Genomic DNA, 57,671 nt, shown 5'->3' with positions numbered 1-57,671 from the left:
TTTATTGCACTGTCAGGTGTTGCTGTACTGAATGGTCTTGTGATGCTGACTTTTATCAAAGAGCTGAGAGATGAATACAGTTTAGATGAAGCCGTCTGGAAAGGGGCAATTTTGCGTCTACGTCCTGTGCTGATGACGGCTTGTGTCGCTTCACTTGGTTTTGTGCCCATGGCACTTGCCACTGGAACAGGTGCAGAAGTACAACGACCTTTGGCGACGGTAGTGATTGGAGGCATTATTTCATCCACCATGCTCACCCTTGTATTGCTTCCTATTTTATATCGCTGGATCAATACTGATCAGGACAATAAGCTACTACAAACGGAAACCTATTAAGTATAAATATATTCAAGGTAATGCTTCGGCTTACCTTGAATAATCAATAATAAGGAGAGCACTATGAGTAGCTCAAATCAACATGACCACAGTCATTTTGAAGCATCGGAAAAAAATGCCAAAAAACTCTATTTCGCTTTAGCATTAACCACCACATTTTTGATTATTGAAGTCATCGCTGCGTTTATGACGCAAAGTTTGGCGCTGTTATCCGATGCTGCGCACATGCTGACAGATGCTGCTGCACTTGCGATTGCATTAGTGGCAATTAAAATCGGACAAAAACCTGCAGATGATAAGCGTACATTTGGTTATCAACGCTTTGAAATTCTGGCTGCATTATTTAATGCACTGATGTTATTTGTTGTTGCTCTCTATATTTTATTTGAAGCCTATCAGCGCTTTGAGAATCCACCTGAAATTCAAAGTATCGGGATGTTGGTTGTGGCAATACTCGGACTGATCATCAATCTCATCTCAATGAAAATCTTGCTCTCGAGTAGCAAAGAGAGTCTCAATATTAAAGGTGCTTATTTAGAGGTGCTTAGTGATGCTTTAGGTTCAGTCGGGGTCATCATTGGTGCACTAATCATCTATTTCACGGGATGGATGTGGATTGATACGCTGATTGCAGTATTGATTGGGTTTTGGGTACTTCCAAGAACTTGGATATTATTGAAACAAAGTATCCATATATTGTTAGAAGGTGTTCCTGAAGAAATTGATATTGAGAAGTTAAGATCAGATTTATTAATGTTAGAAGGGGTTCAAAGTATTCATGAGTTAAAAGTTTGGGCGATTACGTCAAGAAAGGTGGTTTTGACCGTGCATTTGGTTGCACCTGATGTGGATCAAAAAAAATTATACGATCAGGCTTTTCATATACTTCATGAACGGCATCATATCAGTGATATGACACTACAAATTGAAGATGATAATTGGCATAAGCACCAGCATGCTAAGTAACAAAAACGTAGTCGTAATTACAAAGGTAATTGATAATATAGGTCAATTTTGTAAAACAATGTAGCGATGATTTTTTGTATAGCTAAGTTGAAGGATTTTTTGAACCATTTAGTGGAAAAAATTTTGCTAGTGATCAAGCTACCGCTCAAGTCAGCGATCAAGTTAAGCGCCTAATTGAAACGATGGAACACAAGGAATAGAGCCTTAGCGAACTTATGTCATTATTAGCTTTATCGCATCTTGCAACGTTCAAAAAAAATATTTAAGTCCTGCATTAGAGGCTAGATTAATTGAACGAATAATTCCTGATAAACCAAGAGCTCTAAGCAGAAATACAAATTGAAAAAAAGATGGCCTATAGAAAATACTGAGTAGTAAATAAAAGCAATGTTATAACATTGCTTTTGATCTTCAGTCTTTACGTGTTAAAATGTGTACACCAGTTCTAATCCTGAATTTGGATTTGAACAAGATTTTAAAGTGATTCAATACACTAAATCTAATTTGGGTCAAAATTGGGTCAATGAATATTTATATTTGTAAAATTATGTTTAAAATGAATGGGTTGGGTTTTGAGTTCAATTGACGCCACCTCCACCAAATTTATAAATTCACATGACGTTATATAATGACTTATGAATTGGAAAGCCCTGATCTATAAAGGATTCAGGGCTTTTTTACGTGTACTTATAACGAATTATAAATATCTACAGCATTGCTTATCATGTATCACACCTTGTGTCATTCAATAATTATTGAAACCGCAGTGATACAAAAATGAAAAGATCCGATATTAAAAAGTGGCCGCTATCAGATACCGTATTAGCTAATCTGGAACCTGAATCAAAAGAGTATCGGGAGCTGGACGGCGAAGGCTTATATTTTCGTGTGAAGCCCGATGGTAAAAAAGCATGGTTATTCAGATATAAGAAAGCGGATGGTAAATGGTCGTGGTTGGGTATCGGTACTTATCCTGAATTGTCGGGAGCTGGTTCACGTAAAAAGGCCAGAGAAATCATTAAGGATATTTCACACGGCGATAATCCAATCATCACCAAGCAAGAACGTAAACGGCAAGAACTAGAACAGCACAATGCCACCTTTGAAGTTCTGGCCCGTGAATGGTTAGACACCAAAGCGAATACTTGGGTGCAGGACACGATGACCAGAAATAAAAGTGCATTGGAAAAACATGTATTTCCTGTTTTAGGCAAACGCTTGTACACCAGCATAAAACCGATTGAATAGACCTCTTGCGAAAGTAAAAAATTGTTTATACTAGTTCCATGAAATATGAAAATTTAACTAGATTTAATGATGGGGAATTTAAACGACTTGTTGGAGTTCCTCGTCCATTATTCTTAAAAATGGTATCAGTGTTACAACATGCTGAACTTGCCAAGAAAAAACCTGGAAGACCTCATTCGTTGTGTTTAGAGGATCAATTGTTATTAACTTTAAATTACTTACGCTGTTATAGAACTCAAATTGAGTTATCCGCCGACTATAACCTAGCTGAAAGTAATGTGAATCGTACGATTCAGAAAGTTGAAAATGCTCTGATTCAATCACGGATTTTCGCATTGCTTAAAAGGAATCAAAAGTTTAGTGAGGAGGATTATATAATTGTTGATGTCACTGAGTCACAGATTGAGCGTCCCAAAAAAACAAAGAAAATTTTATAGCGGTAAAAAGAAGAAACATACGCTAAAAACACAGGTCATTTTTAACCCAAAATTAAAGCAAATTGTAAGTATATAGATTGAAGATGGCAGAAAACACGATCTGAACATTGCGCGTAAGTATTTGAAGGAGATGGTCATTTATCCTTGTGTCATGGCAGATTTAGCCTATAAAGGATTTCATCAGATTAAGAGTAAGTTACTCATTCCAATCAAGAAACCTAAGAATTTATCATTACCCCAAATAGCAAAACAGATCAACCAAGAAATCAGTCGGCGTAGGATCACAATTGAACATATCAACGGCAAACTTAAACATTTTCGGATATTAACAGAACGCTATAGAAATAGACGGAAACGCTTTGGTCTAAGAATGAATTTAATTGCTGGAATGGTAAATTGGATGCTCTTAAATTAACTTTCGCAAGAGATCTAATGGATGAATCATTTAAAAAGTATTCAGCAGAAGCAGGGTATATATGAGCAGGTGAACCGAGTTCGTGCTATGTGTCGTGATATATACGATTTTGCCAAAGTAACTGGGAGAATGGATTACAACCCGGTGGAAGGCATCCAAAAATACCTACAACAAGGCAAAAAAGAAAATATGGCTCATGTGACTGAGCAGGAGTTACCTGCACTACTAAGAGCAATCAATAATTATCCAACTATAGATGTTCGGATGGGATTGCAGCTTTTAGCAATGTTATTTTGCCGACCTACTGAGTTAAGGGGAGCTAAATGGGAGGAGTTCGACCTTGAACAAGGGCTATGGAATATCCCAGAGCACCGTATGAAGAAACGGCGTGAGCATGTTGTGCCTTTATCTACTCAAGTAGTGACGATATTAAAAGAATTGCAGACCTACCAAACCAATTCAGATTATTTATTTCCGAGCAGATCGGATAAGAATAAGCCTAAATCAGACACCGTTTTTATTATGGCTTTGCGCCGTATGGGATATGAAGGCAGGCAGACACCACACGGATTTTCTTTTTCAAATTCATAATTATATCTGATAGATAGAAAAGTCATCCGCAACTGTTTGAGGCAGGACTAGATTTAAAAATGATTGTTTCTGCGACAAATTTACTAGTCGATGGTGGCTGACGAGTTTTGCGGATGACAAATGCCTTTGGTTACTTTGGGCGAAACCAAAGTAACAAATAATTTACAAGAATTTGATTTATAACATTAATACTCCGCCTTGAATGACTAAAAAATTAAAGAGTCTATTTCTAAACTCCTTAACTGATCAGCATTACCTAATATTAATGGTTTTTTATGTGAGATCTATATCTCACTATGTGCATATAAATTGAGCCACCGAAATCATTCAGCAATTCAGATTATGGAGTCATTGGCTTAAACATGATTCATGTAATAACGATTATTTTGACTAAATCGTTATATGGGAAAATTCAAATAAAACATGAAACAATTTGTTAGTTTTTGTTAAATAATATTTGTCCATTGTTAAGGTTATATTAACTATCTAATTTTATTAAAAAAAAATCAAATAAATAGTTTGAAAGTAAAAAAAACTGTCTAGAATGTTGCAAAAGAAACTCAAAATATGGGGTGTGTCTTGATTCATAATCAGGATAAAGTAGTGTGGAATTTAGCATCCGGAACTTGGGTTCAAGATGACAAAGTCGGTTATACCTTAAAAAATACGCCGAATTTAAGAATTGCAGATCATGTGAATCCTCACTTTGTTAAGCAATTACTTAATTTGCCAAGTTTGGGTGCGAAAATGTATCCTTCTGAATTTTTGTATGATCCTGAAACGGGTAAGCGTCTAGAAAAAGCAAAAATCAATTCAGATTCATATTGGCTTGCACCTTATGGGCAAAGTTTACATTATGATGATGGTCGTCAATATGTGGATAATCACGGCTTGCAATTGAGTAGCCAACTCAAAGAATTAGAACGTAAACCTGATGTCAGTAATGATGCGCTACTGAAAATTAAAATGCCGCCAAGAGGAATTTTTGAATTTGTGTCTATTAAAACAGGTACAGATATTCCTCAGCTAATAGCATTGAATAAAGTAAATGGAAGTCTATCAATTTGGAGCCAATATAATAATGAATGGCTAGATTTAAGTAATCAAGGTCCGCGTTTAGAGCGCTGCCCAGAACCAATAGAAGAATATTTACACCTTTTAGGTGTTATGAGTGCAGATGGAACACCTCATTTATATATTCCGACTAAAGCTGGTTTGGCACGAGTTATTATTGATGGGTTATCGTTGAGATATCAGACGCAGTATGTGACTGAACATAATCCATGTTTGGGTATGCCTGTATATTGGAATAAAAAAATATTACAACCAATGTTGATCAATAATCAGCTGCAGGTTGTTGATGTACTTACTCGGCAGACATCAGTAGTAGTAAATAATCCAGCATCAGAAATTTATTTTGAAAAAGTAGTGTATGACAATAGACGTATTATTTGGATTGGTAAATCAGGCCAGTTGATTTTAAAATTTGAGGGGCTTGATAATCAAGAGCTAAGGGTCGTTTACGAGATGTGGATACCAGGATATAAGCCTGATTTTCGTTTTGGCGCACCTTATGATGATAGAAAAGGTAATTTCTACCAATTCTGTACAAGTCAGAATGCTGAGAAAGGACCTTGGTGTTATATCGAGCTCGATGCAGAAAAACCACATGTACAACCTTCTTTATTTCGTTTTACCACTGGCTTTTCAAAATTCTACCTGGGTGACAAACTTGACGTAAAAGATATTTGGAAAGAAAAAGTTGGTGTTGAACCAACACATCGTTTTACGGTTCCACTTATTGAGGATGAAAAGCACCAACTAATTTTAGGTTTTAGTTTTGATACAGATACAAATATAGGTATTGAGCAGAAACTTGCAGATGAGTCTAAACAGGATATTATGCTATTTATAGATACGCATGATGGGCTCATAGATTTTCATCGTGTTCAAGTTGAAAAGCCGTTGCAGTCAAGATTCTTTATTCATCAAAACATTTTGTATTTTTATAACCCTAGCTTAACTGAAATCTTAGGCTGGGAGCTTGCTGCATGAAGAAAATAGGATTAATGGCTTTAGTTAGCCTTATATCATCTTTGACTTGTGCAGGACAACATGCATTTTTAGTCCAAAACTCTGGTTGGATGGAACCCTTTTACCAAGATCAAAACTCGCAATTAAAACCACTTGTAAATGCTGTGGTTCAAACCGTCACGCAACCGAGTGACACTATTGCGGTAGCAATGTTTAACCAAAGCAATGCTGTGTCTAAATCACCTACGGTGATTTATCGAGGCGCCGGTAAACAAAATATTAGTCAGCAATTAAGCCAACAGAGCATCGCGAAAAAATCTGATAAAGCCTATGCAGATACCGATTTTAAAGAAGCTGTCGTTGCCACGATTACAGGTCCATTTGCGAAAAAGTCAGGCATTATTTGGATTTTTACTAACAATAAAAATAGTCCAAATAATGATGCGGCTACGGCTGAGCGCAATAAAGAATTCTATGAGCTGGTACATTTAGATCCTGCCATTAACAAAGTTATGGCATATCCATTAAAAATGCCTGTGCAAGGACAACATTTTAATGCATCTGGCTTAATGGTTTATGCCCTGGCTTATGGTGATCAGGCTGAAACTGAATTAAATCATTTGGTTCAATCAGGTCAAATGGAAAAGGTTTTCACCCAGCAACCTGCATTGTTAAAACCTTTAGACAAAGAACCAGTTCAACTCATTCCAACAGGTGTGAAAAACTCGTCTACGATTCATGCTTCTTTAGCATCTGATCAAAAAACCTTGGTTTTTAATTTAGAACCTAAAGATGTTATTCCTGAACTGAAGCTAACAGCAGATCTAAAAAACAAATTTTATCCTTACAACATTGCTGCAACACGCGTTGAAGCAAAGTTGAGATTGGCCAATGGTATGCAAGCACCGATTCAGATTTCTGAATCAGATATTCGTTTGATGACCAAAGACAACACGAAGCTAGAATTTCAAGTGCCAATTCCTTCGCATTTAATTGTGTCTCCATGGTCTTGGGAAGTGTTTAAGGCAATGGGTAAGGCAGTTACGATTCCTGCCAATATTGACGTGACTCTGTATGAGCAGAAGCTGAGCTTATCTGAAGATTTTAAACAGAATTTGCAAAATTTATTTCCTAGTGACCCCTTATCGGATGTCTTTGTTGCACCACAAAGTATTCAGTCTTCCACAGCCACAATTCCTGTGCAATTCCGTTTGCAATATCCATTATGGCCAGTTGTAGTCATGATTGCAGGGGTTTTATTGGCACTTGTATTCGGCATTTTGGCTTTGGCATTGAGTTCAAAACGTAAAAAATACGATGTTTGGGTTAATGGCTTGAAAAAACAAACCATCCAATTAAAACCATTTTCCAAGATGAGTGTTTATGGTGATTCAGGGGAAGAAATTGCGATTGTGAAACGTGGTATTTCAGACGCATCTGTTCAAGTTATAGATAAAAAATTTAGTGTAATACTTCGTTAAATAGTAAGTTTAATAAACATCCAGGGGGATATATGTCAGAGTCAAATACAAATAACGGTTTTGTTTTACCAACAGCAGATGAACAAGCTCAAACTGAAACAGCTACAGTAGCGCAAACTGTTCAAGCAGTGAATGTTCCAACAGTTCAAGAAGAAACTGGTTCTCGCGATCTCATGATTGCTGGAGGAATTATCGTTGTTCTTCTCATCGCTTTCTTTTTTGCAAAACGTGGTTTCAGCAATAGTTTGGTAAAAAAACGTATTTCTCCGAGCAAAGCAAGTATGGCAGGTTGGTGGTTATTTATTTTCCTTGCTGCAGTTGCCATTGGTGCAGTCTTGGCAGCAGTCAATCCAGTGAAATTCTTATCTCTGCTTATTTTGGGGCCATTAGGTGTTGTTGCATTGCTAAGTGCTGTCCTGGCATTCACATCAAGCCGTGCTTAAGCACTGAATATAAGTTAAGTAATTAAAAAATAAGCAAAAATAGGGGAAGAAAATGACGGACACGCAAAATGTCAACACAGGCACTGCAGCCAAAGCAGCAGAGCAGACCGTAAAACTCCGCCCAACACTTTATATTGGTGTCGGTGGTACAGGTATGGAAGTGATGATGCGTGTACGTCGTCGTATTCTAAATGCAAGTTGGGGCAGTGATAATGTTCGCTTAGAAAACTTATCACAGTTTCCAATTGCACAATTTATGCATTTTGACTTAGATCAGGGTGCAATTATTGATAGTGGCCGTGCACAAACTGAAGATTTGCAATATAACTTAGTCAAGTTTACGGATGATGAAAAAATTGTAGAGTCTTTTGATATTGAGAAATATAGCCGTGATGATGCATCACTGAGTCGTTATCCTCATATTCAAAATTGGTTACCGTTAACACCGAGAAAAATTCGTGAATTAGGCATTGATCCTGCAAAAGGTGCGGGACAGATTCGATCTGTATCACGTTTATATTTCTTTGATAAATATCCAAAAACACGTGACAAAATTCGCTCAAAATTAAATACATTAAAAGCAGGTTTATCACGCGATGACATGCTGAGAAAATTAAATCTACAGCTGGATACAAGTAAATTCCGTATCGTGGTTTTGGGTTCTGTGGCGGGTGGTACAGGATCAGGTTCATTTTTGGATATGGGGTGGTTATCTAAATGGGTAGCAAGCAACGAAGTTGAAGCTGCTGATGTAGAGTTGATGTTGTTCTTACCGACGGGTTATTCAAGTGCCAATAAAGCACGTACTGAGGCCAATGCTTATGCAGCGTTGATGGAAGTTGAATCTGCAATGGTTGGGCATTCAAAGTATGTTGAAAAATGGGATGATTATGATCGTCCACAGCTTGCATCGAAGCCGTATGATGAAGTTCATTTAATTGATTCCGGTAACCTCGCACGCCAGCATACGGACAATATGAATGACGTGTATTCAATGATTGCGGATACTTTGTTCGAGGATTTTCGTTCTGCTGACTTTGCCAACCGTAAACGTTCGGTTGCAGTAAATCAACGTCAACATAAAATTCATATGTTTGCACCACCTGTACCAACAGGGCGTTTTGGTGACATGAAATTGAATTATTCATGTGCATATTCAGCATTTGGTCAATCGACTTTGGACACACTTGGTCGTGCTCGCTATGATGAATATGCGTACAGTTTGGCAGCGGACATGCTTAAAGCCTTCTTTGGTGTAGCAAGCGCAAATCCTGCTGCTAACCGGGCGAGTGAAAAAAAGCGTGATGCATTCATGGCCGAAAATATGAATCTCAATTTGGTGCCATTTAATAACCTTCCTGAGTTTTCAGCTGCGACATTAAAAAATCCAGAAATTCGTGAGTTAAATACCGAATTTATGGATTTAGAAATTGTAGATATTTTATTACGCTCAGGTCAGAACGGTGTCGAAGTAGATATCGCAGAAGAAACACGTCAGCGTGTTAGTCAGCGTATTAGTGAAATCAGTATTATTGATCGTGAACAGTGGGCAAATGAAGTCCGCAAAACAATGCAAAGCTTAATGCGTGATGTCATTCGTAATACAGATGCTATGGCAGATACAGCTGAAGACCGTGTCATGCGACGTCGAAAAGCATTATTTGAAAGTCTCAAAAAAGATATTGAAAGCCGTTTATATTTATATTTAGATAATCACGAACAAGGTGGTTTCGAATATGTGATTTCGCTAGTCGAACAAATTAAAGACCGTATTGAAAATGCTAACTCAGGTATTACATTACAGCTCAAAAATTCAGCCAATCGTTATACTGCGATTAAAGATGCCTTATTGACTTATGAATATGAAAAGCAACTGAAAGATTTAGAAGAAACAAAGGGTAAAGGGCTTTTAGCTATATTTGGTGGTGGGAATAAAGAAGAGCAAGCTCGTGCAGTGTTGGATAACCTGCGTAAAGATATCGCAAATATTCTTTCTTTCCACCTGCGTGCAAAAGCAGCTTTAGAAGCCATTGAACTGATGCAAGATATTTCAAACTGGTTAGGTAACAGTTTGGGTGTGGATGAAAGTGGAAAAACAATTTGGAATGGTGTGATGGGTGACCTGCAAAGTGGTCAAGAGTCTGTCATAGATATGATGAAACGTCTTGATCACGATCGCGAAGTGATTCATCAACAAATTCGTACCAAGCATGCAACTTTACAAATTATTGAAACTGACGATGTAAAAGAGCGTGAAATAGATCCTCGTTTAATGTGTGAATGGGCGGCTGAAGCATTTAAGGATTTTGGTGGTTCAAAAGAGCTATTTAAAATTCTTGTTGACCCGGATCAGCAAACACCATTATTGCTTAAAATTATTCGCATGGCAGAGCGTCGTCTAGTTATTTTTGAACAAAATGATCAAGAAGAAGATGCATTGTATAAAGCACTTGAAAATATGAGTGTAGTTGAACGTCAGAATGTATTTACTGAGTGGTTACAGCGTGCCATGCCTTGGGTTGATGCCAAAATGGGCGGTGATTTCACCCCACCACCAGACCGTTTCAAATGTTTTATCGGTGTGAATGGTGCAGATCAATTTAGCAAAAAGTACAAACATGAACTGACGGGATGTATTCCAAGTGGTTTAGGCTTAAATGCTCAAGCATTGTCGATTGTCGAAACCGGAGAACCTGGTCGAGCAGTCTGCTATGTCGAGCTATCAGGTATTCCTCTTACGATTTTACGGGGTATTGAGACTTGGCGTACTAGTTACCGTAAAGAAAGTGAAAGAACACCACTACATACGCATATTGACTCAACACGATTCAAGCATCCATATGCACCAACACCTGATGAATTAAACAGCTTGGCTGATGATTTTAAATGCTACTTAAAAGCAGTGATGTTGGGTGTTTTAAAACGTTGTGACGTTCCAGGCTTGATTCCAAGTGGGCAGTATGAATTTGCGGTCGCACGTGGCGATGTGCGTCGCTTAGGCAATGAACGTGGTTTCCGTTTAAATGGTTTACCTCAGACTTACCGTGATAACATTTATGATCAAGTGCAGCAGAAATTTAAATCACTCAGTGATGCAAATTTAACAATGCTAATTGCATTAGTTGATCATTATGAACGAGAGATTTATACCCCTCGTCTTGTTCAAAATGAAACGGGTGCGCAAGTTGAACATGTCGGTTTTGCATGTGCTATTGCAAAAGAATTAAAGAAAGAGCTGATCGAATTAGCTGAGCGTAAGGAAATTCCTCAAGAATTGATCGAGCGTGCATATGAATTAACTGAATATCGCGAAGAAATGGAAAAATGGGCTGAAGTACTCAAAGATTCAGATGAAGATGCATATCAGGATGAAATTCGCGAACCAAATAAAGGTCGACGCCTGAAGTGGGTGATGAATATGTCACCAAGTATCCTACAAATACATGAACAACTTCTTGTGAAAAATAGCATGGCAGATGTAGTACCAATAGCGACATTTGCGATGCCTGGTATGACACCTCCACCTACTCCAGGCGCAATGCCACCCCCAATTTTGCAGCAACCCCAGTATCAATATCATATTGCGATCAATGGGCAAAACTTTGGACCATACCCTCATTCAAAAGTAGTTGAAATGTTGCAGCAGCAACAGATTAACTCTGCAACGATGGTATGGCGTGAAGGTTTAGCTAATTGGATCGCAATTGCCCAATGCCCTGAGCTTGCAATACCTGTGCCGCCACCAATTCCTAGTATCCCGCCAATTTTACAATAATTGCTCATGCAGTATTGTCCTTGAAAAAGGGCAATACTGCCAACGCTCAACACAAAAAAGAAGTAATAGGTTAAATAACATGGCTAAGCAGAACGAAGAGATGGTTTGTATTGAATGTCAGCAGAAGCTACAGCTCAAGGTAAAATATTGTCCTTTTTGTGGTACTTTGCATGACGTTCAACTCCAAACTCCGCCTGTAGAGTCAAAGGAAATACCAATCATTCCAAGAGAGTCATTGAGTGAAAATCAAGATTCAATTGGAAGTCAAAGCCAAAATGAAGCTCAAATCGAAGAAAAATCAAACTCATCGGTTGTAGTTAAACACATCACAAAGCAGGGCAATAAAGAGCTAGTGGGTGTCATCATTGTTGGTTCGACCCTTGAAAACATGCGAACTTATGATCGTTACGCCTTTAAAAAAAATGAAGGAATTTTTGTACGTTTAAAGCATCTAGCAAATATTCCAAATGAATATTTAAGTTTGGAACAATATCAACTCAAGTTTCAAAGTGATCTGTCAGTCTTAGATGCTGAACCAGATGAGCCTCTTGAACCGATACAGCCTGCGGCTCCAATCGTAACCCCTCCACAACTACCATCAACCAGTCAACCTACACTGTTAGATCCACCACAGCAAAAAACCTCGAGTTTTAAATATATTGCGATTGCCTTTATCGTACTTTTGATGGTGATCTTTTTCTTGTTTAGTGGTAAAGAAAATATACAAGAAGAAGTGTCTATAGACGAAGAGGCACAGGTTGATCCTTGTGAAAATGTAAATGCAGAAATTAGTAGCTTTTTGAGTGAAAAAATGCCGACACGTGCATTGAGTATCATCAAACTCAACCAGGCAGAATGTAAAATTAATGCAAGTTTTGTGCAGTTGGTTGTATCTGCAGAAGCGCAAGCCACCTCTGCAAAAGAGAAACTCACTTTAGCAAAAGAGTATTTGCAAGCTGGAAACTTGGAGTTAGCACATCAGACATTGCTTGCTGCATTAGAACTTGATGCGGAACTTGTAGGTGGCCTAGAGCTGTTGCCACAGATCGAATCGATGATTGAAGAATTTAATCTTCAACAAGAAGAAGAGCTGGAAGCATCTATAGAAAGTGAAACTATACAAAATGAAGTTGAAAATTTTCCACAGCAAAATATGCATCAAGAAGTTGAGCAAGCACAGCGTTTAGCACAAGCAGAGCGTGAGCGTGCAGATGCACAACGCCAGGCAGAACAGGCTCAAATAGAACGTCAGAAAGCTGAAGAGGCTGCACGTAAACTAGCAGCAGAAGCAGCACGTCGTCAGAATGAAGCACGTTTTGATTCTCAGCTCAGTCGTGCAGAGCGTGCATTAAATGCAAATAACTACGGTTTGGCTAAATCTTTGGCTCGAGAAGTATTGTCTGCTTCTCCGAGTAATGGTCAAGCAAAACGTATTTTACGTCAGGCTGAAGCAGGTGAATCAGCAGCCTTTGACGATATGGTAATTCAATAATCATTTTATACTTTAAGAGGGAAATTTAATGAAAAAGACAATATCTGTTGCTATGTTGAGCTCAGCTTTAGTTATTTCAGGTTGTGCGAGTACAGGGGGATTGGCAACGTCAGCCAATGGGGGATGTAATACGGGAATGTCTACAGCAGTAGGCGCACTACTTGGTGCAGCAATTGGGGCATCTGTGGGTGATAGTAGTTATGCTGCAACAGGTGCTGCTATTGGCGGTGCGGTTTTTGCAGCAGGATGCTTAATGATTAATGCCCACACCATTCAGAAAAAATCAGCTGCTGAAGTTGAAACGGCATATAAGAAAGCCAATAAAGGGAAATTGCCTCAAACAACAAGGGTTCAACAGTATTCTACTGTTATTTTACCTAATCAAACTGTGGCAGCGAACCAAAATATTACAGTAAAATCAGATTTGACTGTTGTAGAAGGTGTTGCTGATCCTCTTCAGCGTGTCCAAGAAAAATTAGTTCTAAAAGATGCAAATGGAAAAGTGATACGTGAATTGGTGAAAGATGTTCAGGTTTCAACAGCCCAAGGCTATAGTTCTGGCGATTTTGAAAATTCATTCAGTTGGAAGTTTCCTTCGAGTGTATCAAAAGGACAATACTTACTTGATACTGAATTACTCGTGAATGGTAAAAAAGTCGCAAACAATACTCGTACGATCACATTAGTCTAAAATCTCTTAGAAATCCCAATATGTATTGATACATATTGGGATTTTTACTGTAGCCAATATTTTGAGAACTTCATGAAATTAAAAATGTTGCTGTTAGGCAGTATTGTTATGCTGAATGGTTGTGCAATTATGTCTAAAAATGAGTGTTTATCTGCCAATTGGGGTTTAATTGGTCAGAATGATGGTTATAACGGTAATGGTTCATTCATGCAAAAGCGTACTCAAGCATGTATGAAACACAACGCTATTTTAGACACAGAAGCCTATACCACTGGTTATAAAAAAGGTCTAAAAAATTATTGCAATCCACAAACTATTTTTGATTACGCATTACAAGGTAGAGGAACATATCAGAGTTGCCCAATGGAAATGCAAAATAACTTACGACCTTATTACAATGTGGCGAATAAGTTTTATGTGGCGAATAAAAATTTAAAATCGATTGAAGATACAATTGCGACAGCAAAATCTAATATGTATAACTCTGATCTTAAGGAAGAATCACGAAAGTATTATCGTGAAAAATATAACGAAGCTAGCAATAAGTTGGGGCAAGTTCAGCGTGAATATAATATGGCAGAACGAGAAATTCTGCAATTCAAGCGAACGGCAAGTTTTGAATAATAAGAGTTAGTTATAAGATTGAAAAATATAGTTTCTCAGATAGCTAGAAACTGTATTTGCTTATTTCAAAGATTAATTTAACTCTCATCCTGTTTAAGCCAATGACTTTATAATTTGAATGGTTGGCTTATTTCGATGGGTTAATTGGTATGCACATAACGAAGCATAGATGCCAGTTAAAGACCCTGAAATACTCCGAGCTTTACTCGTCACTAAATTATAGTGTCCTTTCAATAGGCTGAATAATGTTTCTATTTTGCTGGGCTTTTTTAAGTAAAATCCCTAGGTACCATGAAGGCAGATCCGCGTGATTTAAACTGGCAGAAAGTTAATCAGGAAATCCGGTTGGCGCCTTTGGGCGAAAGCCTGTCGCAACGTGATCAGTTATTGGGTAAAATTATTAAATCAATCATTCATTAAACAGGCTAAATCAACGATGTTTTAGCCTGTTTTTGATGCTATCCAGATCTTTGACATGGCTGTCGCTTCATACAGCGGGATTTTAGCTCTTCATTCAAATGTTGCAGCTGTCATAGATCACTTTAGCTGAAATCGATAAGTGCTGGCTAAACATGCTCAGGAATCCAACATTTCATTTAAACTCAACAAAATATCTATAAATCTATGCAGGAACCTGTTGTAAATTAGACACTCGAAGAAAATAAATAAAGCGTTATCTTTCTTATTCAATATTGGATGCATCAACCGGAGATTCTCAGTTGCGCGCTGCCCGCTATAAAATTTTGCTCATCATCTTATTGCTACTGGCAGTCGGTTTTGCTCTGTTCCGCTGGTGGCAGGGGCCGGTTCTACCAAGCTATACCTTGAACACCATGCCGCTGATACAAAATGTAGTGGCCACCGGACGCGTGGCGACAGTCTCGCGTGCTCAGGTGGGCAGTGAAATTAGTGGCGTAGTACTTGAGCGGCGGGTCACGGAAGGAGATCAGGTGAAACCTGGTGATCTCTTGGTGGTGCTGAAATCGGATGAATTACTGGCCCAAGTACGACAGGCTGAACTGGCACTGACTGAATTGGCCACCAGCAGACGACCACAGGCGACAGCAGAACTGGCCAGTGCCAAAGCACAACTGGAACAGGCCAGTCGTGAAGCAGCACGGAGACGTAATGCCGAAGCGGGTATCCTGTCGGCTGAAGAAATAGAACAGGCCTTAGAGGCAGAAAGAGTTGCCCGCAACAATTATGAAACTGCTCGTCTAAAAGCAGCGGCATTGTCTACGGGACAAGTTGAAGAAGCATCGCTTCGGGAACAGCTGGCAGTGGCACAGGCGCAACTGGCGAAAACCAAAATTCGGGCTGCGGTCGCAGGTACAGTACTGACACGGGATGTCGAGCCAGGCGATCTGGTTCAACCAGGACAAACCTTATTTACCATTGCCTTAACGGGCAATACAGAAATCCGGGTGCCACTCGATGAACGGAATTTACCGCAACTGGCCTTAGGGCAAAATGCCACCGTGATTAGCGATGCTTATCCGGATCAGTCTTTTCCGGCCCGCATTAACTTTATTGCACCGAGCATTGATCCGCAGCGGGGCACGGTAGAGGTCAGATTAACCGTCAACCCGGTGCCAAATTTTCTGCGTCAGGACATGACCGTATCGGTCAATGTCGAGGCAGATAAACGGGAGCGAGCACTGGCTATTCCGAACGATGCGCTTAGCAATATTAAAGGCAATAAGGCAGTGGTCGTGTTGGTACGTGATAGAAAAATCCAGCGCCAACTGGTGACTTTAGGTTTACGGGGTCTGGCCATGTCAGAAGTAACTTCAGGTTTGAGTGAGGGTGATCAGGTGCTGGCCAATGCCGAATCGTTACTGGAAGAGGGTGCGCGAGTCCGTCTCAAGCCACAAGATAGCTCATTGATGAGCTCGACTGACGCGACCGATAGCAAGAATGAATTACCGGTGAAATTCGATTGAAAAACTTTTTCGAGCGGCTTTGGATCGAATGGAAAATCGCGATCAGTTTTTTGCGCGAAGGTCGCGCGCAGTCCATTATGATCACGGTGGGCGTCGCCGTTGGTGTGGCGGTGATTGTGTTTATCACGGCCCTGATTCAGGGGCTACAGGCCAATATTGTCGAACGTACATTAGGTACACAGGCACATATCCGTTTGCTCTCACCCGATGAAGTCAACCGGATTGTGCCGCCGCCTGCCGGGACGGTGCAATTGTTACAGGAAGATAAACGCGCACAACGACTGCGTTCCATCAATAATTGGCAGCAGATTACCGAAACACTGGATCAGTTGCCGATATTAACTGCTGTGTCGCCTGTGGTCTCCGGGCCGGCCTTTGTACAACGCGGTGATGCGATTGAATCCGTGGCCTTGGTCGGAATGGATCTGGAGCGTTATCAGCAGATCATTCCATTGAAAGAATATTTAACCAGTGGTCAGTTACGTGTTGGCGCGGATGATGTACTGATCGGCAGTCAGTTGGCCAAAGATCTGGGGGTTCAGGTCGGTAGCAAATTGCGACTGGATACCGGTCAGCAAAACAGTGCCTTGGTAAATATTGCCGGCATATTTGAACTGGGCGTGCGTGAACTGGATGCGCGTTATGTTTATCTGGACTTGAAACAGGCACAGTCTTTACTCGGTCTGCCCGGTGGTGTAACTGTCATTGATCTGACCATTAACGATATTTTTGAGGCTGATGACATTGCGGCCCAAGTGGGGCGCCTGACCTCATTAAAGGCTGAAAGCTGGATTTCAACCAATGCACAGCTGATGAATGCGATTACTGCACAGAGCCTGTCTACCAATATGATTATTGTTTTTGTTGCAATTTCAGTGGCTTTTGGCATTGCCAGTGTCATGTCCGTCAGCGTGGTACAGCGCACCCGGGAAATTGGTATTTTGCGTGCGACAGGCGCCACCCAGTCACAAATTTTAAGAATTTTCCTGTTTCAGGGGGCCATATTTGGTCTGCTGGGTTCGGTCGTTGGCAGTGCAGCCAGTTATGGTCTGGTCTGGGTATTTAATAATTTTGGCCCGGGATTATTTTATATCCCGATTTCGATCGAGCTGGTACTTCTGGCTTTATTGTTGGCGACATTAACAGGGGTATTGGCCGCTGCAGTACCATCACGCCGGGCAGCGGCACTCGATCCGGTGGAGGCGATTCGTCATGTCTGAACCATCTCAAGAAGTCCTGCGTTTAAAAGCGCTGCGCAAATCTTATAATATTGGTCAGCCCAATGAAATTGAGGTCTTGCATGGTATTGATCTGTGTATTGAACGCCAGGATTTTGCTGCTCTGATTGGGCCTTCTGGCTCCGGAAAAAGTACGCTATTGAATATTCTGGGATTGCTGGATCAACCGAGTAGTGGCGAGCTGTATTTACTGGGACAGCCGACCAGTGCCATGGATGATCGTGGCCGGACTGCATTACGTGGCAATAGTATTGGATTTGTATTTCAGTTCCATCACCTGATTCAGGCATTTACTGCACTGGATAATATTTTAATGCCCTTGATGATGACGCGAGGCAAACCCGGACAGCAAGGCTTACAACGTGCACGGGATTTGCTGGCTGCAGTGGGGCTGGAAAAGTTTGCTGATCGTAAACCGAACGAGCTTTCCGGTGGGCAGCAACAGCGGATTGCGATTGCGCGGGCTTTGATTACAGAGCCAGCCTTACTTCTGGCCGATGAGCCTACCGGTAATCTGGATACGCAGACCGCCGCCGACATGTTTGAGCTGTTTCGTAAAGTGCATCGTGAACGCGACTGCGCCGTTCTGCTGGTGACACATGACCCGCGCCTATCCGCCACCTGTGATCGAACCATTAATCTGGTCGATGGCCGGATTGAAAGTGATTCCCATACGGTTCATCCAATTGAAACTTAGACAATATTTCAAATATTAGATTGATCCGATCCAGATTATTTCTTTATTAGTCACAGCTGACTAGGGCTGAAACCAGAGAGCTTAGCATGCATTGGATTTGAGCCTATAATCATCTTCCATCAAATAAGTTAAACAGACTAGAACTTGAATAATATTTAATTAAATATAATATTAAAATATATAATGATGAAAGTGAAATATGATGCATGACTTCCTGAGCGCTTTTCTCGGTGGTTTACTTCTTGGTGTTTCAGTGGTCGGCTATCTGTATATTCATGGCCAGATCGCGGGCATTAGTGGTCTGATTGGACAGGTACTTAACCTCAAAGCATTTTCAAGACGCCAACTCTGTGGTTTTTATTGGGTCTCATCATCATTCCATTTGTTTATGGACTATGCATACAACCTGAAATCGAACTGAATACCAGTCCCTGGATGATGGTGATTGCGGGTTTACTGGTCGGTTTTGGCACCCGTTTAGGCTCGGGATGTACCAGTGGCCATGGAATTTGTGGCATCAGCCGTTTATCTAAACGTTCAATCTTGGCTACAGCCATATTTATGTGGGCTGGTTTTATGACAGTTTATGGGATTCGTCACCTGATTGGAGTGCGCTAAAATGAAAAATCTGCTGGCATTTTTATGGGGTGGTTTGTTTTCAGTCGGCTTGATGATTTCCGGTATGGCCAATCCTGAAAAGGTTCTGGATTTTCTGGATGTTTTTGGCGACTGGGATCCGAGTCTGGCCTTTGTGATGCTGGGCGCGATTATGGTCGCCTTTATTCCTTTTCAGAAAGCCACGCGAAATCCGGTAGCTAAAACTGTATTTCATGAACCGATCCAGTTACCGACTAATCAGAAAATTGATTCTAAACTGATGAGCGGCAGTCTTTTATTTGGTATCGGCTGGGGAATTGCCGGTATCTGTCCAGCGCCCAGTCTGACACTCATTGGTTTAGGCCACTATCAGGCTACTTATTTTATTATGGCCATGCTGGCAGGGGTTTATCTACATCGTCAATGGTCAGGAGCATCATCATGAGTCATAGCGCCGTAATTCAAGATTTTTTTCATGAAGATAGCCATACTTTTAGCTATGTGGTGGGTGATCCGGCCACTGGAAAATGTGCGGTGATTGATAGTGTGCTGGATTATGATGCCGCTTCTGCCAGTACATCGACCAGACATGCGGATCGAATTATTGCCTATATACGACAGCAGAACTTTGAGGTTGAGTGGATTCTGGAAACCCATGTGCATGCAGATCATTTGACCGCAGCACAATATCTGCATTCACAGTTGGGCGGCAAGATTGCCATGAGCCAGCATATTTCTATTGTGCAGGAAGTCTTTGGCGCGATCTATCATCTGGATATGAAACAGTTCAATCTGGCGCAGCCTTTTGATTATCTGTTTGCGGATCATGAAAAATTCAATATTGGTTCACTACAGGCCTATAACATTCCGACACCGGGGCATACACCGGCCTGTCTGAGTTATGTGGTCGGGAATGCAGTCTTTGTCGGTGATACCTTGTTTATGCCAGATTATGGCACTGCACGTTGTGATTTTCCCAAAGGCAGTGCGGCAACGCTATTCGATTCGGTGCAAAAACTGTATCAATTGCCGGATGATACCCGGGTATTTCTGTGCCATGACTATTTACCGGAAAGCCGTGATCACTTTGTCTGTGAAACCGATATTCAGACCCAGAAGCAGCATAATATCCATATTCACAGGGGGATGGCCAAAGCTGAATTTATTGAAATGCGCCAGCAACGCGATGCCCAATTAGGTATGCCAAAACTGATTTTACCGGCGATTCAAATCAATATACGTGCCGGTCAATTTCCTGAAGCAGAGGCCAATGGTATTTCCTATTTAAAACTGCCGCTGAATTATTTTCATGCCTGAATGCCTCAATTCTTAAAACCTGGTGATGAAAAGAGGATGTACACGACTGCATACATCCTCCAAGTTTTTAGTGCTTCATTTTAAAGGTCATATCTTTGGGATTGTTCTAATCGGCTAAGCAACACCCTCGTGTCATCCCGCTCATCCGCTTGCTCTCAAATGCGATTAATCATGCTTTATTGATCCAGACTACTTCTGAGCATCCAGGCAGTTTTTTCATGTACATCTAGTCGCTGGGTCAAAATATCCGCTGTTGGTTGATCATTGGCGTCTTCAATCACTGCAAAAATACTTCTGGCGGTACGTGCTACGGTCTCATGGGCATCGACCAGTAGGCGCAGCATTTCTTCAGCTTTTGGCACCCCTTCAACCTCTTTAATAGAGGTCAGTTTTACAAACTGTTTATAGGTGCCAGGTGCTGCAAAACCCAAGGCCCGGATACGTTCAGCAATCACATCCAGCGCATTCCACTGCTCGGTGTATTGGGTCATAAACATATTATGCAGGCTATTGAACTGGGGGCCGGTGACATTCCAGTGGAAATTATGGGTCATCAAATACAGGGTATAGCTGTCTGCCAATAGTCGGGATAAACCATCGACAATCTTGGCACGATCATCATGCGAAATTCCGATATCAATTTTCATTGCTTTAGATTCTTTTTTAGAAGAGGCCATGCTCTTACTCCTTAAAATTTAACAACATGCTGTGTATTAAAATAAAGCCAGATGTATTCGAAGTCCGAGTCAAACGAGGGTTCGATCTTGATGATGACTCCCGAATTGAAACTTAATTTGCATCATCAATATGAACAAGCTGAAAGATTTAAGTGTTTATAAGTTATAGATATTAGATCAATAGACAGGCAGGAAGTTTAGTCATTATGTATAGCCTGCAGAGAGGATTGTAACTTTTCAATTTAATAAACTTATTTCTCTTTATCAACCTAGCGATAATTATCCCAACAGATTTAGAACGTTGAAAAAAGCCTTAGCTATTTCAGAATGGAAATATTGCACTGATTCATGATGACGGATTTGTACGCACTATCACATCTTGCCTGAAGAACTTTTATTGCAACATAGCATGACTAAAATTTTATATCTCTTTTAAATGAATGAGATGGCTGTGTGCAAAGATCATAAAAAAAGAGGGGGTTATAAAAAAATAACACAACGCTGCCTTAATTAAACAAGGCACAACAAAGAATAATAAACCTCTTTCCTAAATGCAGTTATGTTAGGACACAGGCGCAGTCAATAACAATATCCCAGAAAGCAAAATCCTTCGAGACAGAACACTGAGATGAAGTGCTGACTTGAGACAGCATGGGCTGTAGCAACTGGGTTTGCGGGAATCATGTTATTGGCCAACCCATGCGAGACATAAAGCTCAAGCGACTTTGAGATAGACAAAAATATCTGCACTAAACTCAATCTCAGCAAGGAAAACATCATGAAAATTAAGGCGAATAGTCCAGCCACAGGCAAAAATGGTTTAGATAAGCAAAATACCAATAAAAAGAGTGAGCAGCTTGACGTATATCGTAGCGATGCAACCGAGCAGACACTCACCACCAATCAGGGCGTTAAAATCTCAGATAACCAGAACAGTCTTAAAGCAGGTGTTCGTGGTGCGACCTTAATGGAAGATTTTATTCTGCGTGAAAAGATCACACATTTTGACCACGAACGTATTCCTGAGCGTATTGTGCATGCGCGTGGTGTCGGTGCACATGGTTTTTTTGAAGCTTATCCAGGCAATGAAAAGCTGACCAAGGCAGGCTTTCTGACCAATACCAGTGTACAAACGCCGGTATTTGTACGTTTTTCTACGGTACAGGGGCCGCGTGGTTCGGCAGATACTGTACGCGATATTCGTGGTTTCGCGACCAAGTTTTATACTGAAGAAGGTAATTTTGACCTGGTGGCGAATGATGCGCCGGTATTCTTTATTCAGGACGGGATCAAGTTCCCGGATTTTGTACATGCGGTGAAGCCTGAGCCACAAACTGAAATTCCAACCGGTGCATCAGCACATGATACGTTCTGGGATTTTGTTTCTTTAGTGCCTGAATCAGCGCATGCGGTGATGTGGGCCATGTCAGATCGGGGTATTCCGCGTAATTTAAGAGCCATTCAAGGCTTTGGGGTGCATAGCTTCCGGTTGATCAATGCCGAAAATAAAGCGGTTTTTGTGAAATTTCACTGGACGCCAAAACAGGGCCTAGCCCAACTGGTCTGGGATGAAGCACAAAAACTGGCGGGTAAAGACCCGGATTTCCATCGTCGTGACTTATACGAAGCGATTGCATCCGGGAATTATCCAGAATGGGAGCTCGGTGTACAGGTCGTTCCAGAAGAAGATGAAATGAAATATGACTTCGATTTGCTGGATCCAACCAAAATTATTCCGGAAGAACTGGTGCCGGTGACGCCGATTGGCAGAATGGTGCTGAACCGTAATGTCGATTATTTCTTTGGTGAAACCGAGCAGGTAGCATTCTGTCCGGGACATATTGTGCCGGGACTAGATTTTACCAATGATCCCTTATTACAAGCACGTCTGTTCTCCTATACCGATACCCAGCTCAGCCGTTTAGGTGGTCCAAACTTCCACCAGATTCCAATCAACAAGCCGGTTTGTCCGTTCCACAATAATCAGCGTGATGGGTTACATCAGCGTATTGTACATACCGGTCAAGCCAGTTATGAACCAAACTCGATTGATGATCACTGGCCGGCTGAAGCTCCGCCAGCAGCACAAGATGGTGGTTTTGAAAGCTATCAGGAACGTATTGATGGTCACAAGATCCGTCAGCGCAGTGAATCTTTTAGTGATCATTTCAGTCAGCCTCGTCTTTTCTATCGCAGCCAGGCACCCCATGAACAAAAACATATTGTCGATGCCTATGTCTTTGAACTGAGCAAGGTAGAACGCAAATATATTCGTGAGCGTGAAGTACTGGAAGTGCTGTGTAACATCGACTTGGACTTGGCTCAGCAAGTTGCGGATCAATTGGGCATTGAAATTCCGGCAGAGAAAAAAGCGGCAACATTGCCAGAGGTAAAGGTTTCACCGCGTTTATCTTTCGAGGCCTTTAAACCCGAAGATATTAAGGCACGGAAAATCGCGCTACTGGTACACGATAAAGCCAATGAGGCCAGTATCAAAGCCGTTCAAGCCTGGGCAGAATCAGAGGGTGCTGTGGTCGATGTACTGACCCCGAAACCGGGTCCGGTACTGGGTCAGCAAGGCGAGGTAATTCCTTCTGACGGTATGCAAAAAGCCGAGCCATCGATTGCCTATGATGCCGTGGTGATTGCTGACGGTGACAATTACGATGTGGTGATGAAAGATGGTGTGGCGACTCATTATCTGCTGGAAGCGTATAAGCACCTGAAACCGATTATTTTCCTGGGTGATAAAGGCAAACTGATTGAAGATCTGCGCCTGATCAGGGATGAAGGGACTTTGGCGCATGAACAGTTTGACGCGGTACAAGACAGCTTCAAGACTTTGATCATGAACCATCGTGTCTGGGCGCGTGAATTGGTTGCAGAAAGCATTCCTGCCTAAACCACTAGAGGATAGGAGCCTTGGCGGCTTCTATCCTTCTGGTTTCAAAATGGATAAATAATATGGTAAGACCGGATGCCAAAAAGTTATTGGCACAGGTACAGCAAGCCAAATGGAACCGAGAACAGGACATCTATCTCATTGAGCATAACCATTTGCCTTTAGCTGAACTGATGCAGCAACTTTGTTTCAATGAAGAAGAAATCATGGCACGCCGTAAGTTATTAGGCCTGACCACACGGTTAAAACAAATGCGAAAACTTTCCCATTAACTGACTTTAAAACATAACAACAGTGCCGTATTTTATGAGGAAGAACCTGCATGAACCTCGGTTCAATATTACAAAGATTTGAAAATTCTCCGCTGGAGCTAGAAGAAAAAATTCCTAAGACCCTGATGGAACTGGTATCGATTTCCGATCAGATTCCTTATCCCGCTTCTGGAAACACCTTAAAACGCTGGCGGATGCTTAGTCAGGTTTCCGCAAGCAATCTGAGTCTGGGCAAACTGTTTGAATCACATCTGGATGCCTTGGCCATTTTGCATGAACTGAATATTCCGCTAGAGCAAAAAGGTCTATGGGCAGTCTGGGCGGCAGAAGGCGGGCCAAGCCCTTTAATATTAGACGCTGGAAAACTTACAGGAATAAAGCCTTGGTGTTCTGCCTCGGTCTGGGTGCAATATGGTCTGCTGACTTATCGTGATGAGCAGCAACGATCACAGTTGCTGATTCTTGATCTGCAACAAGCAGGTATTCAGCATCATACGGACATTTGGCAGGCGGTGGGCATGCAGCATACCTTGACTGCCCGGCTTGAACTGAATCAGGTTAATGCTGAAAAAGTTGCAGCGCCGAATGCTTATCTGGATCGGGCGGGCTTCTGGCATGGCGCTGCCGGCGTGGCTGCCTGCTGGTACGGCGCAACCGTGCGTTTGGCTGAATATTTAAAACAGGCTGTCTTGTTAAAACCGCATGCCTATAAGGCCATGTATCTCGGTGAAATCAGTCGGAAGCTTTTAGCGACACAGGCTTTGTTTTATCAAGTCGCAGATTTAATTGATCAGCAGCCTAAATTTCCCCATCAATTACAGATTCAGGCCTTGCGTGCTCAGGTTGAAGCGACCGCTTTAAACGTGCTGACTCAGGTGGGTAAGGCCCTTGGCGCTGCACCGTATTGCGAGCAGCCACATTTTGCCCGACTTGCAGCCGATCTGCCGGTGTTTATTCGTCAGAGCCATGCCGCCTTTGATCTGGAACGGATTGGTGAATTGAGTGTGCAGGAGGAAGAGTTATGGACATTATAAGACACGAGATTGTCGAAGACCGTGTCATCCATGGCGAAGGTACACGGCTTGAAGAATGGCGCTCTTGCCAGATTTTGCAACAGATGCCGGAATTCGATATTCCCAGCATTATTCCATCAGATGCCCGAGTCTGCATTATTGCCCCGCATCCGGATGATGAAATTTTGGGTTGTGGCGGTCTGATTCAGCGTCTGGACACATTGGGATATCAGATTGTACTTTTTGCCGTTACCAATGGTACCGCCAGCCATCCAGACTCGATTTTGTATAACCCGGAAGAGTTGAACCAGATTCGTCCTGCTGAAACGCGAGCAGCTTTGGAAGAGTTAGCATTGAAGCAGAATATTCTGCGGATTGCGCTGGATATTCAGGATGGCCAGGTCGCAGAACAGCGAGAACTGCTGAAACAGCATTTGCAATCTTATTTGCAGCCCAATGATGTGCTCATTACCACCTTTGTGCATGATGGACATCCAGATCATGAAATTACAGGGCAGGTCACCCAACAGCTAGCAACCGAACGGCACTTATCCTGTATTCAGGTCCTGATTTGGGCCTGGCATTGGGCCACACCTGGAGATACCAGAATTCCCTGGACCATCGCTCATCAACTCAAATTGACTGATCGAGAATTGCACTATAAGTCTCGAGCTGCGCGGTGTTTTAAGAGTCAGATCGAGCTTGACCCTAGCATAGAACAGGCACCCATTCTGCCAGAGCAGGCATTACAGCGTATTTTACAACCCTGGGAGGTGTATCTGTATGAATAGTAAAGTAGCCTATGATCAGGAATATTTTGATGCCTTGTATGCGCTGAATCAGGGAGATCCCTGGCACTATGAACAACGCTGGTATGAACAGCGCAAACGGCAGATTTGTCTGGCGGTCTTGCCGCGTTTGCAGTTTGACTCCGCGATTGAAATTGGTTGTAGTAATGGCATCTTCAGTCAGGAACTGGCACAGCGAACAGCAACTTTAATGTGTCTGGATGCCAACGAAACTGCTATTCAATTGGCTCGGCAGCGTTTACATGCTTATCCGCATGTACAGGTGCTACAGCGGATTGTGCCAGATCACTTGCCGCAACAGAAATTTCAGCTCATTGTGATCAGTGAGATTCTATATTATTTAGATCCGGCCGCATTACAACAGGTGCTGGCATGGTTGCATACTGCACTGGAACCGGGTGGATGTATCTTGAGTTGTCATTGGCGCGCGCCGATTGCAGGATTTAGCTTAAATGGTGAAGAGGTACATCGACAATTAAAAGCCCAGTTAAAATATAAGCATAATCTCAGCGTACAGGATTCAGACTTTCTGGTCGATCTGTGGCTGAATTCTGCGCAATCCGTAGCTGAGCAGGAGGGCTTGAAATGAAGAAAATTGCGGTGGTGATTCCGGCCTGTAATGAAGAAGCCTATATTGAACGTTGCCTGAAGGCATTAAAATCTGCACGACTTTACTTCTTTCAGCATGTGGGAAAATTAGCAGTTCTGCCCGAGATCAAGATTCTGGTGGTTTTAGACAGTTGCACCGATTCTACTGCAAGCAAAGTTCAGCAGTCGGGAATTCAGACGATCAGTTGTCATTTTAAAAATGTAGGAAAGGCACGTCATTTGGGCGTTCAGCACATGATCGAGCAGGGTTGTGACTGGATTTGTTGTACTGATGCCGATTCTTTTGTACAGCGTGACTGGTTTCAGGTCATGTTGCAGCACCAACCGGCGGATGTGATTTGTGGGGTGGTCGATCTGGATGAATGGGGGCATTTAAGCACATTAGCCCGTCAGACTTATCTGAGTCATTATCAGGACAAGATGGATCACCGTCATATTCATGGGGCAAATCTATGTTTTAAGGCCGCGTCTTATCTACAGGTAAACGGCTTTCAGCAACTGGACTGTCATGAAGATGTCGATTTCATCCATCGCCTAGAACATGTCGGGGCAAAGATTATCTGGTCGAATCAGCTCAGAGTGACCACCAGCAGTCGGCTTAGCTCAAAAATTGCAGCCGGTTTTGCACATTTTCTGCAAAATCTGGAGCTTAAACAAGCCGCTGAAAAACCGATCAGCCTATGCAAATAAAATTACAAAATTATAAATTTTATACAATCAGCCACTTGTAAAAAATCTTGAAATTAGCGCCTAAAAGCTATTCCATTTAAAATTATTCTGTTTATAATTCACGCAAATTAAGCCCCGCCTACTTATACATTTCAGCTATAAGTCAGTGGGGTTTTTCTATGGATGATCGGTAATGGATGCCTGAGCCTTCTTTTTAGGTAATACAATGTTTAATCAAACTCTGCTTTCTCGAATTCAGTCTCCATCACCCCATCTATGGCAGAAAATAGCGACTGCATTGTGCTTCTTTAGCTTGGGTTTTAGTACCGCAGCTTGGGCACCTTTAATTCCCTATGCACAGCAGCGCCTGTTACTCAATCATGCAGACTTTGGTCTGTTATTACTCTGTGCCGGAATTGGATCCATGCTGGCGATGCCACTGGCAGGCCGACTCGCCAATACATTAGGTTGCCGTGCTGTTCTGGCTGTGGTGTTAACAGCATTTTTGTTTATCTTGCCTGCTTTGGCGTATAGCCCGAATCATTTGATGATGGCGATCAGCCTGTTTTTCTTTGGGGCCAGTGCTGGTGCTTTGGGGGTGACAGTCAATATTCAGGCCGCACAGGTTGAGAAAAAACTTGCTAAAAGTTTAATGTCGGGTTTCCATGGCGTATGTAGCCTCGGTGGTCTGGCCGGTGTGCTGGGAATGACCACGTTAATGGGATTCGGTCTAGCGCCTTTAACTGGCGCAGTTATTGTCAGTGCGATTTTGCTATTGATTGCAATATTGGCTATTCCTTTTAGCTTGGGGATTGAGCCAAAAACAGTGCTAGAGGAAACCTCCTCATCAGAACAGTCAGCGACAAAAGCAGCACCCACCTGGGCGATTCTAGGCATCGGTTTGATCTGTTTTGTGGCGTTCCTGTCCGAAGGCGCAGCGATGGACTGGAGCGGGATTTATCTTGCCAGCCAGTTCAATTTGCCAGCGGCTCAAACTGGTTTGGCTTATAGCTTCTTTGCGGCCTTGATGGTATTGGGTCGTTTCAGCGGACATCTCATTATTCAACAGTTTGGTGAAAAAAATACCATTCTACTGAGTGCAATTTTGGCTGCAACCGGTTTATTGACTGTGGTCTTTGCACCAGTCTGGCAAGTAGTGTTGCTGGGCTATGCCATTCTCGGTCTGGGCAGTGCTAATATTGTACCGTTAATGTTTTCACGTGCAGGCCGTCAAAAAACCTTGGCTTCACATGTGGCATTATCCTATGTATCGGTATTTGCATACACAGGTTCACTGATCGGACCGGCATTGGTCGGTTTCGGCAGTGAAATTATTGGCTTGAGTCTGGTGTTTAGTGTGATTGCGATAGGTCTATTCAGTATTGTGATTTTGAATCATCTGACTGCAGATCCAAAAGATGCACAAGCGGCCGAAGAGCTTATTTCTCCGCTACAAAACGAAACACCAGCATAATGCTGGTGTTTTTTTCAGGTGTGTATTTAAGCATGCACACTGAACTGGGTGGAAATTCCGCTAGCCACCGGACGATAGATTCGTACACTCTGTGATTTTTTCAAGTCAGTGATAAATTGATCTCGCCAGCGAATAATATCGAAGTTTTTCAAGCCTTGGCTTAAATAACGATAACGTTCTAAACGCTCCGATTTAGACATGCGCAGCGCTTTTTTCAAGGCTTTGGACATACTGTCATGCTCATAAGGATCGACCAGTAAGGCTTCTTTCATTTGTTCGGCAGCACCGGCATATTTAGACAGAATCAAAACACCCGGATCGAGTGGATTCTGCGCCGCAATATATTCTTTCGCCACCAGATTCATACCGTCCCGGATCGAATTGACCCAGCAAATATCTGCCTTGCGATACAGTTGCATTAAGGCTTCATGACCTAAGGTTTCATAACTGCAATCGAAAGGTTGCCAGTCTGCTGTGCCATGCTGGGTATTGAGTTCCTGCACGGCAGACTGGAATTGCTCATACAGGTTTTTATAGGTTTTGACATCCAGTCGGCATGGGCAGGCAATTTGCAGTTGCTGAAACTGATGTTTAAATTCGGGCTGATCTTCCAGCAAGCTTTGCAAGGATCCGATTTTCTCCAGTAAACCCTTACTATAATCAATCCGGTCGACCGAAATAATACGTTTATAAGGACGGACTGTCTCGAGATCAAAAGGCAATTTGCTAAGCTGGCTATCAGCCGCCTGATTTTGCAGTTGAACTGGATGCACGCCAATTGGATAGCATTTCACATAAATCCGTCTTGACTGATAATTCAGGATTTCATCATGACGATGCTTGATTTTTAAGGTCTGTTCCAGAAACTGGATACAGTTTTTCTGATCGCGTGGGGTTTGAAATCCGAGTACATCAAAATGAGCCAGATGATGCGCCAGATCCTGATAGGCTGGTAAAGTCTGCCAGAGTTTCAGTTCAGGAAAAGGAATATGCAGGAAGAAACCAATACGGTTACGCATACCCAGTTTCCGACAGTAATGCGCCACACTTAAAAAATGGTAATCATGAATCCAGATGATGTCATGGGGAGAGGCGACCTGTTTCAGATGCTTGGCAAAGCGTAAATTGACATCTTTATAGGTTTTGAAATCCTGTGGCTGATAATCCACAAGTTGATGCTGATCATGCATCAGCGGCCATAAGGCATTATTGGCAAAACCACAATAAAACCCCTGATATTGGGGCTCAGTCAAAGGACTCGTATGATATTCAACATTCTGATGTTTGAGGATTTGAAACTTCTGCTCTTTGCCATGATCGACTCTGGAACCATTCCAGCCGACCCAAATGCCGCCAATATCCTGCAAAGCATCCTGCAATGCCACCGCTAATCCACCTGCCTGTGTATTGTCTGGGTTAGGTAGATTCACACGATTTGATAACACAATGAGTTTTGACATGTGATTTCTCCAATAATTGTTGTTGTTGTGCTTTAAATAATGCTAAAAGCTCCGTTAAAAAAGCTTGTACTTGTGTTACGTTTTCGAGCCGATGTTGTGCTACGGTGTTGCCCGTGCCGACTTTAATGGAACAGCCCTTTAAGCTATTAATCACCTGAAAGCCAGCTTCATCGGTCAGGTCATCACCGATAAAAATAGGGTAATGATCACTTAAATGAGCTTGCTGGTGAATGTGTTGAATGGCTGAACCTTTGTTTGCACCTTTGGGTACCAGCTCAAATACAAACTTCCCGGCCTTCAGTTCAAATGCTTGAAAGTGGGTCAGACAATCCAATGCAAATGTATGCACCAGATCTTCTAAATGTGGATGTTCACGAAAATGCAGTGCGACCGAATAGTCTTTCTTTTCTATTCGAATCTGAGGAAGCTGAGCGCTATGTTCAGTAATATAATTTTTTAATAATTCAAATTGCTCAGAATTTAAATCAATTAAATGACTTAAATGCGATTGATAGTTTAATTCCAGACCATGTGAGCCGGCAATATTCCAGTCAAAGGGATAAATAAGTTTTTGAGCTTGTGCAATAGAACGTCCAGTGATTAATACCAACTCAATATATTGTTGTAGCTCTTTCAAGGTATTTAAGGTTTCATCTTTAATTATATTTTTTGTTGGATCAGGATGGAATTCAGAAATAGTTCCATCAATATCAAGAAATAAAATAAGTTTATGAGAATAAATAACTGGATTGAGTTGAGTTAAAATCACTTGAGCTAATAGAGGAGAAGGCACTATAAGTGAATCTTCTACATCTTGATCAGAGTGTTGAGCGGACATAAACTCTACCTAAGTATTTGAAATAAAATTAATTTATAATCTAAAACTGCCTGATTAATTTTTAATCTAATAAATTTATAGCATATTTCATTTAACAGACTGGATTTAAGTGCAGAAAAGAAACATTTTTAACAAGTACAGTTACTTTGTAAAATTTGGAAATATTTTTCATGTAAAAGATATTATTCTTAATAAATTTTAAAGATAATGCTCTGACTTTTTTTTATTAATTGATTTTTATTTAGGATTATTTTTTATTTAAGCCATAATATTCAATGTGATTGCTTGAGTTGTTTGAAATTTTAATCGCTATAATTTGGTATTTTATTTTTAAAATTTGATATATTTTAAATGTAGATAATATAAGTTAATTTTATTTAAAATGAATTTTTTGGATGAAAATAATTAACCCTATTCTTGGAGTGAAAAAAATAGAAGACAAGCTGTTGAAAATTATTATTTTTTAAATATATAAAAGGTCATGAAGATATGGGGGCTATTAGAATGTTACAGGATAATAATTTATTGCTCTATAATTTTCTTTAGATCGGATATAACAAATTAGACGATGTTTAAGGGTTTTTGAAATTAGTTTTACAGATTTAAATTTTTCTCATTATTAGATTTTTAATTTTATCATTTGGTATAAAAAGTCACTCATATAGACTGATATTTTTTAATTTACTGGTCATAAATAGCTAGAATATTCAGGTTTCAAAATCAAGACGTTGAGCTTAGATGAAGTTAAGCTAAAGAAAAGGTGTGTAAGGAAAGAAGATCCTTTAAGTACTGGAACTTACATAAAAAGGGAAAAACGGGTGAAAATTATTTAGTCCAGGCCAAAAAATAGGTGGATTTTCAACTATAAAGTTGTTTTTTGTACGAATCATATCCCGCTTAGACTGCTAAGGACTTCTCAGAAAAGAAGAGAAATGAATTTTAAGAAGGGAATAAAATAACGATAACTTACATTCAAAAGGAAGCTTAGTTGAGGGCCGTATCATATCAATTCAGCAGCTGGCACAGATACAACCCGTCTGTTCAAAATGGAGAAAGTGCTTAGAGCTCTCTCCACAGCTCATTTTCATCTTTTAAAGGAATTGTGAAGTTAAAGTCATCATCATTACTGACCAAAAGACTGGTGGGAGTCTGCATGACCACTTTCAAAACAGTGCCTGCCTCAAAAATAATCGGGGTGCAATTTTCCTTTTCTAAGGTCAATGGTTTAAGTAATTCAATTACCGAACTTTCCATAGTTTTATTCCAGAATAAGATTACTTTTCGAGAGTTAAATCATAGCATGATTTTTGAAAATTTAACTATTTCTGCGAAAAATGAGAACTGGGTCAATGATTTGTTCACTTCAGTAGTAGCAAAACCTTTTATCTAAACATCTATAAAACCATTATTGAGTATTTGATTTTATTCTATTTATAGAACCTTAAGAAGTTATATTCGTTTGTAATAAAACAGATAGGCCGTACTGATGTACAGGATTTAAAAATACATAAGGCAAAAACTTGATGATTCATGTGCCTGATTGCCTCTGGAGCTTTAGATAGGCTGATCAAGAATAAAAAGACTCATTAAGAGAAAAATACGTTTTGAAAATCTATAAAAATAAATTTTATAAGGGACTATGCATCGCTATGTTATTTTTTAAACTAAATTGAAAATTAATGCTTTATAACAGTAAAAGTCTAAAATAAGAATAAACTAGGCGTCATTTGGATGACCAAGAGATAGAAGGAGAACTAGGTCAGCATGTTCAAGTCATTTTTCCCGCAACCCGTCTGGTTTTTTAGCAGCCTGATTTTGTGGTTTATCCTTAATCTTGTGCTTTGGCATACTGGCGGTTCAGGATGGGGAGTCTATTTGGGTTTCCCTGAAGGCTATTCTGAGGAAAGTCTCGCTATCGGTATCAGTCGTTTCTGGTCAGCCAAGTTTCTCTGGTTCTACCTTTGGTTTTTTCTTGCCACTGCCATATTTGCTCTCTTCTGGACGTGGAAAGCACAACATCCATGGCAGCGTTGGTCAGTCTGGGGCTCGGCTTTTATCCTGTTTAATATCTGGTTTGGAGTACAGGTCAATGTCGTTTTAAATGAATGGTATAGCCCGTTTTATGACCAGATCCAGAAAATGCTAGGCAGCGGTGGCGGTGATGTTTCACTTCTCTATCAAGAAGCTTTAATCTTTATTTATATCGCCATGATTTACGTCACTTTGGCCGTATTTAATATGTTTTTCGTCAGCCATTATGTGTTCCGCTGGCGTACCGCGATGAATAACTATTACACGGCACATTGGGAACAATTGCGTCATATTGAAGGCGCATCCCAGCGTATTCAGGAAGATACCATGCGCTTTGCCAAAACCACGGAACAGCTGAGTGTTTCCCTGATTGAAGCATTGATGTTATTGATGGCGTTTCTGCCTATCCTGTACCAGCTTTCAAGTCATGTAAAGGTTCTGCCAATTGTGGGAGAAATACCGCATGCTTTAATGTGGGCTTCTATTGGATGGGCCGTATTGGGTACCGTCATTTTGATGGTGGTGGGGATGAAACTGCCAGGACTGGAGTTTAATAACCAGAAAGTCGAGGCTGCTTACCGTAAAGAACTGGTGTATGGAGAGGATCATGCTGATCGGGCTCATCCGCTGACACTGCAAGAACTGTTTAGCCGGGTACGCTGGAATTATTTCCGTCTGTATTTTCACTATGCCTATTTCAACCTGGTCCGGATCTGGTACTTACAGTTAGACAATATCTATGGATTATTTATCCTGTTTCCGAGTATTGCAGCAGGAACGATCACCCTGGGTTTGATGATGCAAATCCTGAATGTATTTGGAAAAGTACGTGAGTCTTTCCAATATCTGATTTTATCGTGGCCGACCATTATTGAGCTGATGTCGATCTATAAACGTTTAAAAGCATTTGAATCCCATCTGGATTAATTTTTTCTAAGTTACCCATTAGATTGTAAAAGCCAAATGATTTTATCTTTGGCTTTTTATATCTAAATCGACGTTAATATCTAATCGAAAAGCTTGATCTGACCGTTGGTTAGATCAGATCAAATAGGAGCAAAATATCCCAATATAGGGGTATTCAGGTCTGGTTTTCCTGATTAGAATCTTAATGACCAGCGAAGATGGAGTTTAATTTCCAGCGGTTTAACGTATAAAAATAAGAAGTGTACGTTGAGGAAATTATTCTGATGCTGATCTTGTTCAGACAATGCTATAGAGGGTAAAAAGTAATTTTTTACACATGATAATAAAGATCTGTACCGTTATCCTGAATAAGCTGCCGAAGAAAGATTGCTATCTTTCTTCGGCTTTTTATGTGGTGTTCTATTTATTTCTGATTCAATCCCGCTGTTATTTATCCTTTAACTACGCGCCAGAAGGATGCTTATCTCAATTTTTATAGGCTGAGGCTTGGCATAATGTATAGGGTTGTGAATGATGTGCCTCCTTTTTATCTTTTAAATTTGATACTTATCAATATCTTGTGTTTGTTGTTTGCTGATATTTAGGCTATGTTATACGGGAATCTGGGGTTGAGATATTTGCTGTGAAGCTAAACGTAATAATTCTAATAATAGGGGCAATAGGCTTGGCGGGATGTAATAGCGTGAGTCGGCTGAAATCAGGGGTTTTACATCCTTTTGCCAGTCCGGAAGAGCTAATCGCCAAGCGGGCTTTGAATCAACGTGATGGCAGTGCAAAAGATTATATTTATCTTTGGGGGCAAGCACAGAAAAATAACAGCACTCAGGCCATGTATCCGCGTTCGATCCTGACGCAATATTGTCATGAACAAGGCGGTAAATTTTCCCTATTGTATAGAAGTAATTTTAATGCAGTGGCAGATCCTGCCCAACGCAAACGCCTGAGTACAAACCGAGGTGTGGTACAGGGAAGCGGTGCCTATCAATGTCGTATGGATGGCCTGGCTGAAAGCTGGCTCGTCTCGATCGAGCCGGTTTCTGAACGACAGGTCGATAAAACCAGCCAGAACCGTAGTGTTCGATTGCTGACCAAGTTGATGAGTGCGACTGAGGCAAGAAACTTTTACCTTGCTGCAAATAAGAACACTGTCGCTACCCAGAAAAAGACTGCTGCATCGATAAAAACGCCTGTAACGAAGAGCACGAATGAACTTAAAGAATCAGCGCGTAAAGAGCAGGAAAGGAAAGAATTAGAGAGAAAGGAATTAGAAAGAAAAGAGCTAGATAAAAAACAGATCGCGACGACGGTAGTCCCCGTGAGAGCTTCAGTGATAGAAACACCCCAACAGCAGCAGATGAAGCTCTATGTGGCAGCACGCCGTGATATTAATAGTGGCAAGAACCTGAATAATGCCTGTAATAATGCCCAGCGTGCCTATAATTATGGCAAATTGCAGGGGACTGAGGGGACTCGGGTTTATACTGAATCCGGCATGCTGGTTGCTCGCTGTCTGAACGGAATTCCGGCCTATGCCAACCGTTTCCCGAATGCTAAAGCTCAGGCCAAGCGTGTGCTACAGAATCTGTCCAACAACTATAATCATAGTGGTGCGAAGAATATGTTGAGACAGATCAAATAAGCACTGCATTAAACGCATTTAATCCAGAATCCGTATGATAATTTTGATTCACCATAAGATGGGATAAAAAATCAGTTCAATCAGGTCGGATATAGAGGATGAGATCCGACTGCGTTTGCTGGGCAGGTCGCGCGATTCGAACATCCATCTTCGAAAAACAGGATGGATCAATAACAATACGGTCAAGCTAAAGAACACAACCAGTCTCCAAGGAAGGATGCTGTTGAAGGTGTTTGCAGTCATCATGATTATTTTTTTGTTTGAATTTGAATAATAACGCTAAGTTTACTCGATCAATATCACCATCTAATGAATAGCATGATGGGATGAAATTTTTCATCTGAATTAATTTTAAATCCAGTTCAGGTTTTACAGAGTTCTATCAGTATATTTCCTTTTTACATGATACAAAGAAACTATTTTCAGCGCCAAAATGCTGATGTCATATTAAAAGGAAGTGGTGATGGGTTTAAAAAGTTTTTCTCGTATTCGTTTATTTTTTCTAGGTGCAGCATTATTGGGAGCAGCACAGGTTACGATGGCGGGCCCAACGGTCGATCAGCTGAGTGACTGTTTGATGAAGTCCACTACAGCCACTGATAAAACTACGGTGTTGCAATGGACATTTGTGGCATTGGGCAATCATCCCGATTTAAAGGCTTTTAGCAATGTGACCGCTACTCAAAAGGAAGCATTAGACAAGAATCTGGCGACGGTGTTGCAGCGCATTTTAGTGGAGCAATGTTCAGCACAGACCAAGGCGGTGATTCAAGCTGAAGGTTTACAGGCTGTGGGCGATAGTTTTCAGGCTTTGGGTAAAACCACAGGCGAGGAAATTTTAAAGAATCCTGAAATCAATAATCAGCTCAAAGGTGTGCTGCGTTATATCGATTTGAATCGTGTGGCACAGACTTTTTTGACACCGGATTTGTTGAATAAGTTGGGATTGTAAGAGGGATGTAAGATTCTTTTTGATCTAGTAAATCCTCTCCCTAACCCTCTCCTTTGTCAAAGGAGAGGGAACCACGTGTATCAAATTAATCACATGACAAAGTCTCCCTTTTTTAAAGGGAGATTTAGAGGGATTCTATAAATCACGCATAAAGAAAGACTTTGAGAGTTGAATACGCCCTAAGTCTTCAAGTTTAGCGATGGAGGATACTTTTTTGATGATCATGTTGTTTTTGGAGTAAAGTGCTTAGAAAGATTATATTGATAAAGTCGTTTTTTGAAAAAGGGAGTTCTGAAAATACAAGAATCTATCTATTGGAGAAAATATTTTTGTAACTATCTAATTTTTTGATGTTTAATACTATTCAATCTTTTTAGAAAATAAATTTTTCATGGATAGAAAACTCTTAATTTTTGGTAATGGTTTAGGCATGGCAATTGATGCAAATCATTATTCTTTAACAAATGCATTAAATACTGTTTGGAGTGATGATACATTATGGAATAACACAGTACATCGTGATCTTATCCAAAATTGTATTTCTTCGGGTCAGTGTCCAGTGTCTGAAGAGGAATTAGATAAATTATATCTAGTGTCGACATCTTGTGATTATCTAAATGATTATCCCAACACTGTAAATGGTGATCATTGGCTTTCAAATTATGGGCAGGAATTTACAGCGGCGACTCAGGAATATATTCATACTGTAGCTTCTTATTTGTTCGATTCGTCAAATACCTTACCTATTAACTTTAAGAATGCATTAATTGATTTTATTAAAAATACAAATTCACATGTTGCTACCCTGAATTACGATAAACTTTTATATGATGAATTTATCAAGGAAGAGATTTGTAAAGGTTATTCAGGATATTTGGTTGATGGTTTTTACGATACTGGTTTCAAACCTAGTAACATGGAAAGACATTTTAGACGTAACTTTGGGTATTATATGCATTTACATGGCTGCCCATTATTTAAAGATATAAACGGGATAACCTATAAATTAAAAACTTCACAGATTTCAACCAATAATATCTTTGGTAGTAAACACATAGTATTAACACATATTCCTCATAAGCCAAGTGTAATCACAGCTTCAGATGTTTTATCAACTTATTGGAGCTATTTGATTCTATCTTTGAGTGAAGTAAAAGAAATAATTTTGTTTGGATACTCAGGTTGCGATATTCATTTAAATAAAATTTTAAAGATACACGCTAGTTCGAAAAATAAAAAAATTATTGAATGGGACGGTGATGGGCAATCAACTCAACAGCGTCAACAGTTTTGGGATAGTGAGCTAGGTGCTAATGTCACCTTGCAGAGAATGCCAGATATTACTCAATATACATCATGGTAATAAAAAAACCCGCTTTCGCGGGTTTTCTTTTAAAGAAAAATCAGATCAACCAATCAATTTCTTCATCAACTCATTCACTTGAGCAGGGTTAGCTTTACCCTTAGATGCTTTCATCACTTGACCAACCAGACCATTGAAAGCTTTTTCTTTACCAGATTTATACTCTTCAACCATCTTCTCATTGGCAGCAAGTACTTCCTTAATAATCGCTTCAATCGCGCCTGTATCAGTTTCCTGTTTCAAGCCTTTTTCAGCAATAATCTCGTCCGCAGTTTTGCCTTCATCCCACATAAAGCCGAACACTTGTTTCGCGATCTTACCGCTAATGGTGTTATCGACAATACGTGCGATCATACCGCCAAGTTTCTCCGCAGAAACAGGAGAATCAGACAAATCTAAGCCAGCTTTGTTTAAAGCACCTGAGAATTCGCCCATCACCCAGTTTGCAGCAATCTTGCCTTGTGCAGCGCCGCCAGCAGCTTTCACGACTTCTTCATAAAACTCTGACATTTCACGAGTAAGCGTTAGAACGTGAGCATCGTACTCAGTCACGCCAAAGTCCGCCACAAAACGCGCACGACGTGCCGCAGGCAGCTCAGGCATGGTGGCTTTGATTGCTTCGATTTGTTCATCCGCAATCACCACAGGCAACAAGTCAGGGTCAGGGAAATAACGGTAATCGTTGGCTTCTTCTTTTGAACGCATTGAACGCGTTTCCATCTTCACAGGATCGAATAAACGCGTTTCCTGATCAATGGTGCCGTCCCATTCCAGAATTTCCATTTGACGTTCAATTTCAACATTGATCGCTTGTTCAATAAAACGGAATGAGTTCAGGTTTTTCAATTCGCAACGCGTACCGAAGGGTTGACCCGGACGACGTAAAGACACGTTACAGTCACAACGGAACGAACCTTCTGCCATGTTGCCGTCAGAAATGCCTAACCAGCGCACCAGCGTATGAATCGCTTTAATATAAGCAACCGCTTCTTCAACCGAACGCATATCTGGTTCAGAAACAATTTCAAGCAGCGGCGTACCGGCACGGTTCAAGTCAATGCCTGACATACCTTCGAACTGGTCATGAATCGATTTACCTGCATCTTCCTCAAGGTGCGCACGGGTTACGCCAATCCGTTTAACCGTGCCATCTTCAAGCTGGATGTCGATATGACCCAAGCCCACAATCGGATTGTCCATCTGGCTAATCTGGTAGCCTTTTGGCGAATCCGGGTAGAAATAGTTTTTACGCGCAAATACGGAGGCCTGATCAATATAGGCATCGATACCCAAACCAAAGCGAATCGCAAGATCCACCACTTCTTTATTCAATACCGGCAATACGCCCGGCATGGCCAAATCTACAAGGCTGGCTTGGGTGTTTGGATCATTACCGAATACAGTCGATGAACCCGAGAAAATTTTGGTATTGGTGGCAAGCTGGGTGTGAATCTCGATACCAATAACGACTTCCCAACCCTCAATCAGGTTAGATTTTGGTTTAGCCGATTTTTGAGCTTGAGCCATTATGCATTCTCCTCAGCAATTGCCGCGCGTTGTGTATGCCAATCGGTTGCTTGCTGGTACTGATGCACCACAGACAACAATTGCGATTCTGACCAGTAATTCCCAATCAACTGTAAGCCAACTGGCAAGTTGTTCTGGTCAAAACCAACAGGCGCGTTAATCGCAGGAAGACCTGCCAGGTTCACTGCAAGTGTATAAATATCGCCCAGGTACATTTCAACCGGAGTCAAATCCGCACCAATTTTATAGGCAGTCGTTGGCGCAGATGGCGCAGCAATCACATCGACAGATTCAAAGGCTTTAAGGAAATCTTGCTGGATCAGGCGACGTACTTTTTGTGCTTTCACATAATATGCATCGTAGTAACCCGCGGATAACGCATATGTGCCAATCAGGATACGACGTTGCACTTCTGCACCAAAACCTTCTGAACGTGAACGTTTGTACAAGTCCATCAAGTCCACTGGATTTTCACAGCGGTAGCCATAACGCACACCGTCAAAGCGTTGTAAGTTAGAGGATGCTTCAGCAGGTGCGATCAGGTAGTAAGTCGGAACGTAGCTTTCGGTCATGTTGAGGTCGATCTCAACCAGTGTAGCGCCCATGTCTTCTAACTTTTTCAATGATTCTTCGACACGTGCTTTAACATCTTCAGCTAGGCCGGAAACATTAAAGTACTGTTTTGGAATACCAATGCGTAAACCTTTGACGGATGTATCATTCAGGTTCGCCACATAGTTATCAACCACTTGATTCATTGACGTTGAATCTTTGGCATCATGACCGGCCATCACGTTCATCAGGTAGGCACAGTCTTCCGCCGAGCGTGCCATCGGGCCGCCTTGGTCGAGGGATGATGCATAGGCAATCATACCGAAGCGCGACACACGGCCATAGGTCGGTTTAAGTCCAGTCAGGCCACAGAATGACGCAGGTTGACGAATAGAGCCACCGGTGTCAGTACCGGTAGCGAAGGGTGCCAGATCCGCTGCAACAGCTGCTGCTGAACCACCTGAAGAACCGCCAGGAACATGGTTTAAATTCCAAGGGTTAGCCGTTGCGCCGTAATATGAGTTTTCAGAGGTCGAACCCATGGCGAATTCGTCCATGTTCAATTTACCCAAGGTCACCAGGCCCGAAGCTTTGCCTTTCGCAACAACGGTGGCGTCATAAGGAGAGATAAAATTGTCCAGTATTTTAGAACCGGCAGTGGTCTTGATGCCTTGAGTACAGAAAATGTCTTTATGCGCGATTGGTACGCCTGTTAACACATTTGCACCACCTGCCTTACGCAGTGTGTCAGCCGCATCAGCTTCTGCCAATGCCAATTCAGGCGTAACGGTTACATATGATTTTACTTGAGCATCAATTTTTGCAATACGCTTTAAGTAATGTTCAGTCAATTCGCGAGATGAAAACTGGGCATTTGCCAGACCTTCACTGAGTTCACGAATGGATAAGCGATGTAAATCTGTCATGAGAAATAATTCTTTACGTTTAATTTAATAAAAAGAATGAACTGGGTAGTAATTACTCAATCACGCGCGGTACGAGGTATAAACCATCCTGAACAGCAGGTGCAACTGCTTGGTATTGCTCGCGATGATTGCTTTCTGAGACCACATCTTCACGTAGTGGCTGAGGATGGTCGAAAGGGCTCTTCAGCGGTTCAATTCCGTCGGTATTGATGCCTTTCAATGTGTCCATCATGCCTAAAATCTTATTTAAACTTTGAGCATATTCAGCAGATTGCGTATCATTGAGAGATAACCTTGCAAGGTGGGCAATGGCTGAAACTGTTTCTGCACTTAAATCTGCAGAATGCTGTGCATCCGATGTAGACATAATATTACCTAATCAGTATTAAAAAAATTCAAATTATCATGCGTTATGATAAGCGATTGACTTGTCCAAATCATCACATTTAGTTAAAGTTGCCACCTTGCGTCCATATAAAGTTTAATTGAGAACGTCCCCGTGATTCTAAAACGACTAATAGGCTTGTTTTCGCCAGATCTTGCCATTGATTTAGGTACTGCAAATACACTTATTTATGCGCCAGGACGAGGCATTATATTAAATGAACCCACGGTTGTAGCCATCCGTCATAGTGGTTCACATAAAATTGTTGCCGCTGTAGGTCTTGAAGCGAAACAAATGCTAGGTCGTACCCCAGCCAATATCTCAGCAATCCGCCCCATGAAAGATGGGGTGATTGCGGATTTTGAAGTCACTGAAACCATGCTGAATCAGTTCATTCGCAAAGTACATGAAAACCGTCTGTTTACTCCGGCACCGCGTGTGGTGGTGTGTGTACCATGTAAATCGACGCTGGTTGAACGTCGTGCTATTCGTGAAGCGGTATTTAATGCTGGTGCACGTGATGTCCGTTTAATCGAAGAACCGATGGCAGCGGCCATTGGTGCAGGTATGCCAGTTGAGCAGGCCTGTGGTTCAATGGTGGTAGACGTGGGCGGCGGTACCACTGAAATTGCGATCATTTCCCTACAGGGTTGTGTCTATGCAGATTCTTTACGGATTGGCGGTGATGTCTTTGATGAGCAGATCATTAACTATGTGCGTAAGGCGCATGGCTGTGTGATCGGTGAAACCACGGCAGAAGTGATCAAAAAAGAAGTGGGCATGGCCTTGCCAGATGAAGGTGCTAAACCGCTTGAAATTGAAGTTCGTGGCCGTAATCTTGCAGAAGGTGTACCACGTGCGATTGTGGTTAACTCAGACGAAGTGACTCAAGCCATTTCAGATCCTTTGCAAAACATTGTCTCTGCGGTGAAATCAGCACTAGAACACACACCTCCTGAGCTTTCTTCGGACATTGCTGAACGCGGTATCGTGTTAACCGGTGGTGGTGCATTGCTGCGTAACCTGGACAAGCTGCTGGCCAAAGAAACCGGCCTGCCGGTTGTGGTGGCAGAAGATCCACTCTCATGTGTAACCCGTGGTGGTGGCAAGGTACTCGAATTTTTCGACAATCCAAATCATGACATGTTATTCGTAGGCTAAGAAAAGGATTCGGCGGGTGCAAGCACATCTGTTTTCTCGACAACCGCCATCTTTTCGCTCTTTTATCATTGCATTGGTAACATGCTTGGTGGTGCTTTTCTTTGATTGGCGCATGCCACATGTTGTACAACCTGCAAGGGATGTCCTGTACGCGGCCTATAATCCTATTTATGCTGTGGCCAGTTATCCGGTATTGTCGCGAGAGTGGTTGAATCAACAAACCAAGTCTGAAGTTCAGTTGCGTCGGGAAAATACCGCGATGCAGGCTGAGTTGTTGCAGGCGCAAGTTCGCTTACAAAAAATCTCTGAACTTTCTGCTGAAAATACCCGTTTGCGCGGTCTGCTCGATACACCACTGATCATTGACGGGCGTATTGAAATTGCGGAAGTGATTGGCACCGATGCCGATCCTTTAAGACATATCATTGTGATCAACCGGGGTTCAAATAACGAGCTGAAAGTCGGGCAAACCGTACTGGATGACAAGGGGATTATGGGACAGATTATTAATGTCTATCCGCATAGTAGCCGGGTCATGCTGTTGTCTGATAAAGAACATTCATTGTCAGTGCGTCTGGAACATACCGGAATGCGTGCCATTGTCTCGGGGACGGGTGATCTGGGACGTTTGAAAATGGAATATGTACCGACCAGTGCCAATATCAAGGTCGGGGAAAAAGTCTATAGTTCAGGCTTGGGCCAACATTTTCCGGCAGGTTATCTGGTGGGGCAGGTGTCCAAAGTACAACGACATAATTCAGGTGAATTTGCCCAGATTGATGTAACGCCAGCCGCGCAGTTGGCCGGTGGTCATCATGTGGTGGTGTTATTTTCCGATTCATTGGCGATGGAGCAACCGCATGTCAATCGCTAAGATGAAATCCAGAAAGCATCGTGATCCCTTATTTGCCATCGTCATTTCGGTGATCGTGGCTTCGATTTTGATGGTCTATCCACTTTCTTATACCCTCTCGGGCTGGCGCCCGCTGTTTATGCTGATGGTGATGCTATTCTGGGTGTTGTGTCAGCCGACCTGGTGCGGGATATGGTTTGCCTTTGGTACCGGTATTTTTATTGATTTGCTGCTGGACGCACCTTTAGGTCTGAATGCCCTCAGCTTTATTATTATTGCCTTTTTAGCCCGATTCCTGACTCGTGAACGCCGTATCCTGACCTTTAATAATCTCTGGGTGATTACGGGGCTGGCAATTGTTGCGCATTTGCTGATGATCTTTTTTGCCCAGATTGTGGCAGGCGTGCAATTTTCTTTTGCCCGGCACTGGATTCCAATGCTGACCAGTATTCTGGTTTGGCCTGTCCTCTATTATATGTTGAAAAAATGGCGCATATAATTCTCGCTTCCAGCTCACCTCGGCGTTGTGAGTTATTACAGCAGCTCGGACTGAGCTTTGATATCTACAGTCCGGATATCGATGAATCTGTGCGTGAAGGTGAATCCGTCGCGGCTTATGTTGAACGTCTGGCACGAGCCAAGGCTGATGCAGTGGCCGAGCGTTATCCAGATGCAATCATCATTGCTGCGGATACCAGTCTGGGGGTCGATAGTGAGATTTTGGGTAAACCAGAATCCAAGCAACATGCCATTGAAATGTGGACAAAAATCTCCGGTCGGTGGCATGATGTCTATAGCGGTGTCTGTGTTCGTACAAAAGATGAAAAATACAGTATAGTGGTACGTACGCAGGTCGAATTTCAAATCCTGAGTGCCGCAGACATGGAAAGTTACTGGGCCACAGGTGAGCCGCTGGGTAAAGCCGGGGCTTATGCGATTCAAGGAATTGCAGCACGTTATATTCCAAAAATACAAGGCAGCTATTCCAATGTGGTCGGCTTGCCGCTCTATGAAACCGTACAGTTATTACAGACAGTTAAGGCACTAAATTAACTGCTGATAAAAAGAATTTTTATAATGTTTTGAGTGTAATTATGTCTGACGAGTTATTGATTAACGTCACGCCGATGGAATGTCGGGTCGCGTTGATTGAAAACGGCACGGTCAATGAACTGTTTGTCGAGCGTACGGCCAAGCGTGGCTTGGTCGGTAATGTCTATAAAGGCAAAGTGGTACGGGTCTTGCCGGGTATGCAGGCTGCGTTTGTGGATATTGGTCTGTCCAGAACGGCATTTTTGCATATCAATGATATGGTCTGGCCGCGCCAGCAGCCCACCCCAAATGTCTTTGAACTGCTTCAGCCCGGTCAAATCCTCACGGTTCAGGTGATGAAAGATATGCTGGGTACCAAAGGTGCCCGTCTTTCCACGGATTTGTCTATTCCTTCGCGTTATCTGGTGCTGATGCCTTATGGCAATCATATTGGGGTGTCGCAGCGAATTGAATCTGAGGAAGAGCGCAATCGTTTGCGTTCGATTATTGAGCGGATTCAGGCCGAGCATAAGCTGCCAGGCTCAGTGATTGTACGTACCGCTGCTGAAGGTATTGAAGAAGCAGCCATTGCCCAAGATATGGCTTATCTGGCCAAGCTTTGGGAATATATCCAGCGTAAGCAGAAGATTATTGCAGTTCCCTCGCTGATCTTTGAAGAATTGCCTTTACCACAACGGATCATTCGTGATCTGGCCAATGAAGAAACTGCAAAAATCTACGTCGATTCACGTGAAATTCATGCCAAGCTGCAAGAGTTTGTCGAAGAATTCGTGCCGAATATGCGAGACCGCTTACTGCACTACCCGGGCGAGCGTCCAATTTTTGACTTATATAATGTTGAAGAAGATCTGCAAAAGGCGCTGCAAACTCGTGTTGCGTTGAAGTCGGGCGGTTATCTGATGATTGATCAGACCGAAGCGATGGCCACCATTGACGTCAATACCGGCTCTTATGTGGGTGGTCGCTCACTGGAAGACACTGTTTTTAAAACCAATATGGAAGCGACTCAGGTCATTGCACGTCAGTTGCGTCTGCGTAATCTGGGTGGAATTATCATCATTGATTTCATTGATATGCAGGAAGCGCAGCATCGTGAAGAAGTGATGAAACAGTTTGAGCGCATGTTGGAACGTGACCATGCTAAAACCAAGATTACTCAGGTATCTGAACTGGGTCTGGTGGAAATGACCCGAAAACGCACCCGTGAGTCACTGGAACATTTACTCTGTGAATCCTGTCCGACTTGTCAGGGACGTGGTTATGTCAAAACAGCCGAGTCAGTATGTTACGAAATATTCAGAGAAATTCTGCGTTATGCACGTGCTTATGAGTCGCAGAGTGGCTTTACTGTTGTCGCGCATCCCGCTGTAATTGATCGTTTACTAACAGTAGAGGCCCCAGCAGTCGCTGATCTAGAGCATTTCATTAATCGCGTGATTAAGTTCCAAGTAGAAAATCTGTATACGCAAGAGCAATACGATATCATTCTCAGCTGAAATTGTAACAGAATATCGTTAAACACTTGTTACATCTGAAATTTTACATTGGTGCTGTTATTTACAATACTAGATGCATGAATTAGCCAAAGCCGTTTCTCCCAGTTTCAGGCTTAGCAAAAGGAGTGTGTTATGAATATGAGTAAAGCAGTAATTAATAAAGGCCTAAAACACGTATTAGAACCAAAGACTGTACATGCAGGATATATCGTCGATGAGCGCGGTAATGAAGTCCAGATTACCGCCAGCATGATTCGTAATGCCTGCCATCAATTATTACAACAGTGTCGTACCATCAAAAGCTAATGCTACCGATACAGAATCTTGTGCAGATTGAAATAAATTCTAGGCAATCAAAAATGGATGCATCATCCCAAAAATATAAAATAAATTTAAAACGATGTTAAAAAATAAAACCAAGGGGCTCTATGAGCCCCTTAATTATGTGCGCTAGGACTGGCAAAAATGATCAACACTTTTTTCAGTTTATATATTCTATTTATTGATCCGCGGCTAGCTCACCGCCTGTAACTTTGGGACAGGTTCACCATCTACAATTCGTTCAAAACGCTGGATTTCTTCTTCAAGATGCGTCAGCAGGTTCTGCATTTTCGGCAGGGCATTACGGCATGCGGTTAAGCCGACTTCCAGTTTGTCCAGATAGCTGGTCATGGTAATGTTCAAAGCCTGCCCATCTAGTACAATTGAGGCTGGATAAAGCGCTTCGAGACGTGCACCATTCCAATATAGCGGTTCCTGAGGGCCGGGTACATTGGAAATAATCACATTAAATGCCTGGCGCGTTGGCATTAAACCGGATGCAATGTTCAGACCGGCTGCACCATAGACAAAGGCACTATAATTTAAAATCTGATTGGCATTCATGCGTTTAAAACGTTCCTTGGCACTCAGTACACTGCCACGTACAATTTTGAGACGTTCCAGAGGATCTTCTTTATGGGTGCCCAGATTGGCCAGAATCATGGTAATGCGATTGGAAACATCCGAATCATCACTTCGAACCGAGGCCGGAACCATAGCAATTAATGGTTTTTTCGGTAAAGCGTTTTGTGATAGTAAATATTCACGTAGTGCACCTGAACAGATGGCCAGTACCATGTCATTAATCGTGACGCCCAATGCTTTAGAAATATGCCGTAAACGTGAAAATTCAAAGGATTGTGCCGCAAAACGACGCGAAGCACTGACACGTTGGTTCAGAATACAACTTGGTGCCTGAAAACTGGACACATAATCCGGATTGCGCCCCATATCCTTCATAACGGTCTGAGACAGCTCATAAGCGACGCGTGGTGCGCATTCCAGTTGGCCTTTAATGGTTTGCAGGACATTTTTAAAAGCATTGACCTTAGGTGCTTTAAGGCGTTTGGCGCGTGGCCCTTCAACACACCACGGTGGCACAATACTTTTGGCATTCGGATCATGCGACAGCGATTTTTCGACCAGACGCATGCCGGCGATTCCGTCCACCATCGCATGATGGATCTTGAAATACATGGCAAAACGATTACCTTCAATTCCTTCAATAATATGACAGGTCCATAAAGGCTTGGCACGATCAATCAGCGCACTATGTTCTTGTGAAATATAAGTGAGCAATTCACGGATACGACCCGGTTTCGGCAGGGCAATATGACGAAAATGATGATCTAAATCAAATTCTTGGTCTTCATCCCAAAACAGGCCATTTAAATAATTATTAAAAGGTGGAATCGGCGATGATTTGGAGTTTTGAATATCAGTGACGAGATCCTGAATAAAGGACGCTGGTGCATTTTCGGGAATTTGGAATAAAAATAGCCCACCTACATGCATAGGCTGCTGCCGTTTCTCTAAAGTTAAGAAAATAAAATCAATTGGATGTAATGGACGCATAGCGTGGATTGCCTCACTGCATTCTCTATGGCTCTTTTACTAAAAAGCCTTGTTAGAATTATTACTTTAGTTTTTAAAGTATATCTTTTTTAGCATATAAATGAACTGCTTTATCTTGCCTCAACTGTGAAAAAGTGGCTATTGACAAGAACAGAATATCTTCCTAAGTTTATGAAATGTGAAAATTTTAGTTTTAAAATAGTTTACTAAAAATAGTATTTGCTAAGTGAAGTGGAGTGTAACTTAATAATTATCTGTTATTAGAAGAATAGCATTGTGTTCAATTTCACATTTTATGCAAATAAATCAATTGTATAAAATTTTATAAATTCTTTAATTAAAATAATATTATCCCGATAAAAGGTAATTTATATCTTGTCACTAAATTTAAAATTATCAATTAAAAAGACTATCTTTATTAAAAAATAGTCTTTCAATCAATAGGAACGATAAAACTTAACTTTATCTTTTTAGATTGCCAGCATGTAAGCCACATTCTTTATGGGTAGCTTCTTCCCACCACCAGCGGCCTTCGCGTTCATGCTGATTTGGCAGCACAGGGCGGGTGCAGGGTTCACAGCCAATTGAAACAAAACCTTTTTCATGCAAGGCATTATAAGGGACTTCCATCATACGGATATAACTCCAGACATCCGCACTGGACCAGTTGGCAAGAGGATTGTACTTGATCAACTGTTTTCCCGGACCGGAAAAACCTGGATCTGCCTGAACCACAGGAATTTCATTGCGTGTACCCGGACTTTGGTCTTTGCGCTGACCGGTAATCCAGCCGTCCAGCGTCGCCAGTTTTTTACGTAGCGGTTGAACCTTGCGTATACCGCAACATTCCTGATGGCCATCTTCAAAGAAACTGAATAAACCTTTGGTGGTCACTAAATTTTGTACTGCATCAGTTTCAGGGAAGCAGATTTCAATCTCGATGTTGTAATGCTTACGCACCCGTTCAATAAACTGATAGGTCTCTGCATGTAAACGTCCAGTATCCAGACTGAATACCCGGAACGGTTTACCCAGATGAGAGGCCATATCAATCAATACAACATCTTCGGCCCCAGAAAATGAAATCGCAATTTCACCTTGCTGGCTCAGTGCAAGTGCCAAGATTTCATTAGGCGATTTATCTGCATATTCAGATGCAAGTGCATCAATACGATCAATAGTAGGAATGATGGTCATGAGAGTCCTGGCGATATAGGCTTGGAAAGGACATGGCCTATATTAATTAATTTCACATCTATTTTAATAGAATTGATTTAGTTGACTTATCACTAAAAAATAAATACTTATGAAAAAAATAGATTTAAAAAAGTACAGTGCAAAATCTATTTCTTCAGCTATGATAGTGCAAAATTTTTTCAATACAACTCAGAGGGAATGTTCATGGAAGTCGTATGTCTAGATTTAGAAGGCGTGTTGGTTCCAGAAATCTGGATTAACTTTGCCAAAAAAACCGGTATTAAAGAGCTTGAAGCGACGACTCGTGACATTCCTGACTATGATGTACTGATGACCCAACGTCTGAATATTTTAAAACAGCACGGTTTAGGCTTGAACGATATTCAGGAAGTGATTGCAGAAATGGGGCCGTTCCCAGGAGCAAAAGAATTTGTGAAATGGGTAAGCACGCATTTTCAATTAATTATTCTTTCAGATACTTTCTATGAATTTGCGCATCCACTAATGAAGCAACTGGATTGGCCGACGATTTTCTGTCATAAACTGGAAACAGATGAAGCAGGCATGATCTCTGCTTATAAACTCCGTCAGCCAGATCAAAAACGTCAGGCTGTTAAAGCACTGCATGGTTTGAATTTTCGTGTGATTGCGGCAGGGGATTCTTATAACGATACGACGATGCTGGGTGAAGCAGATCATGGTTTCCTGTTTGATGCCCCTGAGAACGTGATTGCTGAATTCCCGCAATTCCCGCCAATTCGTGGTTATGATGCGTTAAAAGAAGCGATTCGTAATGTTTCAGTACGTGACATTCCAGCTTAAATAATTTAAGTAAATAAAAAAGGCGCTATAAGCGCCTTTTTTATTTAATCAGTCAAAAATCAGAAGCGGTAACCGATTTTCATGCCATAACCGAGTGCATAATTATCTTCAAAATCACCCACGATATCTGTACCACGTTTTGCTTTAGCATCACCTAGCCAGAAGTATTTAACACCGGCTTGAATAAAATAGTTTTCAGCAGGGCTGTATTGACCACCTAAGCCCACGCTCCAGTAACCTTCAGTTGGACCAAGAGTCGTGACAGGATTACCTGCACCAGAATCGTATCCGACAGCTGCTGTACCTGACCATTTATTATTAAATTTATGACCTAGACCCACAGTTGCTGAATATTGATCATCAGAATAGTCAATTAAGTTTTGATTAATTATAGGATGCGACAGTAATTGTGGGCTAACTGCGAAATTATCCCAATGCACCCAACGTAAGTTGGCGAATGCTAAAGTATTTTGTGCAATACCTGTTTGAAGATCAATATTTACTGATTGAGGGGTAATTGCTTCTACTGGACTATTAACAATTTTACCAAATGGAAGGTTAGAGGTTTCAGTAGAAGATGCATTATGTTTGATTTCTGATCGATATGTAATCGAAGCTTTTAAAGCAATTTCAGGAATTTGATAAGCAAATCCTGCCAGCCAGCCAAAAGCTTCTTCCTGTTCAATTTTAATATTATATCCACTTAATGCTTTATAAGCTGCACCACGTAGTTTAATTTCAGCTTCTACAGTTTGCCATACTGGACCTGCATAAAAATTCCAGTTTTCTGTAGGTTGATAGCCAATTAATGCAGTTAAATTATGAGTATCTACTTCAACTGAAGTACCTTCTACTCCATCACCAAATGAACCTGCAATTGAAGAATACTTTGCATCTGCGCCAAAAGGTTGATCATAAATTAAACCAAGTGAAATTTTATCAGTCGCTTGTACTTTAATTGCTGCAGAAGGGAAATAATAGTCTTCACCCATATCACTGATTTTCTCGCCCTCTAAACCAGTGACTGTAGAAGAACCTTTTACCGTTGGATCTAAGACAGAAATACCTGCTTCTGCATAATTCCCCGGTTGTAAAAAGGCAGAAATAGACTGACCAGAACGATCTAGGCCTGCTGCCTGAACAGCAGAAAGAGGTAAAGTGCTAAGTAAAATAGCAGAATAAATTTTATTGAGCTTCATGGTACGTTCCCTGATGCCATCTGTAACAAAAATGTGCTGGAAAAGTAACATAATTTTAAAAAGAGTAAATACTCAGCTCTGTTGAAGAAATGAACTAAGGCGGTTAAATAAAAGGGTTGCTTAGAGTTTTTATACTAATTTTATTAACTCAAGTGTATGAAAAATAGGAAATTTAAATTATTAAAAATAGTGTAAAAAAACTAAAACTTTATTAATTTTAATTGATGGTAAAATAATCGAATGATATGCACGTGTATAAAAATAGAATGAGTCAATAAAAAACCACCCGAAAGTGGTTTTTTATTCAATTAGAACTTAGAAGCGGTAACCCATTTTTAAGCCATATGCGATTGCATGGTTATCTTCAAATTCACCAACATTTGGATTAGCTACGGTCAGAGCTGTTGCATCACCCAACCAGAAGTATTTCACGCCACCAGCAATAAAGGTTGCTGGAGTTGGGCTAAACTGTAGACCTAAACCAACGTTCCAATAACCTTCAGTTGGACCAAGAGTGGTCACAGGATTACCTGCACCTGTGTCGTAACCTACAGAAACATTACCCGCCCATTGCTCATTGAATTTGCGACCAACACCTGCTGTAGCTGACCATTGATCATCATTATATTCAACAAGATTTCCACCTTCTAAAGATTGTAAATAATCTTTAGCACCTTGTGCTAAAGGAGCAGCAGGACCATAATTTTCTGGATTGATACGATCTGCCTGTCCTGCTAATTGATCTAACCCTTGTCCAAATTGACTCGGGCGGATGGCAAAGCCATCCCAGTTTACCCAGCGAACATTAAGGAATGCTACTGTATTTTCCATGACACCAGATTGAAGATCTAAATTAACAGATTGAGGAGTGGTTACATTGGTTTTACCAGGAGAATAGGTGAATGGTTGAGCAGGTAATAATAAATCAGCATTACCATATCCAGGTAAAATTTGATTAATATTTTCGTTAGAACTCAACTCGTGTTCAATTTCTGAACGATATGTTAAAGAAGCTTTCAATGCGATTTCAGGAATTTGGTAAGCCAGACCTGCTAACCAACCTGTAGCACCATCTTTTTTCATAGTTGCATCATATCCGCTTAATGCTGAATATGCAGTACCGCGTAGTGATACATTGCCTTTTGCTTGTTGGTAAACAGGACCAGCGTAAATGTTCCAATTTTCAGTCGGTTGGAAACCAAAAATAGCAGTTAAATTTTCTGTAGTAACTTCTGCTGAAGTACCTTCACCTAAATCAGAAAATGCTGTGAGACCAGCATTTGGAGCAGAATATTCTGCTTCAGCACCAAATGGTTGGTCATAAAGAAGACCAAAAGAAAAATTATCAGTAACTTGGAACTTTAATGCAGCTGATGGGAAGTAATAATCACTAGCCATGTCACCTGTAGCCTGATTTGCACCTGCTCCTAATAGTGGTGAATTGGACGTAGTACCAGAAACAGATGGATCTAATACAGAAATACCTGCTTCAAAGTAATTACCTGGTTGTAAAAACGCTGCGATAGATTGACCAGAACGATCCATTGCAGCAGCGAATGCACCCGTCATTGGTACAGTTGCGAGAATCATTGCAGTAGTTAATGTTTTTAATTTCATTTACGTCTTTCCTTGAGGTACAAATTTATATCTAGCGTTGTTGTTTGCACTTATTTAATTTTTGGAGACTTCGGTTACTCAACCGCAATCATTTGTTACTCCATGTGTCAAAAATACCACAATTAAAATAAGAGTAAATGCTCTAGAGTGAAAATAAAGCATAAAAAAGCAGCTAAATAGAGTAAAAGATCTAATGATGAGCAGGAAAAACGCTGGTTAATGTGTATTTGGTTATAACTATCATAGGCTTAGGTAATGGAGAGGGAGGGAATAAAAAAATAATAAGTATTTAAATAATTCATTAGATGTTTTGTTAAATAAATCACATATTTAATAATGCGCGCCCTGCGGGACTCGAACCCACGTCGGTCACTTAGGAGGCAACTGCTCTATCCAGTTAAGCTAAGGGCGCAAAAAGAAGGGTTAATGTACTGCAAACTTAATTGAAAAAAAGTTATTGCCGCAGCAATAACTTTTTAAGAATATATACTTATATAAACTGATTAAGTATTTTTAGGCTTAAGCAACTTAAACAGAACGAACATGACCACAATCCAAACCGGAATCATTAAAATAGATTCCTGAAAACCCTGAGTCCACATGATGTAGAGAATCGTAATAATGAAACCTAAGACCAGAATATTGCCTGCTGGAGACCATAGTGCTGGGAATGAGGTCTTTTGGCCGAGCTTCTTCATGCTCTGAATGAATTTGAGATGGGTCAGCGTAATCATCGCCCAGTTCAACACTAACGCACCGACCACAATATAAATCAAGTGGCTTAATGCATCTTCAGGAACAAAGTAGTTAAGTAACACACAGCCGAAAATCAGCGCGGCAGAAAACAATACCGCAGCAATCGGAGTACCTTGTTTATTCACTTGCATGAAGACTTTAGGTGCATTTCCTTGCTGAGCCAGACCATAGAGCATACGGCTATTGGCATACATACCGCTGTTATAGACAGACAGTGCAGCCGTTAAAATAATAAAGTTCAGTAAGTGTGCTGCCCAGCCAATGCCCAGTTGACTGAAAATCATCACGAACGGACTTTTATCCAGACCACCTAGCTCAAGCTGATTCCAAGGCACCAGTGATAACAGAATCGTCAATGCACCCACATAGAAAATCAGGATACGGAACACCACCTGATTAATCGCTTTCGGAATGGTCTTCTCTGGATTTTCAGCTTCTGCTGCTGCCATACCAATCAGTTCAATCCCACCGAAGGCAAACATCAGAAAGGCCAGCATGAAGAACAGGCCTTCAAAGCCATTCGGGAAGAAACCACCTGCAGTCCACAAATTGCTGAAAGACGCAGTCGAGGAAGCATCTGCAGTCAAGATCAGATATAAACCGAAGACAATCATCGAGATAACCGCAGTCACTTTAATGATTGAAAGCCAGAATTCTGATTCACCGTAGAATTTCACATTGCCGAGGTTGACCAGGGTAATCACGATAAAGAAAAACAGTACCGATGCCCAAGCTGGAATAAAAGGCCACCAATAGTTAATATATTTCGCAACGGCAGTAAGTTCGGTCATGGCCACCAGGATATATAAAATCCAGTAGTTCCAGCCCGCAAGGAAACCGGGGAACTTGCCCCAGTATTTATAAGCAAAATGGCTGAATGAACCTGCGACAGGTTCATGAACAATCATCTCACCCAATTGACGCATGATTAAAAATGCAATCAAGCCACCAATGGCATAGCCCAAAATAATAGAAGGACCCGCAGATTGGATCACCTGTGCGGAACCTAAGAATAAGCCTGTGCCAATTGCACCGCCCATGGCGATCAACTGAATATGACGGTTCTTTAAGCCACGCTGAAGTTGTGAAGACTCGTTATTCAAAGTGTTCAGCCCGACAATGGAAAAAATAAGTATAAAGATTGTAATGGAACAAAGTTCAGAAACCTAGTGCAAGACTTTGAATGAAATATTATTATCAGATTTATAATAAAAAATTATAAAAATAAATTAAATAAAAGATAACTGAATCAATATATTAATTTTATTGACATTGTAACTGATGAGTTTCCTGTTTTTTTGCTCTGATACGAATGCTGATTTTTTATACTTAGGTCGGAGCACTGAACTTCCTTGGCTTTAAAGCGATTATACTCTTCTCATAAGTATTCCATAACTTTTACCAAAACAAAGACAAGCCAAAGGATGAAACAATTCATGAGTTTTGCAGCCCAAATCAAGATTCCTGCAACCTATATGCGTGGAGGCACCAGTAAAGGCGTTTTTTTTAAGCTGGATGATTTGCCCGCAGAAGCACAACAGGCCGGCCGGATTCGTGATCAGCTTCTGCTGCGCGTGATTGGTAGCCCAGATCCTTATGCTAAACAGATCGATGGTATGGGCGGTGCCAGTTCAAGTACCAGCAAGACCGTGATTCTGTCAAAAAGCCAGCAGGCCGATCATGATGTTGATTATTTATTTGGTCAGGTGTCAATTGACCGTCCGTTTGTGGACTGGAGTGGTAATTGCGGTAATCTCACCGCAGCAGTGGGAGCTTTTGCCATTTCTAATGATCTGATTGATAGATCACGTATTCCGGAAAATGGGCTGTGTACAGTCCGCATCTGGCAGGCCAATATTCAAAAAACCATTATTGCGCATGTACCAATGCGAAATGGTCAAGTTCAGGAGTTGGGCGATTTTGAACTGGATGGTGTGACTTTTCCGGCAGCCGAAGTACAGATCGAGTTTTTAGATCCTGCCGATGATGATGGCGAAGGCGGTTCGATGTTTCCGACAGGTAATCTGGTCGATACGCTGGAAGTTCCCAATATTGGCAGTTTTGAAGTCACCATGATTAATGCCGGCATTCCCACCGTGTTTTTGAATGCGGGAGATTTGGGTTATAACGGCACCGAGCTTCAGGATCATATGAATAATGATGCGGCAGCGCTGGCAAAGTTTGAAACCATTCGTGCTTATGCTGCGAAGCAGATGGGATTGATTCAGGACATTAGCGAAGCAGCTAACCGTCAGCACACCCCAAAAATCGCTTTTGTAGCGCCATCCAAAACTTATACCTCATCAAGTGGCAAGGTGGTTGCCGAAGCAGATGCCGATATTCTGGTTCGTGCCTTGTCTATGGGGAAACTGCATCATGCCATGATGGGCACAGCTGCGGTGGCAATTGGTACGGCGGCAGCCATTCCGGGGACTCTGGTGAATCGGGTGGCAGGCGGTGTAGAGCGTGAAGCCGTGCGTTTTGGCCATCCTTCGGGGACTTTAAGAGTCGGCGCACAAGCAAGTCAGGAAAATGGAGAGTGGAAAGTGAAAAAAGCCATCATGAGTCGCAGTGCACGTGTGTTGATGGAAGGTTGGGTACGCGTTCCTGAAGATGTTTTGCTCTAGTTTGATTTGCCGACCCATTATTTAGCCTGAGAAAATTACTGTTGTGACCATTACTGGCCAAAATTTTGACTCAGCTATCGTTGGCATGGTAGGAAGTAATAAAAGCTATCAGAGAATACGTTTAAATATCTAAACTTGTTTATATTTAGAGGTAGATATTGTCCAGCCTCATCTTTCCTTTAAAAGTTTAAATGGATTTGTGCAGGTGAAATCCTACTTTGGAAAGACCCAAGGTAGGCAAAGGTCTCTTATTGCCCATACACCACGTCCTGTGGTGATGGGTAATGTGTGGCATCCCTGCCACAGGCACTTGATAAATCCAAGCACTTCAACTCTGGGACAGTAGCGCTGTCGCGGCAGTGGTTTTATCGGCGGAACATATTTTGATATCTATTGCTGCTTTAAATCAATCCACAGATAAAGCTGAAAATTCAAGGCGATTGTAGGTACAATAGTGCTTATCAGGACAAGTGGCTCAAACTTGTTATTTTCATCCTTCCGGACTATGTATTCGAGGCAAATGTGTCATCTATTACTGACGTATCAATCCATGCATTGACTCAAGCACAACATCGTATTCAACAAGATTTACTGACAGCCCTAGATGCCTTTGCCATTCCTGAACCTTTAAAGTCGGCGGTGCATCATGCCGTGATGCTGGGAGGGAAGCGTGTTCGTCCAGCATTATGCTATGCCACAGCAGCACTAAAACCGAATCAGAATACCGCGGCGGTACGCCGTGCGGCGGTTGCGATTGAATTTATCCATTGTTATTCACTGGCACATGATGATCTGCCGTGTATGGACAATGATTTGCTGCGCCGTGGTCAGCCGACCTGCCATGTGGCTTATGGTGAAGATACCGCGCTTTTGGCAGGTGATATTCTACAGTCGATGGCCTTTGAAATTTTAGGCAGTCGTCTGTTTGATCAAGGCCCTGCGGTAGATGCTTCGATTGTGCTAAAACAAATGCAGATTCTGGCCACAGCCTCTTCGAAAATGGTCAATGGTCAGGTGTTGGATTTGCAGTCCGAAGGCAAAAAAATTGATCAGGAAGTATTAGAAACCATTCATCGTAATAAAACCGGTGCCTTGATGAGTGCTGCGATCATGATGGCGGCGGTCACAATCTTTGAAGGTACAGATCTGGCGATTCCAAAGCTGCGTGAGTTTGGACAGGCGATTGGTCTGGCCTTCCAGGTGCAGGACGATATTCTGGATATTATTTCTGATACCGAAGTGTTGGGTAAAACAGCTGGCAAGGATGAGCAGGTAGAAAAATCGACATATCCTGCCTTGATGGGGCTGGAACAGGCCAAAGCCTATGCACAGCAATTGCATGATCAGGCCTTAGCCGCACTTGCTCATTTTGATGATCAGGCGGCAGAGCTGATCTCTATCACCCAGTTTTTACTCCAGCGTAAAAATTAAAATGGCTTGAATCTGTTCATTGTTTTTATTTTGAGTAATTGTTCAGGTATTAAAAAAGCGGACTTAAAGTCCGCTTTTTTTGATCGTTAATTTTTACTTGGTTTCGTTATACAGACGTTCAGCCTGTTCAAAACGATCGGTAATTTCAGCCGTAGGTACTTTACCCATCAAGCTCACTACAATGATGGCAATGAATGAGCAGATAAAGCCCGG

48 protein-coding genes, 1 tRNA gene and 6 pseudogenes (2 of these 55 only partly in view) are annotated in these 57,671 nt (G+C 41.6%); 40 read left to right on the top strand and 15 right to left on the bottom strand.

Going from position 1 to position 57,671, the window contains the following annotated elements; translation table 11 throughout:
• The 13 genes and pseudogenes from CWI32_RS01345 to CWI32_RS01285 form a co-directional block, all read left to right on the top strand.
• Positions 1 to 336, top strand: the 3' portion of a protein-coding gene (locus CWI32_RS01345; protein WP_100534456.1) for an efflux RND transporter permease subunit. The gene continues 2,829 nt to the left of window position 1, outside the view; 336 of the gene's 3,165 nt are visible here — the last part of the coding sequence; its start codon lies beyond the left edge, outside the window; the stop codon is at positions 334 to 336.
• A 63-nt stretch (positions 337 to 399) separates the two neighbouring features.
• Complete coding sequence (locus CWI32_RS01340; protein ID WP_005096111.1) at positions 400 to 1,302, top strand: cation diffusion facilitator family transporter; 903 nt, start codon at positions 400 to 402, stop codon at positions 1,300 to 1,302.
• 128 nt (positions 1,303 to 1,430) lie between these two features.
• Positions 1,431 to 1,677 (top strand): annotated as a pseudogene (locus CWI32_RS15485) (Fic family protein); the annotation flags it as partial.
• Positions 1,678 to 2,079: 402 nt separating this feature from the next.
• A pseudogene (locus tag CWI32_RS01330) lies at positions 2,080 to 2,547 on the top strand (tyrosine-type recombinase/integrase); the annotation flags it as partial.
• Between the two features lie 41 nt (positions 2,548 to 2,588).
• Positions 2,589 to 3,402 (top strand): annotated as a pseudogene (locus tag CWI32_RS01325) (IS5 family transposase).
• 18 nt (positions 3,403 to 3,420) lie between these two features.
• Positions 3,421 to 3,975, top strand: a pseudogene (locus tag CWI32_RS01320) (tyrosine-type recombinase/integrase); the annotation flags it as partial.
• A gap of 621 nt (positions 3,976 to 4,596) precedes the next feature.
• Positions 4,597 to 6,048 (top strand): hypothetical protein, encoded by a 1,452-nt coding sequence (locus CWI32_RS01315; RefSeq protein ID WP_228127733.1) that lies wholly within the window; start codon positions 4,597 to 4,599, stop codon positions 6,046 to 6,048.
• The gene (locus CWI32_RS01310) at positions 6,045 to 7,508 is read left to right on the top strand and encodes a hypothetical protein (protein WP_100534455.1); all 1,464 of its coding nucleotides are present in this window, start codon (positions 6,045 to 6,047) and stop codon (positions 7,506 to 7,508) included. The genes CWI32_RS01315 and CWI32_RS01310 overlap by 4 nt, the downstream gene beginning before the upstream one ends.
• 32 nt (positions 7,509 to 7,540) lie before the next feature.
• A complete protein-coding gene (locus tag CWI32_RS01305) occupies positions 7,541 to 7,951 on the top strand; it encodes a hypothetical protein (protein ID WP_005096118.1) in 411 nt (136 codons plus the stop codon).
• 52 nt (positions 7,952 to 8,003) lie between these two features.
• On the top strand, positions 8,004 to 11,726 hold the full coding sequence (locus tag CWI32_RS01300) for a tubulin-like doman-containing protein (protein WP_005096121.1): 3,723 nt from the start codon (positions 8,004 to 8,006) through the stop codon (positions 11,724 to 11,726).
• A 79-nt stretch (positions 11,727 to 11,805) separates the two neighbouring features.
• On the top strand, positions 11,806 to 13,218 hold the full coding sequence (locus CWI32_RS01295) for a tetratricopeptide repeat protein (protein WP_100534454.1): 1,413 nt from the start codon (positions 11,806 to 11,808) through the stop codon (positions 13,216 to 13,218).
• A 28-nt stretch (positions 13,219 to 13,246) separates the two neighbouring features.
• Complete coding sequence (locus CWI32_RS01290) at positions 13,247 to 13,909, top strand: YMGG-like glycine zipper-containing protein (RefSeq protein WP_005096125.1); 663 nt, start codon at positions 13,247 to 13,249, stop codon at positions 13,907 to 13,909.
• A gap of 72 nt (positions 13,910 to 13,981) precedes the next feature.
• The gene (locus CWI32_RS01285) at positions 13,982 to 14,533 is read left to right on the top strand and encodes a DUF2799 domain-containing protein (RefSeq protein WP_005096126.1); all 552 of its coding nucleotides are present in this window, start codon (positions 13,982 to 13,984) and stop codon (positions 14,531 to 14,533) included.
• Positions 14,534 to 14,626: 93 nt separating this feature from the next.
• On the opposite strand, the pseudogene CWI32_RS01280 reads toward CWI32_RS01285, so the two are convergent.
• Positions 14,627 to 14,797, bottom strand: a pseudogene (locus CWI32_RS01280) (IS982 family transposase); the annotation flags it as partial.
• Positions 14,798 to 14,824: 27 nt separating this feature from the next.
• Between CWI32_RS01280 and CWI32_RS15460 the strand changes: the two are divergent.
• From CWI32_RS15460 to CWI32_RS01250, 7 genes and pseudogenes are all read left to right on the top strand, one after another.
• Positions 14,825 to 14,953: a hypothetical protein gene (locus tag CWI32_RS15460; protein WP_005096127.1), complete on the top strand. Its 129-nt coding sequence runs from the start codon at positions 14,825 to 14,827 to the stop codon at positions 14,951 to 14,953.
• Between the two features lie 299 nt (positions 14,954 to 15,252).
• The gene (locus CWI32_RS01275) at positions 15,253 to 16,476 is read left to right on the top strand and encodes an efflux RND transporter periplasmic adaptor subunit (RefSeq protein ID WP_100534744.1); all 1,224 of its coding nucleotides are present in this window, start codon (positions 15,253 to 15,255) and stop codon (positions 16,474 to 16,476) included.
• Entirely contained in the window at positions 16,473 to 17,696 is a 1,224-nt protein-coding gene (locus CWI32_RS01270; protein ID WP_005096129.1) for an ABC transporter permease, read from the top strand. Before CWI32_RS01275 ends, CWI32_RS01270 begins: the two co-directional genes overlap by 4 nt.
• The gene (locus CWI32_RS01265) at positions 17,689 to 18,411 is read left to right on the top strand and encodes an ABC transporter ATP-binding protein (protein ID WP_100534453.1); all 723 of its coding nucleotides are present in this window, start codon (positions 17,689 to 17,691) and stop codon (positions 18,409 to 18,411) included. The genes CWI32_RS01270 and CWI32_RS01265 overlap by 8 nt, the downstream gene beginning before the upstream one ends.
• A 202-nt stretch (positions 18,412 to 18,613) precedes the next feature.
• A pseudogene (locus CWI32_RS01260) lies at positions 18,614 to 19,029 on the top strand (YeeE/YedE family protein).
• A 1-nt stretch (position 19,030) separates the two neighbouring features.
• A complete protein-coding gene (locus CWI32_RS01255; protein ID WP_005096132.1) occupies positions 19,031 to 19,453 on the top strand; it encodes a YeeE/YedE family protein in 423 nt (140 codons plus the stop codon).
• Entirely contained in the window at positions 19,450 to 20,325 is an 876-nt protein-coding gene (locus CWI32_RS01250) for an MBL fold metallo-hydrolase (RefSeq protein ID WP_100534452.1), read from the top strand. The genes CWI32_RS01255 and CWI32_RS01250 overlap by 4 nt, the downstream gene beginning before the upstream one ends.
• A 176-nt stretch (positions 20,326 to 20,501) precedes the next feature.
• Here the strand turns inward: CWI32_RS01250 and CWI32_RS01245 are convergent, their stop codons facing one another.
• The gene (locus tag CWI32_RS01245; RefSeq protein ID WP_005096135.1) at positions 20,502 to 21,002 is read right to left on the bottom strand and encodes a Dps family protein; all 501 of its coding nucleotides are present in this window, start codon (positions 21,000 to 21,002) and stop codon (positions 20,502 to 20,504) included.
• 778 nt (positions 21,003 to 21,780) lie between these two features.
• On the opposite strand from CWI32_RS01245, the gene katE reads away from it, so the two are divergent.
• The 7 genes from katE to CWI32_RS01210 all read left to right on the top strand — a co-directional run bounded on the left by katE (position 21,781) and on the right by CWI32_RS01210 (position 28,750).
• A complete protein-coding gene (gene katE, locus CWI32_RS01240) occupies positions 21,781 to 23,904 on the top strand; it encodes a catalase HPII (RefSeq protein WP_100328868.1) in 2,124 nt (707 codons plus the stop codon).
• A gap of 62 nt (positions 23,905 to 23,966) precedes the next feature.
• The gene (locus CWI32_RS01235; RefSeq protein WP_005172145.1) at positions 23,967 to 24,176 is read left to right on the top strand and encodes a hypothetical protein; all 210 of its coding nucleotides are present in this window, start codon (positions 23,967 to 23,969) and stop codon (positions 24,174 to 24,176) included.
• A 50-nt stretch (positions 24,177 to 24,226) separates the two neighbouring features.
• On the top strand, positions 24,227 to 25,210 hold the full coding sequence (locus CWI32_RS01230; protein ID WP_100534451.1) for an acyl-CoA dehydrogenase: 984 nt from the start codon (positions 24,227 to 24,229) through the stop codon (positions 25,208 to 25,210).
• The gene (locus CWI32_RS01225; RefSeq protein WP_005172141.1) at positions 25,198 to 25,980 is read left to right on the top strand and encodes a PIG-L deacetylase family protein; all 783 of its coding nucleotides are present in this window, start codon (positions 25,198 to 25,200) and stop codon (positions 25,978 to 25,980) included. Before CWI32_RS01230 ends, CWI32_RS01225 begins: the two co-directional genes overlap by 13 nt.
• Complete coding sequence (locus tag CWI32_RS01220) at positions 25,973 to 26,587, top strand: class I SAM-dependent DNA methyltransferase (RefSeq protein WP_100534450.1); 615 nt, start codon at positions 25,973 to 25,975, stop codon at positions 26,585 to 26,587. Before CWI32_RS01225 ends, CWI32_RS01220 begins: the two co-directional genes overlap by 8 nt.
• Positions 26,584 to 27,297, top strand: a complete 714-nt coding sequence (locus CWI32_RS01215; RefSeq protein WP_005172136.1) for a glycosyltransferase family 2 protein — start codon at positions 26,584 to 26,586, stop codon at positions 27,295 to 27,297. Before CWI32_RS01220 ends, CWI32_RS01215 begins: the two co-directional genes overlap by 4 nt.
• Positions 27,298 to 27,502: 205 nt before the next feature.
• A complete protein-coding gene (locus tag CWI32_RS01210; protein WP_100534449.1) occupies positions 27,503 to 28,750 on the top strand; it encodes an MFS transporter in 1,248 nt (415 codons plus the stop codon).
• A gap of 26 nt (positions 28,751 to 28,776) precedes the next feature.
• On the opposite strand, the gene CWI32_RS01205 is transcribed toward CWI32_RS01210, so the two are convergent.
• The 3 genes from CWI32_RS01205 to CWI32_RS01195 all read right to left on the bottom strand — a co-directional run bounded on the left by CWI32_RS01205 (position 28,777) and on the right by CWI32_RS01195 (position 32,302).
• Positions 28,777 to 30,210 carry an alpha,alpha-trehalose-phosphate synthase (UDP-forming) gene (locus CWI32_RS01205; protein ID WP_005096146.1) on the bottom strand — a complete coding sequence of 478 codons (1,434 nt, stop codon included), beginning with the start codon at positions 30,208 to 30,210 and terminating at the stop codon, positions 28,777 to 28,779.
• Entirely contained in the window at positions 30,167 to 31,048 is an 882-nt protein-coding gene (gene otsB, locus CWI32_RS01200; RefSeq protein ID WP_100534448.1) for a trehalose-phosphatase, read from the bottom strand. The genes CWI32_RS01205 and otsB overlap by 44 nt, the downstream gene beginning before the upstream one ends.
• Positions 31,049 to 32,107: 1,059 nt before the next feature.
• A complete protein-coding gene (locus tag CWI32_RS01195) occupies positions 32,108 to 32,302 on the bottom strand; it encodes a hypothetical protein (protein WP_005096148.1) in 195 nt (64 codons plus the stop codon).
• A gap of 510 nt (positions 32,303 to 32,812) precedes the next feature.
• Here CWI32_RS01195 and sbmA point away from each other — a divergent pair.
• The 4 genes from sbmA (at position 32,813) to CWI32_RS01175 (ending at position 37,960) form a co-directional block, all read left to right on the top strand.
• Positions 32,813 to 34,006, top strand: a complete 1,194-nt coding sequence (gene sbmA, locus CWI32_RS01190; RefSeq protein WP_100357581.1) for a peptide antibiotic transporter SbmA — start codon at positions 32,813 to 32,815, stop codon at positions 34,004 to 34,006.
• 682 nt (positions 34,007 to 34,688) lie between these two features.
• Complete coding sequence (locus CWI32_RS01185) at positions 34,689 to 35,645, top strand: hypothetical protein (RefSeq protein WP_171304320.1); 957 nt, start codon at positions 34,689 to 34,691, stop codon at positions 35,643 to 35,645.
• A 463-nt stretch (positions 35,646 to 36,108) separates the two neighbouring features.
• A complete protein-coding gene (locus CWI32_RS01180; RefSeq protein WP_100534446.1) occupies positions 36,109 to 36,597 on the top strand; it encodes a hypothetical protein in 489 nt (162 codons plus the stop codon).
• Between the two features lie 430 nt (positions 36,598 to 37,027).
• Positions 37,028 to 37,960, top strand: coding sequence for a hypothetical protein (locus CWI32_RS01175; RefSeq protein WP_252146084.1), 933 nt, complete (start codon positions 37,028 to 37,030; stop codon positions 37,958 to 37,960).
• Positions 37,961 to 38,005: 45 nt separating this feature from the next.
• Here the strand turns inward: CWI32_RS01175 and gatB are convergent, their stop codons facing one another.
• The 3 genes from gatB to gatC are packed head-to-tail and all read right to left on the bottom strand — an operon-like array spanning position 38,006 to position 41,332.
• Positions 38,006 to 39,487, bottom strand: a complete 1,482-nt coding sequence (gene gatB / locus CWI32_RS01170) for an Asp-tRNA(Asn)/Glu-tRNA(Gln) amidotransferase subunit GatB (protein WP_100534444.1) — start codon at positions 39,485 to 39,487, stop codon at positions 38,006 to 38,008.
• Entirely contained in the window at positions 39,487 to 40,965 is a 1,479-nt protein-coding gene (gene gatA, locus CWI32_RS01165) for an Asp-tRNA(Asn)/Glu-tRNA(Gln) amidotransferase subunit GatA (RefSeq protein ID WP_100534443.1), read from the bottom strand. The genes gatB and gatA overlap by 1 nt, the downstream gene beginning before the upstream one ends.
• A 52-nt stretch (positions 40,966 to 41,017) precedes the next feature.
• Positions 41,018 to 41,332 (bottom strand): Asp-tRNA(Asn)/Glu-tRNA(Gln) amidotransferase subunit GatC, encoded by a 315-nt coding sequence (gene gatC / locus CWI32_RS01160; RefSeq protein ID WP_005096170.1) that lies wholly within the window; start codon positions 41,330 to 41,332, stop codon positions 41,018 to 41,020.
• A 132-nt stretch (positions 41,333 to 41,464) separates the two neighbouring features.
• On the opposite strand from gatC, the gene CWI32_RS01155 reads away from it, so the two are divergent.
• From CWI32_RS01155 to CWI32_RS15120, 6 genes are all read left to right on the top strand, one after another.
• Positions 41,465 to 42,511 carry a rod shape-determining protein gene (locus CWI32_RS01155; RefSeq protein ID WP_004279360.1) on the top strand — a complete coding sequence of 349 codons (1,047 nt, stop codon included), beginning with the start codon at positions 41,465 to 41,467 and terminating at the stop codon, positions 42,509 to 42,511.
• Between the two features lie 16 nt (positions 42,512 to 42,527).
• A complete protein-coding gene (gene mreC / locus CWI32_RS01150; RefSeq protein ID WP_005096172.1) occupies positions 42,528 to 43,385 on the top strand; it encodes a rod shape-determining protein MreC in 858 nt (285 codons plus the stop codon).
• Positions 43,372 to 43,863, top strand: coding sequence for a rod shape-determining protein MreD (gene mreD / locus CWI32_RS01145; protein ID WP_005096176.1), 492 nt, complete (start codon positions 43,372 to 43,374; stop codon positions 43,861 to 43,863). Before mreC ends, mreD begins: the two co-directional genes overlap by 14 nt.
• Complete coding sequence (locus tag CWI32_RS01140) at positions 43,851 to 44,417, top strand: Maf-like protein (RefSeq protein WP_005096178.1); 567 nt, start codon at positions 43,851 to 43,853, stop codon at positions 44,415 to 44,417. The genes mreD and CWI32_RS01140 overlap by 13 nt, the downstream gene beginning before the upstream one ends.
• A 41-nt stretch (positions 44,418 to 44,458) precedes the next feature.
• The gene (gene rng, locus CWI32_RS01135; protein ID WP_005096179.1) at positions 44,459 to 45,913 is read left to right on the top strand and encodes a ribonuclease G; all 1,455 of its coding nucleotides are present in this window, start codon (positions 44,459 to 44,461) and stop codon (positions 45,911 to 45,913) included.
• Positions 45,914 to 46,045: 132 nt separating this feature from the next.
• The gene (locus CWI32_RS15120; protein ID WP_005096185.1) at positions 46,046 to 46,219 is read left to right on the top strand and encodes a PA1571 family protein; all 174 of its coding nucleotides are present in this window, start codon (positions 46,046 to 46,048) and stop codon (positions 46,217 to 46,219) included.
• A gap of 207 nt (positions 46,220 to 46,426) precedes the next feature.
• On the opposite strand, the gene CWI32_RS01130 is transcribed toward CWI32_RS15120, so the two are convergent.
• Together CWI32_RS01130 and CWI32_RS01125 are read right to left on the bottom strand one after the other, a co-directional pair.
• Positions 46,427 to 47,809 (bottom strand): WS/DGAT/MGAT family O-acyltransferase, encoded by a 1,383-nt coding sequence (locus tag CWI32_RS01130; RefSeq protein WP_005096186.1) that lies wholly within the window; start codon positions 47,807 to 47,809, stop codon positions 46,427 to 46,429.
• A 462-nt stretch (positions 47,810 to 48,271) separates the two neighbouring features.
• The gene (locus CWI32_RS01125; protein WP_074383122.1) at positions 48,272 to 49,006 is read right to left on the bottom strand and encodes a phosphoadenylyl-sulfate reductase; all 735 of its coding nucleotides are present in this window, start codon (positions 49,004 to 49,006) and stop codon (positions 48,272 to 48,274) included.
• Positions 49,007 to 49,210: 204 nt separating this feature from the next.
• Here CWI32_RS01125 and thrH point away from each other — a divergent pair, with 204 nt between their 5' ends.
• Entirely contained in the window at positions 49,211 to 49,828 is a 618-nt protein-coding gene (gene thrH / locus CWI32_RS01120) for a bifunctional phosphoserine phosphatase/homoserine phosphotransferase ThrH (RefSeq protein WP_100534442.1), read from the top strand.
• Positions 49,829 to 49,887: 59 nt separating this feature from the next.
• Here the strand turns inward: thrH and CWI32_RS01115 are convergent, their stop codons facing one another.
• From CWI32_RS01115 to CWI32_RS01100, 4 genes are all read right to left on the bottom strand, one after another.
• The gene (locus CWI32_RS01115; RefSeq protein ID WP_100534441.1) at positions 49,888 to 51,027 is read right to left on the bottom strand and encodes an OmpP1/FadL family transporter; all 1,140 of its coding nucleotides are present in this window, start codon (positions 51,025 to 51,027) and stop codon (positions 49,888 to 49,890) included.
• 315 nt (positions 51,028 to 51,342) lie between these two features.
• The gene (locus CWI32_RS01110; RefSeq protein ID WP_100534440.1) at positions 51,343 to 52,644 is read right to left on the bottom strand and encodes an OmpP1/FadL family transporter; all 1,302 of its coding nucleotides are present in this window, start codon (positions 52,642 to 52,644) and stop codon (positions 51,343 to 51,345) included.
• A gap of 339 nt (positions 52,645 to 52,983) precedes the next feature.
• Positions 52,984 to 53,056: transfer RNA gene (locus CWI32_RS01105), tRNA-Arg, on the bottom strand.
• Between the two features lie 91 nt (positions 53,057 to 53,147).
• Entirely contained in the window at positions 53,148 to 54,503 is a 1,356-nt protein-coding gene (locus tag CWI32_RS01100) for an amino acid permease (RefSeq protein ID WP_074383119.1), read from the bottom strand.
• Between the two features lie 333 nt (positions 54,504 to 54,836).
• Between CWI32_RS01100 and prpF the strand changes: the two genes are divergently transcribed.
• Both prpF and CWI32_RS01090 read left to right on the top strand, forming a co-directional pair.
• Positions 54,837 to 56,027 (top strand): 2-methylaconitate cis-trans isomerase PrpF, encoded by a 1,191-nt coding sequence (gene prpF, locus CWI32_RS01095; protein ID WP_100534439.1) that lies wholly within the window; start codon positions 54,837 to 54,839, stop codon positions 56,025 to 56,027.
• Positions 56,028 to 56,549: 522 nt separating this feature from the next.
• Complete coding sequence (locus tag CWI32_RS01090; RefSeq protein WP_074383117.1) at positions 56,550 to 57,458, top strand: polyprenyl synthetase family protein; 909 nt, start codon at positions 56,550 to 56,552, stop codon at positions 57,456 to 57,458.
• Positions 57,459 to 57,551: 93 nt separating this feature from the next.
• Here the strand turns inward: CWI32_RS01090 and putP are convergent, their stop codons facing one another.
• Positions 57,552 to 57,671: the final stretch of a sodium/proline symporter PutP gene (putP, locus tag CWI32_RS01085; protein ID WP_005096195.1), read on the bottom strand. The gene runs 1,371 nt beyond the window's last position; the window shows 120 of its 1,491 coding nt (coding positions 1,372-1,491); its start codon lies beyond the right edge, outside the window; it ends in the stop codon at positions 57,552 to 57,554.

This window comes from Acinetobacter pseudolwoffii (assembly GCF_002803605.1).
In the GTDB taxonomy this organism is placed as follows: Bacteria; Pseudomonadota; Gammaproteobacteria; order Pseudomonadales; family Moraxellaceae; genus Acinetobacter; species Acinetobacter pseudolwoffii.
Note: the sequence above shows the minus strand (reverse complement) of the source record. Positions and strands in the feature narration are given on the sequence as shown.

Bases quoted from the DNA above. Each gene is read 5' to 3' on its own strand.
- CWI32_RS01340 (WP_005096111.1), top strand. From the start codon at position 400: ATGAGTAGCTCAAATCAACATGACCACAGTCATTTTGAAGCATCGGAA.
- CWI32_RS01310 (WP_100534455.1), top strand. From the start codon at position 6,045: ATGAAGAAAATAGGATTAATGGCTTTAGTTAGCCTTATATCATCTTTG.
- CWI32_RS01305 (WP_005096118.1), top strand. From the start codon at position 7,541: ATGTCAGAGTCAAATACAAATAACGGTTTTGTTTTACCAACAGCAGAT.
- CWI32_RS01300 (WP_005096121.1), top strand. From the start codon at position 8,004: ATGACGGACACGCAAAATGTCAACACAGGCACTGCAGCCAAAGCAGCA.
- CWI32_RS01295 (WP_100534454.1), top strand. From the start codon at position 11,806: ATGGCTAAGCAGAACGAAGAGATGGTTTGTATTGAATGTCAGCAGAAG.
- CWI32_RS01290 (WP_005096125.1), top strand. From the start codon at position 13,247: ATGAAAAAGACAATATCTGTTGCTATGTTGAGCTCAGCTTTAGTTATT.
- CWI32_RS01285 (WP_005096126.1), top strand. From the start codon at position 13,982: ATGAAATTAAAAATGTTGCTGTTAGGCAGTATTGTTATGCTGAATGGT.
- CWI32_RS15460 (WP_005096127.1), top strand. From the start codon at position 14,825: ATGAAGGCAGATCCGCGTGATTTAAACTGGCAGAAAGTTAATCAGGAA.
- CWI32_RS01265 (WP_100534453.1), top strand. From the start codon at position 17,689: ATGTCTGAACCATCTCAAGAAGTCCTGCGTTTAAAAGCGCTGCGCAAA.
- CWI32_RS01255 (WP_005096132.1), top strand. From the start codon at position 19,031: ATGAAAAATCTGCTGGCATTTTTATGGGGTGGTTTGTTTTCAGTCGGC.
- CWI32_RS01250 (WP_100534452.1), top strand. From the start codon at position 19,450: ATGAGTCATAGCGCCGTAATTCAAGATTTTTTTCATGAAGATAGCCAT.
- CWI32_RS01245 (WP_005096135.1), bottom strand. From the start codon at position 21,002: ATGGCCTCTTCTAAAAAAGAATCTAAAGCAATGAAAATTGATATCGGA.
- katE (WP_100328868.1), top strand. From the start codon at position 21,781: ATGAAAATTAAGGCGAATAGTCCAGCCACAGGCAAAAATGGTTTAGAT.
- CWI32_RS01235 (WP_005172145.1), top strand. From the start codon at position 23,967: ATGGTAAGACCGGATGCCAAAAAGTTATTGGCACAGGTACAGCAAGCC.
- CWI32_RS01230 (WP_100534451.1), top strand. From the start codon at position 24,227: ATGAACCTCGGTTCAATATTACAAAGATTTGAAAATTCTCCGCTGGAG.
- CWI32_RS01225 (WP_005172141.1), top strand. From the start codon at position 25,198: ATGGACATTATAAGACACGAGATTGTCGAAGACCGTGTCATCCATGGC.
- CWI32_RS01220 (WP_100534450.1), top strand. From the start codon at position 25,973: ATGAATAGTAAAGTAGCCTATGATCAGGAATATTTTGATGCCTTGTAT.
- CWI32_RS01215 (WP_005172136.1), top strand. From the start codon at position 26,584: ATGAAGAAAATTGCGGTGGTGATTCCGGCCTGTAATGAAGAAGCCTAT.
- CWI32_RS01210 (WP_100534449.1), top strand. From the start codon at position 27,503: ATGTTTAATCAAACTCTGCTTTCTCGAATTCAGTCTCCATCACCCCAT.
- CWI32_RS01205 (WP_005096146.1), bottom strand. From the start codon at position 30,210: ATGTCAAAACTCATTGTGTTATCAAATCGTGTGAATCTACCTAACCCA.
- otsB (WP_100534448.1), bottom strand. From the start codon at position 31,048: ATGTCCGCTCAACACTCTGATCAAGATGTAGAAGATTCACTTATAGTG.
- CWI32_RS01195 (WP_005096148.1), bottom strand. From the start codon at position 32,302: ATGGAAAGTTCGGTAATTGAATTACTTAAACCATTGACCTTAGAAAAG.
- sbmA (WP_100357581.1), top strand. From the start codon at position 32,813: ATGTTCAAGTCATTTTTCCCGCAACCCGTCTGGTTTTTTAGCAGCCTG.
- CWI32_RS01180 (WP_100534446.1), top strand. From the start codon at position 36,109: ATGGGTTTAAAAAGTTTTTCTCGTATTCGTTTATTTTTTCTAGGTGCA.
- CWI32_RS01175 (WP_252146084.1), top strand. From the start codon at position 37,028: ATGGCAATTGATGCAAATCATTATTCTTTAACAAATGCATTAAATACT.
- gatB (WP_100534444.1), bottom strand. From the start codon at position 39,487: ATGGCTCAAGCTCAAAAATCGGCTAAACCAAAATCTAACCTGATTGAG.
- gatA (WP_100534443.1), bottom strand. From the start codon at position 40,965: ATGACAGATTTACATCGCTTATCCATTCGTGAACTCAGTGAAGGTCTG.
- gatC (WP_005096170.1), bottom strand. From the start codon at position 41,332: ATGTCTACATCGGATGCACAGCATTCTGCAGATTTAAGTGCAGAAACA.
- mreD (WP_005096176.1), top strand. From the start codon at position 43,372: ATGTCAATCGCTAAGATGAAATCCAGAAAGCATCGTGATCCCTTATTT.
- CWI32_RS01140 (WP_005096178.1), top strand. From the start codon at position 43,851: ATGGCGCATATAATTCTCGCTTCCAGCTCACCTCGGCGTTGTGAGTTA.
- rng (WP_005096179.1), top strand. From the start codon at position 44,459: ATGTCTGACGAGTTATTGATTAACGTCACGCCGATGGAATGTCGGGTC.
- CWI32_RS15120 (WP_005096185.1), top strand. From the start codon at position 46,046: ATGAATATGAGTAAAGCAGTAATTAATAAAGGCCTAAAACACGTATTA.
- CWI32_RS01130 (WP_005096186.1), bottom strand. From the start codon at position 47,809: ATGCGTCCATTACATCCAATTGATTTTATTTTCTTAACTTTAGAGAAA.
- CWI32_RS01125 (WP_074383122.1), bottom strand. From the start codon at position 49,006: ATGACCATCATTCCTACTATTGATCGTATTGATGCACTTGCATCTGAA.
- thrH (WP_100534442.1), top strand. From the start codon at position 49,211: ATGGAAGTCGTATGTCTAGATTTAGAAGGCGTGTTGGTTCCAGAAATC.
- CWI32_RS01115 (WP_100534441.1), bottom strand. From the start codon at position 51,027: ATGAAGCTCAATAAAATTTATTCTGCTATTTTACTTAGCACTTTACCT.
- CWI32_RS01110 (WP_100534440.1), bottom strand. From the start codon at position 52,644: ATGAAATTAAAAACATTAACTACTGCAATGATTCTCGCAACTGTACCA.
- prpF (WP_100534439.1), top strand. From the start codon at position 54,837: ATGAGTTTTGCAGCCCAAATCAAGATTCCTGCAACCTATATGCGTGGA.